Here is a 57,671-nt window from a genome sequence, read left to right on the forward strand (position 1 = left end):
CGAAAAAGGTAAACCCGCTGCGATCGTCGCGCCGGCCTCGCATCAGTGAAGCAAGACCGACAGCTAACCCGGTTTTCTCCGCCTCGTCGCAGTCGGGAACGTCGAAGCCAAGATGGAACACACCTTCCCCATGAGAATCGAGAAAGCGCCGTTGGGGACCGTCCTCCGGACCCGGCTGGCAAAGCTGGAGCTGGAAGTTGGCGAGATTGATAAACTTGAACTTCAGTCCCTTGAACGACTCCTCGCTCGGCACGCCCAGTTCCCTGTAGGCTGCTAATGGCGGATAGTCTTGCCAGGGACCGACGCCGAGAGTGGTGAAGTAGGCAGCGGTCTTTTCAGCGTCGTGAACGACGATACAAATGTGGTGGAGTTTGTCAAAAATCCCCATTGGCTTATTTCTTCTCCGGCATCACGTAATTCAGTACGCGACGGCCCCCATCCGGATAGATCGTCTCACCGGTGATGTAGGATGCATCGTCGCTTGCTAGGAACGCCACGACTGAAGCGACCTCATCTGCCCTTCCATACCGACCGAGCGGCGTACGCGAGAGGATCACCCTGTCGCCAGCGCTCGATACAAAATCACCGCGGACCATCTCGGTATCGATCGTACCTGGACCGACGCCGACGACCCGAATGCCATGCGGTGCAAATGCCACCGCGGCGGTGCCCGTAATCTGGTTCATGCCGCCCTTGGAGATGGCATAGGTCGCAACGTTTGGGTTGGCGAGACCCGAATTGATCGAAGACATGTTGATGATCACGCCGCCCCCACCTTGGGAGATCATCTGCCGGGCGGCGGCCTGCGTGCCCCAGAAGGCGCCTTCAAGGTTGATGCCAAGGACTTTATCGTAGTCTTCTTTTGTCACCGAGAGAAAATCCTGCACCATAGCAATGCCGGCATTGTTGACCATGATGTCGAGGCGGCCAAACTTCTCGACTGCCTTGGTGATCAGAGCTTCGACTTGATCTTTCTTGCCGACGTCGGTGGCGACAACCAGAACCGTTTCGGGGGTGCCAATTTCCTTAGCGGTTTCGTGAAGTCGTGCTTCATCCACAGATGCTATGACAACCTTTGCACCTTCTGCCAGAAAACGCTCGGCAGTCGCACGGCCGATCCCTCTTGAGCCGCCCGTTATGACAGCAATCTTGCCCGCCAGTTTCATTGTTTCACTCCTTCTCTTCTTTCAGTTAGTAGACCACGCTCTCGTGAAGCGGCGTTCCTGAACGGACACGCCCGAACCCAAGAGGCGCCAGATCGATCGACTTGTACTCCCCGTGCGCGACCAGTTCGGCAACGCCACGCCCAGTCGCCGGTGCATGCATCACGCCGTGCCCCGAAAAACCGGTCGCAAAAATGAGGTTCGGAATTTCGTCATGCGGACCGATAATTCCATTATGATCAAGCGTGTTGACCTCATAGTGGCCGGCCCAGGCACGCTCGACGCGCAACTGCTCCAGAGCTGGAATGCGATGAGCAAGCGCGGGCCATAGCACGTCTTCCAGAAGTTCATGGGCCGGTTCGAAATCCCCGGTGGCGTCGGGGTCGTTTTCGTCGGTGGGCGCAATCCCACAAATGAACCCCTCTCCTTCCGGGCGGATCCATGCTCCGGAGGTGTCGAAGAGCATGGGAAAGCCATCCCGCAACAACGGTGCCTTGATGCTGAATACAGTGCGCTTGCGGGCAGAAACGGGCAACTCAATTCCGATTCCGCGCACAACCGAAGCCGAGGAAGCGCCTGCGGCATTCACACACCAATCGGCTGGGAGCACGGTGCCATCAGAAAGCTTGACACTGACAACACGTCCTCCGGAGACCTCGACATGTTCGGCATGGCCTTTCACGTAGGTCACGCCGCGATCGCGCGCTGATGTTCGCACGAGCGACAGGAGGGACCAGGCATCAAACCAACCTTCGTCGCGCCACGCAGTTGTCGCAACTCCCAGGTCATCAACATTGAGCCATGGAAAAAGCTGTTTTGCTTCCTCAGCAGAAAGCGCCGCCACGTCAGCACCTTCCTTGCGCTGCATCTCCACACCAGCCCGTCGCACGCCAACCATTTCCGGCCCTCCAAGAATGAGATATCCGCGCTCGACAAAGCCGATATCGGCGGCACTGCCGAAACGATCCTTGATCGTGCGAAAGAAGTCCGCGCCGAACTGACTCATGTGGATGTTAACCGGCGTGCCGAATTGCGTGCGAATGGCAGCAGCTGAAAGCGCGGTTGAAGATTGCTGGTAGGTCGGATCTCGCTCAACGACGGTGATAGCGCCCGAAAAGCCTACCTCGCGCAGGAAATAGGCGATCGAGCTGCCGACGATCGCACCCCCGATTATGATGACGGATTCGGATGATTTCTTCACGCCCTCTCCTACCGTATCACGAAGGGATTGGCGGTACTGCCAACTGTGTCAATCCAGACGGTCTTGGTCTGTAGATAAGCATAGACGGCGTCCTGGCCGCTTTCGCGCCCGACGCCACTGCGTTTGTAACCACCAAACGGCGCCATGTAGCTAACGGCGCGATAGGTGTTGATCCAAACCGTGCCGGCTTCCATCGCAGCGGCGCCACGTAGCGCCCGCCCCATGTCTGCGGTCCACAATCCTGCCGCCAGTCCATAAGGACTGTCATTGGCGATGGCGAAGGCTTCCTCCTCGTCGTCGAAGGGGATAACCGAGAGAATCGGGCCGAAGACTTCCTCTCGCGCGATGCGCATGCCGTTGTTGACGCTAGTAAAAATGCTCGGCTGCACAAACCAGCCATCACCCAGCCCGTCCGCCAGTGGCTTCCCGCCACCCAGTACACATTGCGCGCCTTCGCCACGGGCTACGTCCAGGTAGGAAAGAACCTTCTCGCGCTGAGCCTGGGTTGTTATGGGACCTACCTGCGTTTCGGCAAGCGCAGGATTTCCAATTCGGGCGCTTGCTGCGAGCTTCACCACGCCCTCGACGACCTGATCGTGAACGCGGCGATGCACTAGGAGTCGGGAACCGGCGATACACGTCTGACCGCTCGCGGCGAAGATGCCCGAGATTGCTCCGTTGACTGCGCTTTCGATCTTCGCATCGTCGAATATGATATTGGCCGATTTACCGCCCAGTTCCAGTGTGACGGTTTTTAGCCCCTCCGCTGCGGCGCGATACACCGCCAACCCACCGGGTTCGCCACCCGTGAAGGCAATCTTCGCGACATCGGGATGCGAGACCAGCGGCACACCGACGTCGAGCGGCATACCGGTGACCGTATTCACCACGCCTGCTGGAAAGCCTGCTTCTGCAAAAAGCTTTACGAATTCGAGCGTGGAGGCGGAGGTGTGTTCAGACGGCTTGATAACGACCGTGTTGCCCGCGGCAAGCAGCGGCGCGAGCTTCCACGTCAGCAGCATCAGTGGAGAATTCCACGGAGCGATCGCCGCCACGACGCCCAGAGGCTCGTGCCGGGTGTAGGCAAACATTCCAGGCTTATCGATCGGAAGAACAGCGCCTTCGATCTTGTCCGCGAGTCCACCGAAATATCGAAACCATTCCGGAATGTAGCGCAACTGCGCCGTCGTCTCGGTGATCAGCTTGCCGTTGTCGCGCGTCTCGATCGCGGCCAGGCGCTCGGCGTTGGCAGCAATAAGGTCGGCGAGACGCACGAGGAGCCTGCCTCGCGCACTTGCGGTAAGACCGCTCCATTCCTTGGACCGAAAGGCGGCTTTTGCCGCGGCAACAGCGGCATCGACCTGTGGGGCGCCCTCGCGCGGAATCAGAGCCCATGCCTTGCCGGTATAGGGATCGAAAGATTCAAAGGTGGCCTTGGCAGGCTGGAGCCGCCCGGCAACCGTATTCTGAAAACCGAGCAGCGTCATTCAAACCTCAGCAGGTTGCAAAGCCCAGATGGGCCCGGAAACGGTTCTTGACGTGAACGGCGTCACGCGGCGGTAGCGAACGCGGTAGATTTTCAGCCGCGATCTTAAGCACGAAGAGGCGCGGGCCTGCGGCGGGCTCGTTAAGCTGCGCAGTCAGATTGTCGACCTCTTCCAGAGTCCCTGAGCTCAGCAGTTTCGGCAAATCCAACCGCCGCAGCGACCTTGTCGAAGGAAATACCTTTGCCTGTGTGGCTCGACTGCATGCCGGTTTCGCCGAAATGCTGGTTGTCGAGCACGATCACGTCGAGGTTCTTCGGCTTTGCGACCGAGATCGTGGCAAGCGCCCCAAAAGCCATCAACTGCTCGCCGTCGCCCGTAATAACCATCACGCGCCTATCGGGCTGCGCCTGCGCCAGTCCGAGACCCACCAAGGCGGCGCCACCCATGGCGCCCCACAGATAATAGTTGTCGTCACGGTCACCGGCGGCATGCACGTCATAGCTTGGAGAGCCAAGCCCTGTGACCACCAACGCACCATCTCGTGTATCGAGGAGTTTCCTTACCGCCGCCCGGCGGTCCATCGTCGAAAGCGTCATATCGATTACCACTTCTTTTTGCCGAGCAGACGCTGGCCGATCAGTACGGCGATCTGCTGGTCGGCTTGGTATACCATCGTCGCGGCCTGCTCCACGGTCTCGATCAAGTCGGCACCGGTCTCTGCACGCAGAACTGTAACGCCGATCGCCTCGAGGGAGGCCTGCGTTGCCTGCCCCATTGGAACCTGCCACGGATTGAACTCGTCCCACTCACCCCTCATTGTCACGAGGAGGAGCAAGGGAAAGCGCGCCTGCACCGGAAGAGACAGCATGTTGATACAATTGCCCACGCCGGAGGACTGCATTAGAACAACGCTACGCTTGCCGCCGAGCCAGGCTCCCGCGGCAACAGCAACACCTTCTTCTTCCGTCGTCAGGACATTGCTGACAACTTGCGGATCCTCGTTGAACAGCCTGATCAGAGTGGAATGACCGGCGTCTGGCACGTAGGACATGTGGCTGACATCGGCAGCCCTGAGTTTTTCGTACAGTTCGATCGGCCAATCAGTTTCGAGGTCTCTAACCCTCGGCCCTTTTTGAGCGGATAAGATTTCAGCGGCAGCCAAGGTTCGCCTCCTTGTAGGATTGTCGATGAACCTTGTATGCCTTAACGGAAATGTTTCGACATCGACCCTTTTTAACGATCAGATATAGCGATATTGTATAGCATGGACATTTCTCAACTTCGTACCCTGATTCATGTCGCTGAACTCGGCAGTCTGTCGAAGGCTTCAGATCGAATGCACATCGCACAGCCCGCGCTCAGTCGACAGATACGACTGCTGGAAGTGGAGCTTGGCGTTCGCCTCTTCGATCGCCACGGCCGCGGTATGATCGTCACCGAGCAGGGGCAGGACGTGCTGCGTCATGCGTTGCGGATCATGGCTGAACTGGAAGAAATCCGCGCCGTCGTTTCGGATGAGAACGCCCCATTGCGCGGTCATGTGTCGATTGGCATGCCGCCGACTGCCTCGGACATTCTCTCCGAGCCCTTGGTCTCCGCCTTCAAAGCCAGGCATCCGGAGGCGACGCTCAGGATCGTCAGCGCCTACTCCGGTTATCTGCTTGACTGGCTGCATCGAGGCGAAATCGACGCAGCGATTCTCTACGATCCCAAGAGCGCTCGCACCCTACGTATCCATCCCCTGCTTGAGGAAACGCTATTTCTTATCGGCCCTTCGGATTCGGGACTTTCGCAGGACACTCCCGTCGCGTTCTCCAGTCTGGAGGATTATCGCCTGCTGCTGCCGAGCGTCGGCCATGGACTGCGCACAATCCTCGACCGGCTCGCCCAAGAGGCCAATATGACTCTGAACGTTAAGGTGGAAGCCGACAGCTATTCAACGCTTAAATCTCTTGTACGAAGCGGCCATGGCGTCACGGTACTCCCGCTTGCACCTATTCATGAGGAACTGACGAAAGGATCTCTTTGCGCGGCGCCCCTTGTTGATCCTGTGCCGATGCGCAGGCTCATCATGTCCTATCCAACCGACCGGCCCGTTCCTCGGCTTGCGCGCTTTGCCGGCCAAGTTATCGCAACGACCATCGAAACGTTGGTTGAACGGGGAATATGGTCCGGCCGGGTTCTTATCCCCGACACAGAGCCATCGCCAAAACGCCTATAAAATTCCGGCATAGCTGATCTCGCCAGTCTATTCTTGTCGTTATGGCCGCTTACGAGTTAGCTAGCGCGATCAGTTATGAGGAGTATGCGGATGACAGAGGCCGTCGACGATTATTCGGATATACGCGAAGCGGTTACCAAGCTGTGCTGGCGCTTTCCGGGCGAATACTGGCGCGCGCAAGACCGCGAGATGGCTTATCCCAAAGAGTTCGTCAATGCGCTGACGGAGGCAGGCTGGCTTTCGATCCTGATCCCCGAGGAATACGGCGGAGCAGGCCTTCCACTATCGGCCGCAGCAGCCGTGCTGGAAGAAATCCAGCGGACCGGCTGCAATGGCGGGGCCTGCCACGCACAGATGTACACGATGGGGACGCTTTTGCGTCACGGCTCAGTGGAGCAGAAGCAAAAATACCTGCCGGCCATTGCCTCCGGCGAATTGCGTCTGCAAGCCTTCGGCGTGACCGAACCGACAAGCGGCACCGATACAGGCGCGCTCAAGACGACGGCCCGCCTCGACGGCGATCACTTCATTGTCAAGGGACAGAAGATCTGGACAAGCCGGGCGGAACATTCCGACCTGATGCTGCTGCTCGCACGAACCACGCCCCTCATGGAAGGCATGAAGAAGACCGATGGTCTCTCGGTCCTGCTTGTCGATATGCGCGAAGCCATCGGCAACGGCCTCACCATTCGTCCAATACGCACGATGATGAACCATGCCACGACGGAGGTCTTCTTCGATGACCTGAAAGTTCCGGCAAACAACCTGATCGGCGAGGAGGGCAAGGGATTTCGCTATATCCTTTCCGGCATGAACGCCGAACGCATCCTGATCGCCTCCGAATGTGTCGGAGACGCCAAGTGGTTCATCGAAAAAGCAAGCAACTACGCCAAGGAGCGCCACGTGTTCGGCAGGCCGATAGGCCAGAACCAGGGCATCCAGTTTCCGATCGCCAAGGCCTACGCCAATATGCGAGCCGCCGAACTGATGGTGCGCGAAGCGCTGGGCCTCTACGAGGTGGGCAAGAACCCCGGGGCGGAAGCGAACATGGCCAAGATGCTGGCGGCAGACGCATCCAACGAGGCCGCCAATGTCTGCATCCAGACCCTTGGCGGTTTCGGCTTCGCGGAGGAGTACGATGTCGAACGCAAATTCCGTGAAACCCGCCTCTATCAGGTCGCGCCGATTTCAACCAACCTTATCCTCTCGTTCCTATCCGAGCACGTGCTCGGCCTGCCCCGCTCATATTAGGAGAAAACTACCGTGAACGTCCTCATCGTCTACGCTCACCCGGAACCCAAATCCTTCAATGGCGCCATGAAGGACCTTGCCGTCGAGACGTTGACCGCTGCCGGTCACGAGGTCGTTGTGAGCGATCTTTATGCGATGGGATTCAATCCCGTCGCTGGTCATGACGACTTCGAAGGGGAATCGAGCAATCCGGAATTCTTCAGCCTTCCGATTGAGCAAACCAAAGCCTGTGAGAAGGGAACCACGGCGCCGGACATCGCGGCGGAAATGGAAAAACTGAAGCGCGCCGACTTGGTGATTTTTCAGTTCCCTGTTTGGTGGTTCGGTATGCCGGCACTCCTTAAGGGCTGGGCGGACCGAGTTTTTGCGCGCGGCTTCGCTTATCTCCCTGGCCGCAAGTACGACACCGGGATGTTTAAGGGCAAGACGGCGATGGTCGCGGCAACGACGGGGACCTCGGCCGACACCTACGCTCCGGACGGCATCGACGGCGATATACTGACGGTCCTGTGGCCGATCCATAACGGGCTTCTGCGCTACAGCGGCTTCGATGTCCTGCCACCCTTCGTCGCCTACATGCCCGGCCGTGTCGGTGAAGATGGCCGCAAGGCTTATCTCGAAGCTTACAAGAAGCGGCTTGGCGAGGTCGAAGCGACCCCGCGCCTGTTCTTCCATCCGAGGGAGGACTATGGCGCGAACGAGCGTTTGAAGCCGGGTGTCCTCGCCCGCTCCGGTGTTCAGCGCAATGTCTGAGGCCGCCCGACCGCTTGAGGGTTTGTTCGTCGTTTCGATCGAGCAGGCCGTTGCCGCTCCGCTGTGCACGGTGCGGCTCGCCGATGCCGGCGCCCGTGTTGTGAAGATCGAGCGTCCGGAAGGTGAAACCGCGAGACATTACGATTCAACCGTGGGGGGCATGTCCGCCTATTTCGTCTGGTTGAACCGCGGCAAGGAAAGCGCGGCGATCGATCTCAAATGCGAAACCGATTTGGCTTTGCTCAATCGCATGGTCGCAAAGGCGGATGTCCTCGTACAGAACCTGGCGCCGGGTGCCATCGGCCGGCTTGGCCTGTCTGCCGAGACGATCGCAGAACGTTTCCCCCGCCTTATCGCCGTAAATATTGTCGGTTACGGTCAAGATACCGATTACGCCGCCATGAGGGCCTATGACATGCTGGTGCAGGCCGAAAGCGGCCTTTGCTCGGTTACTGGAACGCCCGACACACCGAGCAAGATCGGCGTGTCGGCAGCCGACATCGCGACGGGAATGAACGCCCACGCAGCGATCCTGGAAGCACTGCTTGCCCGAGAGAAGACGGGCCTCGGACAGGTGATCGAGATTGCTATGTTCGATGGGATGGCAGATTGGATGGCGGTGCCGCTTCTCCACTACGAGCACGCGGCGCGCGAAACCGAGCGCTACGGCCTCGCCCACGCATCGATATATCCGTATCGGCCTTATGTTTGCCGGGACGGCGGCGCCGTCGTCGTTTCCATCCAGCAAAACAGTGAATGGAAGCGGTTCTGCAATACAGTCTTGCAACGCCCCGATCTCACTGATGATGCACGGTTTGCAACCAATGCCCTTCGCGTCGCAAACCGAGAAGGGCTCGACAGCGAGATCGAGCCGATCTTTGCAGCGATTGACAGCGACGAGGCGATTCGAAGACTCGACACGGCGCAAAATGCCTGGGGCCGAGTGACGGAGATCCGCGATCTGCCAAGGCATAAAGCTTTGCGCCGGATCGAGGTCAGCCTCCCGGATGGGAAACGCGTGAGTGTTCCAAAACCGGCGGTACGACAAGCCGGTTTTGCGGACGTGCCAGCGGTGCCTGCCCTCGGCGCCCACACGGATCGTCTCCGTACCGAGTTTGCCCTGAGGAGGAGGTTCCATGGGATCGCAGGACGCTACCGATTTGCAGACCTGGGTCGGCCGGTCGATCGAGGCGGTAGATATCGTCACCCCGCGTCTGGTCGAAAGTTTTCGCGCGACGCTTTCACCGCACGCAGCCGTTACGGCTTCTGATGCGACACCTCTCGGGCTCCACTGGTGCCTTGCTCCTGATATCGCTGAGGCCCAAAAACTCGGACCTGATGGGCATCCCCCGAAGGGCGGCTTCCTCCCACCTGTACCGCTGCCACGCCGGATGTGGGCGGCAAGCGACCTCACGTTCAATGGAGCGATCGCGTCTGGAGAGCAGGTGCGGCGTCGTTCGACCATCATCAAAGTGGAGGAAAAGCAAGGGCGCTCCGGCTCGCTATTCTTTGTCACCGTACGCCATGAAATAAGCACCGGGGCTGAACCCATGATCAAAGAAGACCAGACCATCGTCTATCGCGAAGCCGCCGCCCCGGGCGGGTCTCCCGCTCTGGCATCCGCTGCCCTACCCCCGGCCCCGCATGAGCGATCGGTCGACGTCGATTCGGTCCTGCTCTTCCGCTATTCGGCGCTGACATTTAACGGACACCGGATCCATTACGATCTCCCATATGCCACTGAGGTCGAGCACTACCGTGGGCTTGTTATCCATGGGCCGCTTCAGGCAACACTACTTTTGAATTTCGCCGCCATGATCGGCGACCGGCCGCCCCGGGGCTTCTCCTTCAGGGGAAACAATCCGGCAACCGGCGCTCAGAGGCTGGTACTGCGAGGAACACCCGGCGAGGACGGCGCCCTCGCTCTGGAAGTCCAGGGTGCCGACGGCAACGTGACGATGAAGGCCACCGCGCAATGGTAGACTTTCTTCCGCCTGTCGCCCCGCTCTTTGTGCCGGCCTCGCGACCGGATCGGTTTCACAAAGCCGATCAAAGTGGTGCGGATGCGATCATCCTCGATCTGGAAGACGCGGTCGCCCCAGCCGACAAGGAGCGCGCTCGGGATGCTGTCATCAGCCATATTGCAGACCTGAAATCTTCAGTCATCGTTCGCATCAATGCACCAGGCACACCCTGGCACGAGGGAGATCTTGACGCGCTCGCGCGTCTCAAAAACTTGGCCATCATGCTGCCCAAAGCAGAGCGCCCCGAGGAAATAATGAATGCCGTTCTTCGCATCAATCGAAACGTTCCGGTTATCGCACTCATAGAAACCGCAGTCGGTCTCGCCCGGCTACCCGATCTCATGAGTGCAGAAAACGTGGTCATGGTGGCATTCGGGTCAGTGGATTTTTCGCTCGATCTTGGCTGTGCGCATGAGCGCCTGGCACTCCTGAATGCGCGCAGCGAAATCGTCTGGCGGTCGCGCGCCGCTAGGCGCGCGGCGCCGCTCGACGGGGTGACGACCGACCTTTCAAATCCGGAAATCACAAAAGACGATGCGCGTCACGCGGCGGCACTCGGCTTTGGCGGAAAGCTCGCGATCCATCCGAAACAGGTCGAACAGATCAGGCAAGCGTACCGTCCGGACGAACAGACAGTCGCATGGGCTCGCAACATCGTCGCCCAAACAGCCTCCGGTGAAGCAATCCAAGTGAACGGAGAGATGGTTGATCGCCCGGTTATCGAGCGCGCACGCCTTATCCTTTCAAGGGCCACCAATGACAACTAACTCTATCGCGCCGTTTGTGGTCGATGAAATGCAAGCTCGTATCGGGTGCCAACTTACGAGTTTCGAATGCTTGGCACTCGCTCAAAGGTCGCGTCACCATGTCAGCCATACAAAAACTGCTTGTCGCCAACCGCTCCGAAATTGCCATCCGCGTGTTTCGCGCCGCTAATGAACTCGGCATCAAAACGGTCGCCATCTGGGCTGAGGAGGACAAGCTGGCGCTCCACCGCTTCAAGGCGGACGAGAGCTATCAGGTTGGCCGCGGGCCGCATCTGGCTCGCGACCTCGGACCGATCGAGAGCTATCTGTCGATTGACGAGATCATCCGCGTGGCCAAGCTCTCCGGCGCCGATGCCATTCACCCAGGTTACGGGTTGCTGTCGGAAAGCCCGGAGTTTGTCGACGCCTGCGATGCCGCCGGGATTATTTTCATCGGCCCGCGCGCTGGTACAATGCGCCAGCTCGGTAACAAGGTCGCGGCCCGCAACCTGGCAATTTCGGTCGGCGTGCCTGTCGTGCCGGCAACCGATCCACTACCCGACGATATGACTGAGGTCGCCCGCATGGCCGAGGAGATCGGCTACCCGGTGATGCTGAAGGCGTCCTGGGGCGGCGGCGGCCGCGGCATGCGGGCGATCCGCGATCCGAAGGACCTGGCGCGCGAAGTGACGGAAGCCAAGCGCGAGGCGACGGCCGCCTTCGGCAAGGATGAGGTCTATCTCGAAAAGCTCGTCGAACGCGCCCGGCACGTCGAAAGCCAGGTTCTCGGCGATACGCATGGCAATGTGGTGCATCTCTTTGAGCGCGACTGCTCGATCCAGCGTCGAAATCAGAAGGTCGTCGAGCGCGCGCCGGCCCCTTACCTGAACTGGGAGCAACGTCGTGAGTTGGCCGCCTATTCCCTGAAAATCGCCCAGGCGACGAATTACATCGGCGCCGGTACCGTTGAATATCTGATGGATGCCGATACCGGCAGTTTCTACTTCATCGAAGTCAATCCGCGCATCCAGGTCGAGCACACCGTCACCGAAGTCGTGACCGGCATCGACATCGTCAAGGCGCAGATCCATATCCTCGACGGCTTTGCCATCGGCACACCGGAATCGGGCGTTCCGAAGCAGGAGGATATTCGTCTCAACGGCCACGCATTGCAGTGCCGGATCACGACGGAAGATCCGGAGCACAATTTTATTCCGGACTATGGCCGCATCACTGCCTACCGACAGGCGTCGGGCTTTGGAATTAGACTTGACGGCGGGACGGCCTATTCGGGCGGCGTGGTTACCCGGTACTATGATCCGCTCCTGGAAAAGGTGACCGCCTGGGCGCCGAACCCCGCCGAGGCGATCGCCCGCATGGACCGCGCCCTGCGCGAATTCCGTATTCGCGGGGTGGCGACGAACCTCACCTTCCTAGAAGCGATCATCAGCCACCCGAAATTCAAGGACAATTCCTACACCACCCGCTTCATCGACACGACGCCCGAGTTGTTCCAGCAGGTCAAGCGCCAGGACCGCGCCACCAAGCTCTTGACCTACCTCGCCGACGTGACGGTCAACGGGCACCCGGAAGCCAAGGGCCGGCCGAAGCCGAGCGCGGATGCGGCAAAGCCGATCGTCCCCCACAGCAAGGCGGCGATCGTCGACGGCACCAAGCAGAAGCTCGACGCGCTCGGTCCGAAGAAATTCGCCGAATGGGTGCGGGCGGAAAAGCGCGTGCTTTTGACCGACACGACGATGCGCGACGGCCATCAGTCGCTGCTCGCCACCCGCGTGCGCACCTATGACATCGCCCGGGTCGCCGGTACCTATGCCCGTGCCCTGCCCAACCTGTTCTCGCTCGAATGCTGGGGCGGCGCCACCTTCGATGTGTCGATGCGCTTCCTGACCGAGGATCCCTGGGAGCGTCTCGCCAAGGTGCGCGAGGATGCACCGAACCTGCTTCTGCAGATGCTTCTGCGCGGCGCCAACGGCGTCGGCTACAAGAACTATCCCGACAACGTCGTCAAATACTTCGTCCGCCAGGCGGCGAAGGGCGGCATCGACGTATTCCGGGTGTTCGACTGCCTCAACTGGGTCGACAACATGCGCGTGTCGATGGACGCGGTCGCCGAGGAGAACAAGATCTGCGAGGCGGCGATCTGCTACACCGGCGACATCCTCAATTCGGCGCGGCCGAAATACGATTTGAAGTATTACACCGCACTGGCCACCGAGCTGGAAAAGGCCGGCGCCCACATGATCGCGCTGAAGGACATGGCCGGCCTGTTGAAGCCGGCTGCCGCCACGGTTCTGTTCAAGGCGCTGCGCGAGGCAACCGACCTGCCGATCCATTTCCACACGCACGACACCTCGGGCATCGCCGCGGCAACCGTGCTCGCTGCCGTCGATGCCGGCGTCGATGTCGTCGATGCGGCGATGGACGCCTTCTCCGGCAATACCTCGCAGCCCTGTCTCGGCTCGATCGTCGAGGCGCTGCGCGGCTCCGAGCGCGATCCGGGCCTTGATCCCGAGTGGATCCGCCGCATCTCCTTCTACTGGGAAGCGGTGCGCAACCAGTATGCCGCCTTCGAAAGCGACCTCAAGGGGCCGGCTTCGGAAGTCTATCTGCATGAAATGCCGGGCGGCCAGTTCACCAACCTCAAGGAACAGGCCCGCTCCCTCGGGCTGGAGACCCGCTGGCACCAGGTGGCGCAGGCCTATGCCGATGCCAACCAGATGTTCGGCGACATCGTCAAGGTGACGCCGTCCTCCAAGGTGGTCGGCGACATGGCGCTGATGATGGTCAGCCAGGATCTGACGGTCGCCGACGTCGAGAACCCGGCCAAGGACGTGTCGTTCCCGGATTCGGTCGTGTCGATGCTGAAGGGCGATCTCGGCCAGCCTCCGGGCGGATGGCCGAAGGCGCTGCAGGCAAAGGCGCTGAAGGGCGAGAAGGCCTATACCGCCCGTCCCGGTTCGCTGCTTGCCGATGCCGATCTCGACAAGGAGCGCAAGGACATCGAGACCAAGCTGGAGCGCAAGGTCAACGACTTCGAATTCGCCTCCTATCTGATGTATCCGAAGGTCTTCACCGACTATGCGCAGGCCGCCGAAACCTACGGCCCTGTCTCGGTGCTGCCGACGCCCGCCTATTTCTACGGGCTATCGGCCGGCGAGGAACTGCTGCCGGAACTCGAAAAGGGCGTGTCGCTGGTCATCCTGCACCAGGCCAAGAGCGAGCCGGACGAGCAGGCCATGGTCAAGGTGTTCTTCGAGCTCAACGGCCAGCCGCGCCTGATCAAGGTGCCGGACCGCAACCGCTCGGCCTCCAGCGCCGCGCGCCGCAAGGCCGATCTTGGCAACGCCACCCATCTCGGCGCGCCGATGCCCGGCGTCATCTCGACGGTTTCCGTTTCGCCCGGCCAGACCGTCAAGTCCGGCGATGTGCTCTTGTCGATCGAGGCGATGAAGATGGAAACCGCGCTGCACGCCGAAAAGGACGGCACGATCGCCGAGGTCCTGGTCCGCACCGGCGACCAGATCGATGCCAAGGATCTGCTGGTGACCTTTGGTACAGAATGAGAAATGGGCTTCGGGGTGCCTGATGCCGTGGATGACAATGCTGGAACGGCCTGCAGCAAAAATGCGGGCGACTTGGAGATCGATTAAACATGGTGTCTGAGGATAAATCAGGAAGAACGCCCGGCATCGGACAATCGGCCATGGTCGCTGAATTTGTCGCGGACCTCGAATTCGAGCGAATCCCCGCGCGCGTCGTCACATTCGCGAAAGGTCTCATGATCGACTGGCTCGGCTCTGTTATGGCGGGAAAGGGATCTCATCAGGTGGAAGTCATCGATGCTTTCGCCCGTACGATGGGACCGGAGACCGGGGCCAGCACCATCATTCCCACCCGGCGGAAAACGAGCCCCTATTTCGCGGCGATGATAAACGCCGCCTCCTCGCACGTCGTCGAGCAGGACGACGTGCACAATGGCTCCGTCTTCCATCCTGCAACCGTAATATTCCCCGCAGTTCTTGCCGTTGGGGAAGCGGAGAGGAAGACCGGCAAGGAAATCCTCACCGCCTGTGTCGCGGGTTACGAAGTGGGCATCCGCGTGGGAGAATTCCTAGGCCGTTCGCACTATGAGACGTTTCACACCACTGGCACAGTGGGAACGGTAGCTGCGGCAGCGGCCGTGGGCAAGTTGATCGGCCTGGACGCCATCCGCGTCAACCATGCGCTAGGCTCAGCTGGAACTCAGGCGGCAGGTTTGTGGGAATTCCTGCGCGATGCTGCTGATTCCAAGCAGCTTCACACAGCAAAGGCGGCGGCGAATGGTTTGACGGCTGCTTTCCTTGCACGCGACGGCTTCCAAGGTGCGACACGCATTTTTGAAGGCAAGCAAGGCATGGCCGCCGGCATGTCGCGCGGCGCCGATGCCACGAGGTTGGCCGACGGGCTCGGCCATCGATGGGCAACCGAGGAAACGTCCTATAAGTGGCACGCCTCGTGTCGGCACACGCATCCAGCTGCCGACGCCCTCCAACTCCTGATGGCCCAGGAGAAACTGGGAGCCGACGACATCGCATCAGTCGTCGCCCACGTCCACCAGGGAGCCTTAGACGTCCTCGGTTCGGTCGACGTGCCCACGACCGTCCATCAGGCAAAATTCTCCATGGGAACCGTGCTCGGCATGATCGCCGTCCACGGACGCGCCGATCTAAACGGGTTCGACCGTCATGCGCTCACCGACGAGCGCGTTGCTCGTTTTCGTTCGAGGGTAACCATGACGCGCGACGACGAGGTGGACAGTCTTTATCCCCGCCACTGGGTAGGAAAAGTCAGCGTCCGCACTGTTGACGGACGCGAACTCTCGTACCGTGTCGATGAACCGAAAGGAAATCCCGGCAATACACTGACGCGTGAGGAGCTTGAAGCGAAGGCAGTGCGTCTGGCAGCCTTCCGCGACGGTGCTCGGGAGAACGAGATGCTCAGATTTATCAGCACGATCTGGAGCCTGGAACGCCTTGAGGATTCCGAGGAGATTTTTGGAATACCAGAAACGGCCACCGATGGTGCCTCTTCTTAGAACACGCACCGTTTGTCCGTATGCGGAACATGATCGTCAGCGTGGATCCCTCGGCCGGTCCCTACCGTGCAGCCCCTCCAACCCAAGCTACCCACAAAGGTGGCAGACCAAGAATGTGAGATTTAATGTGAGGAAATATGTTGCGCATATCTGAAGTGCTCGAGTCACGCCGCGCCGAGGCAAGGCTTGGCGGCGGGCAAAAGCGCATCGACGCGCAACATGCCAAGGGCAAGCTGACGGCGCGCGAACGGCTCGAGGTGCTGCTCGATGAAGGTTCATTCGAAGAATACGATATGTACGTGACCTACCGCGCCGTCGATTTCGGCATGGCCGAGCAGAAGGTTGCAGGCGACGGCGTCGTTACCGGCTGGGGCACGATCAACGGCCGCCAGGTCTACGTCTTCTCCCAGGATTTTACCGTCCTTGGCGGTTCGCTGTCTGAAACCCACGCCCAGAAGATCTGCAAGATCATGGACATGGCGGTCAGGAACGGCGCGCCGTTGATCGGCCTCAACGATTCGGGCGGCGCCCGCATCCAGGAAGGCGTCGCCTCGCTTGCCGGCTACGCCGAGGTCTTCCGCCGCAATGCCGAGGCCTCCGGCGTCATCCCGCAGATTTCCGTGATCATGGGGCCTTGCGCCGGCGGCGCCGTCTATTCGCCGGCGATGACCGACTTCATTTTCATGGTCCGCGACACCTCCTACATGTTCGTCACCGGCCCCGACGTGGTGAAGACCGTCACCAACGAGATCGTCACGGCCGAGGAACTGGGCGGCGCCGGCACCCACACGAAAAAATCCTCGGTCGCCGATGCGGCCTATGAGAACGACATCGAGACGCTGGAGCAGGTGCGCCTGCTGTTCGATTTCCTGCCCCTCAATAATCGTGAGAAGCCGCCGGTCCGTCCGTTCCACGACGATCCGGCGCGGCTTGAGGCGCGGCTCGACACGCTGATCCCCGACTCATCCGCCAAGCCCTACGACATGAAGGAACTGATCCATGCGATCGCCGACGAAGGCGATTTCTTCGAACTGCAGGAAAATTTCGCCAAGAACATCATCACCGGCTTCATCCGGCTGGAAGGCGAAACGGTCGGCGTCGTCGCCAACCAGCCGATGGTGCTGGCCGGTTGCCTCGACATCGACTCCTCACGCAAGGCCGCCCGTTTCGTGCGCTTCTGCGACGCCTTCTCGATCCCGCTTTTGACCCTGGTCGACGTGCCCGGCTTCCTGCCCGGCGTGGCGCAGGAATATGGCGGCGTCATCAAGCACGGCGCCAAGCTGCTCTTCGCCTACTCACAGGCAACCGTGCCGATGGTGACGCTGATCACCCGCAAGGCCTATGGCGGCGCCTATGACGTCATGGCCTCCAAGCACATCGGCGCCGATATCAACTATGCCTGGCCAACCGCCGAGATCGCCGTGATGGGCGCCAAGGGCGCGACCGAAATTCTTTACCGCTCCGAACTTGGCGACCTTGAAAAGATCGCCGCGCGGACGAAGGAATACGAAACCCGCTTCGCGAACCCGTTCGTCGCAGCCGAACGCGGCTTCATCGACGAGGTGATCATGCCGCACTCGTCGCGCCGCCGCATCGCCCGCGCCTTTGCCTCGCTGCGAAACAAGCGCAAGGAACAGCTGTGGCGCAAGCACGACACGATACCGTTGTAGCCGCCGTCATCCTCGGGCTTGACCCGGGGATGACGGAAAGAACAGTTAGATCGAGCTGGTCGAGAACCGAATGTTCAAGAAAATCCTCATCGCCAATCGCGGCGAAATCGCCTGCCGGGTCATCAAATCAGCCAGGAAGCTCGGCATCGCCACCGTCGCCGTCTATTCCGACGCGGATGCCGACGCGCTGCATGTGAGACTGGCCGACGAGGCCGTGCATGTCGGACCTGCCTCGTCCAGCCAGTCCTACATCGTCATCGACAGGATCCTCGAGGCGATCAGCAGGACCGGCGCCGATGCGGTGCATCCGGGTTATGGCTTCCTGTCGGAAAATGCCGCCTTCGCCGAGGCGCTGGAAAAGGCGGGCGTTGCCTTCATCGGCCCGCCGGTCGGCGCTATTTCAGCGATGGGCGACAAGATCACCTCGAAGAAGCTGGCGGCCGAGGCCGGGGTTTCCACCGTGCCCGGCCATATGGGCCTGATCGTGGATGCCGGCGAGGCGGTGAGGATCGCCAGCGGCATCGGCTATCCGGTGATGATCAAGGCGTCGGCCGGCGGCGGCGGCAAAGGCATGCGCATCGCCTGGAACGACGCCGAAGCCCGCGACGGTTTCCAGGCCTCGAAGAACGAGGCGAGGTCGTCGTTCGGCGACGACCGCATCTTCATCGAGAAATTCGTCACGCAGCCGCGCCACATCGAGATCCAGGTGCTCGGCGACAAGCACGGCACCGTGCTCTATCTCGGCGAGCGCGAATGCTCGATCCAGCGTCGAAACCAGAAGGTCATCGAGGAGGCGCCGTCGCCCTTCCTCGACGAGAAGACCCGCCGCGCCATGGGCGAACAGGCCGTCGCCCTTGCGAAAGCCGTTGGTTACCATTCGGCGGGCACCGTCGAGTTCATCGTCGATGGCGCGCGCAATTTCTACTTCCTCGAAATGAACACCCGGCTGCAGGTCGAGCATCCGGTGACCGAGCTGATCACCGGCATCGACCTGGTCGAGCAGATGATCCGCGTCGCCGCCGGCGAAAGGCTCGCCTTCTCCCAGAAGGACGTCCGCCTCAACGGCTGGGCGATCGAAAGCCGGCTCTATGCCGAGGACCCCTACCGCAACTTCCTGCCCTCGATCGGTCGCCTGTCGCGCTACCGGCCGCCTCTGGAAGGGGTGCGGCCGGATGGCATTGTCGTTCGCAACGATACCGGCGTCTTCGAAGGCGGCGAGATCTCGATGTATTACGACCCGATGGTGGCCAAGCTCTGCACCTGGGCGCCGGACCGCCTGACGGCCATCGATGCGATGAGCGCCGCGCTCGATGATTTCGAGGTCGAGGGCATCGGCCATAACCTGCCGTTCCTGTCTGCCGTCATGCAGCACGGCCGGTTTCGTTCCGGCCAGATCACCACCGCCTTCATCGCCGAGGAATTCCCGGACGGCTTCCACGGCGTCGAACCCGATCCGGCATCGGCCCGCAAGCTGGCAGCGGTCGCGGCGCTGATCCATCAGGCCCTGCAGAACCGCGCGGCGCAGATCTCCGGCACGATCGGCAATCACCGCCGGGTGATCGGCAAGGACTGGGTCGTCAGCTTCGGCGGCCAGGAACATGCCGTGACGCTCGACGCCACCGCCGACGGCGCCGTTGTGCAGATGGCCGATGGAGCGGCTTTCGCGGCCGCCGGCGACTGGATGCCCGGCCGCAGCCATGCCACCTTCAATGTCGACGGCACGGCGATCGGCGTGAAGATCGACCTGTCCGGCACCGCCATCCGCCTGCGCTGGCGCGGCATGGACGTCACCGCCCATGTGATGAGCCCGCGTGTTGCCGAGCTTGCCCGGCTGATGCCGCGGAAATTGCCGCCCGATACATCGAAGATGCTGCTCTGCCCGATGCCCGGTGTCGTCACTTCTATCGCAGTCGGGGTCGGCGATTCCGTCGAGACTGGTCAAACATTGGCGGTGGTCGAAGCAATGAAGATGGAGAATGCACTTAAGGCTCTACGAAACTGCATCGTCAAGCGCGTAGCGGCAACTCCCGGCCAGAGCCTGCGCGTCGATGAATTGATCATGGAGTTTGAGTGATATTAATCCGGCGGTCGTTCGTTGATCAATGCGGTGACTTTAAGGTGGGGCAATCCGTTGGACTTCAACCGGCGGACAATGGATCGGAGGATTAGGTTTCTGCAGGATACTGCCGAGTTCCTTAAACGAGTATCTACAGTCAAAGGATGTAAGCAATGAAAATTCTAGTGCCGATCAAGCGGGTCGTCGACTACAACGTGAAGATCCGCGTGAAGCCGGATGGTTCCGGTGTCGAGCTTGCCAATGTGAAGATGTCGATGAACCCGTTCGACGAGATCTCCGTCGAAGAGGCGCTGCGGCTGAAGGAGGCCGGCAAGGCATCGGAAGTGGTCGTCGTCTCGGTTGGTCCGGCCAAGGCGGAAGAAACCCTGCGCACGGCACTGGCCATGGGCGCCGACCGGGCGATCTTGGTCGAGACCGACGACCAGGTCGAGCCGCTCGCCGTCGCCAAGATCATCAAGGGTGTGGCGGAAGCCGAGCAGCCGGGTCTGGTGATCGTCGGCAAGCAGGCGATCGACGACGACAGCAACCAGACCGGCCAGATGCTGTCGGCCCTGCTCGGCTGGGCACAAGGCACCTTCGCCTCCAAGATCGAGATTGCCGACGGCAAGGCTGCGGTCACCCGCGAAGTCGACGGCGGCCTGCAGACCATCGAGATCAAGCTGCCGGCGGTCGTCACCACCGACCTGCGTCTCAACGAGCCGCGCTATGCCTCGCTTCCGAACATCATGAAGGCGAAGAAGAAGCCGCTCGACAAGAAGACGCCGGCCGATTTCGGCGTCGATACCACAGCCCGCCTCAAGGTGCTGAAGACCGAGGAGCCCTCGGGCCGCAAGGCCGGCATCAAGGTCAAGTCCGTCGCCGAACTGGTCGACAAGCTGAAAAACGAAGCCGGCGTGCTTTAACGGTCCAGGAAAAGGAGACTTCATCATGGCCATTCTTCTTCTGGCAGATCACGACAACGCAACCCTGTCCGACCAGACCGCCAAGGCCCTGACGGCCGCCACCAAGATCGGCGGCGACGTGCATGTGCTGGTCGCCGGCGCGGGCTCGCAAGCCGCCGCCGATGCGGCCGCCAAGCTCACCGGTGTTTCCAAGGTTCTGCTCGCCGACAGCAGCGATCTTGCCAACAACCTCGCCGAGCCCCTGGCGGCGCTGATCGTCTCGCTCGCCGGCGCTTATGACACCATCCTCGCCGCCGCCACCTCGGTCGGCAAGAACGTGCTGCCGCGTGTTGCAGCATTGCTCGACGTCGCCCAGATCTCCGAGATCACCGAGGTGATCTCGGCAGACACGTTCAAGCGGCCGATCTATGCCGGCAATGCCATCCAGACGGTTCAGTCCACCGACGCCAAGAAGGTGATCACCGTGCGCACCGCATCCTTTGCCTCGGCTGGCGAAGGCGGCGCAGCACCGGTGGAAACCGTCGCGGCCGCCGCCAATCCGGGCCTGTCCAGCTTCGTCAAGGACGCGCTGTCCTCGTCCGACCGGCCGGAACTGACCTCGGCGAAGATCATCATCTCCGGCGGCCGGGCGCTCGGCTCGTCTGAGAAATTCCAACAGGTCATCCTGCCGGTCGCCGACAAGCTCGGTGCTGCGGTCGGCGCCTCGCGCGCTGCCGTCGATGCCGGCTATGCGCCGAACGACTGGCAGGTCGGCCAGACCGGCAAGGTCGTCGCGCCGCAGCTCTACATCGCCTGCGGCATCTCCGGCGCCATCCAGCACCTCGCCGGCATGAAGGATAGTAAGGTCATCGTCGCCATCAACAAGGACGAGGAAGCGCCGATCTTCCAGGTCGCCGACTACGGCCTCGTCGGTGACCTGTTCGACGTCCTGCCGGAACTTGAAAAGGCGATTTAGTCTATGATTGGTCATCGGCAGCCCATGAAAACTCGTTATCGAAACGCTCGATCGAATGCCATGGGCTGTCTAGAATTACGGATTATCTGACGAAAATTCAAAGCGGCTACGCATTGGCAACAGAGGCGCCACGCCGATATGTTCTGTCCAAGACCATGTTCGTATCGTCGCATTGCGAAAGTGCGTGCCGTATGGTGATAACCGAGGGAGCCCGCCATCATATGGCATTTCTCAATCGTACGGATCTTGACGATCATCTCCCAAGTGTCCGACACCCCGACATTGGTATAGGCGAGGCGTTGGCGAAAATGGCGCATGTTCAACGCCCCACTCTTGAAAGGGGAGTGCCGGAACATCGCTCCCCCCAACACACCGGTTCGTTCTTCCTCGCAATCCACGTCGTGATATACCATTAGCTCCGGCGACAGGTAGTCGTGGGGCTCCAGCCTCGTTTCCTTAGGTCGAGCGCACACAGCGCCCAAGGTCCGGCGCAACGCCGGCCTCGATGATCGACGAAACGAAGGCAGCAAAGCCGGGCACGGCACCACCCCTTCTTCGAAACGTTCAGGAGGGTCGCCGATATCTTCATCCCTGTTCTGGGAGTTCATTGAACAGCGGCGGCGCCGTTCAATCGGCCACGCGTCGTTGCTTGATTTTGAACTAGTGGTCGCCGGGAACGCCCGCTAAGACCCTCGCGCTAGCGGAAAGCTGCATACCCGGAAAATGGAACGCGCAGAAGCAACTGCTCCTGCGCTATTTTTGTGACTTCACACAAACCATATACGACTCTTGAAGTCTCCGCGCGGCCTGTCCTCTTGGGACGCCTGACGGGGCCACTTTACGGAAAAGCGCCATGACCATGAAGATCGTCTTTGAAACCGACTGCGTTCTTTGCGGCTCGTGGATCCATTTCCTCTTGCTCATAAGCGCGACCACGAGATGCGTTTCATCAGCGCGTGGGTTGGACGCCAGCCTTGCGCACGCCGCCAAGTGTGAAGCCCAGAATAAACGTTGGGCCGCCCGGGCACAGAACGGAATTCAGATCAAGATTTTCGGCTTTTGCTCGGCAGGCAGATGAGCGTCTGCTGGCCAAGGGCGACCTGAAGGCGCTCTCCGCCCGATGAAGAGAACACCTCAAGCTGGCAGATCGTCAGTGTCCGGCCACTCTTGACGACACGACCGACCGCATCGACGAATTCGCCCTGAGCGGGATTCAGAAGGTTCAGCTTGAACTCGACGGTGAGAACCTCCGTATCTTCAGGGAACAGGGTGAACCCGGCATAACCTCCGGCGGAATCGGCGATCGCCGACAGGCCACCCGCATGAAAATAGCCGTGCTGTTGGGTCAGTTGCGGAGCAAACGGCATACGGATGACCACAAGCCCCCGATGGACCTGGTGCAGCTCTGCTCCAAGATGCCGCATCAACCCCTGTCGATTGAAGCTTTCACGGATGCGCTGCTCGACGGTTTCGTCTACAGGTTCGCCCAATACACCGCTCATTCGTCATTACTACCCTTCATAGTCGTGATAAGCCTAGCCGCAAAAGGACGACAGTATCGTCCACGCAAGTTCCAGTTCCGGCGCGCGCCAGGCCAGCAGGATCGGCACACACAGAGCTAACAGAAACAGCAGCGGAAGCCAAACCTCAAGCCTGTTCGGATGTGGCGTCATGCCGGCGAGGCCGTCTGCGTGTTGCGAACGATCGGGCAATCGTTGATCGGCCAGTGAACCAGCGTCGCGACGACGCCGAGCACAATCGCGATGGTCCATCCGGCTAAATACGACCCGGTAACCTCGAACAGATAGCCCCCTGCCCACACGCCGAGGAACGACCCGACCTGATGGCTGAAGAACAGGATGCCGAACAGCGTACCTATATACCGGACCCCGAATATCTGGGCGACCAGTCCGTTGGTAAGGGGAACTGTGCTCAGAAATAGGAACCCCATCGTGACGGAAAAGCCGTAGACGCTCATCTTGCTCAACGGGACGGTGATGAAAAGCGCAATGGCGGCGCTCCTTATCAGATAGAGGGCGACGAGCAGATATTTCCTGCGCATCATCCCACCCCAGACGCCGAACAGATAGGTGCCGACCACGTTGGCGAGCGCGATCAGGGCCAGGGCGGCGACGCCATCTGATGCGCTCATGCCGTTGTCAATGAGGTAGGACGGAAGATAGGTCGCCGCAAATGTCAGCTGGAAACCGCAGGCGAGGAATCCGATATTGAGAAACCAGAAGCCTTGATGCCGAAACGCTTCCGCGATCGCAGCAGCCATTGGGATGTGCTGGGAAGATGGCTGAGTGTCCAATTTATGATTGCGCAGCAGGAAAACAAGCGGCAGCAGGAAGGGCACTACTGCTGCAAGCGAAAGCAAAGCGTTCATCCAGCCCCAGTTGTTGATCAACGCCTGCGTCGCCGGCACCAGTGCAAACTGTCCCAGACCACCGATCGCGCCGGCAAGGCCCAAAGCCCAGCTTCGCCTTTCGATCGGGATCAGGCGATTGAGCGCCGCATAAACGACGCCGAAAGTTGTTCCTGCCTGTGCGATGCCGATACAGATGCCGGCGCTCAGCACGAAGAGTGGAACCGTCGGCGCCAGCATCATGCCGATGAGACCTGCCGCATAAAGGAGCAGCCCAGCCGCAATCACCGTGGTCGGGCCGAAGCGATCCGCAACCATACCGGCGAAGGGTTGTGCGATCCCCCAGGTCAGATTTTGCACTGCCATCGCCAGAGCGAACGTTTCTCGCGACCAGCCGCGATCCGCTGTGACCGGCAACAGGAACAGGCCCTGCACGTGGCGCGCGCCAAGCGCCAGCCCCATGATCAGCCCGCTCGCCAGTATGGGAACCCAGAGTTCAGAGGACCGCCAGCGTCCGGCGGCAGACGGTTCGGGCGTCCAGGCCATGAAAAATACTCCCCAATGACTTCAGCCGTGAATGGATCTCTATTGTTCTTGTCCTCGCGGGGAGATCGAAACCGCGCGCTCAAGAATGGGGCCGTTCTCGCAATCTGTAGGTCTCGCTTTCACCTGGAAACTCTCCTGCGCGCACGTCCTGCGCATATTGCGCTGCGGCCTTTTCAATCGGTGTGCGGATGTCGGCGTATCGGCGAACGAACTTCGGCGTCCATTCGAACATCCCCAGCATGTCATCGGTCACAAGAATCTGGCCGTCACATGCTGCGGATGCGCCGATGCCGATGGTGGGCGCGCTGACGGCGGCCGTGATTTCCTCGGCCAGATCGGATGCGACACCCTCAACAAGAATTGCAAAGGCCCCGGCCTTATCCACGGCGCTCGCTTCGGCGAGGATGCGCTCGCGCTCGTCCGCCGTCCGCCCCTTGGCCTTGAAGCCGCCCTCGACATTCACCGCCTGCGGGCGCAGGCCAACGTGACCCATCACAGGAATGCCGCGTGACACCAGAAACGCGATGCTTTCTGCAACACCTTCCGAGGCTTCGACCTTGACCGCCTGACACCCCGTCTTGCGCAAGACCTTCGAAGCGGTCTTGAACGCTTGATCAGGACCGCGCTCATAGCTGCCGAATGGCAGATCCACCACCACCACCGCACGCTCGCTGCCGCGCATCACTGCCTGAGCATGCAGAATCATCATGTCCAGCGTGACCCCAACCGGACTGGGCAGCCCGTGCAGCACCATGCCGACCGAATCCCCAATCAGCAGAAGATCGCAATGCCGGTCCAGGAGTTCGGCCATCGGCGTGGTATAAGCCGTCAGGCAGACGATCCTCTCGGCACCCTTGCGGGCGCGGATTTGTGGTACAGTGATGCGGGTGGCTCTTGCCTGTTTGGACATGATGCAACCTTTCTGACGGGCTCAGCCCTTGTTGAGCCAACTGCCGATGCGGCCTATCCCCTCGGCCACATCCTCATTCTTGCCGGCGAAGGAGAGCCGGATGTGCGTTCCGCCGCGCCGACTGTCGAAGTCCACCCCCGGCGCTACGGCAACACCAGCTTCGTCGAGGAGCCTTCGTGCAAATCCCATGCTATCGTTGGTGAGGTGGCCGACATCGGCGTAGATGTAGAATGCCCCGTCGGCGGGGTGGAGTTTGCCAAGACCGATCTCTGGCAGACGCCTGAGCAGGATGTCGCGGTTCAGGGCGTAACCCGCCTTCACCGCTTCCAGCTCCGCCGTCGCGTCAAAGGCTGCAACACCCGCGACCTGGGAGAGCGCATTGACACTGAGCGCGATGTTCTGCGCCAGACATTCGACCGTGCGGGTGACATCCGGCGGCACCACCATCCAGCCGATCCGCCAACCCGTCATGCAGTAGTATTTCGAGAAGCTGTTGATGACGATCACATCGTCCGAAAAGGCCAGCGCGCTCTTGGTTGGGAAGCCGTAGACGAGACCGTGGTAAATCTCGTCCATGATGAGGCGGATACCCAGATCACCGCAGGCGCCGACCAGGGCCTGAAGATCGTCCGGCGCGACCATGGTGCCATTCGGGTTGTTGGGGCTGGCGACGATCAGGCCCTTGAGCGGCTTTTCTGACTGTACGTCGGCAAGCATGTCGGGCGTAATCGTCCACCGGGTCGCCGCCGTCGTCGGGATCTCGACGACCTCGAGCCCCAGCGCCTTGAGGATGTTGCGGTAGGCTGGATAGCCCGGTGTCGGAAGGCCGACACGATCACCAACGTCGAACAAGGTGAGGAAAGCCAGATTGAAGGCGGCCGACGAGCCGGTCGTGACGACGATCCGGCCGGCTGGAATGTCGAGATGGTGGATCTCCCGGTAGTATCTGGAAATGCGCGCTCGCAACGTTGGCGTTCCGAGCGCTTCGGTGTATCCGATACGACCACTCTCTAGCGCAATCGTAGTAGCCTCTCGCACGACCCTTGGCGTCGGTGCGCCGGGCTCACCGACAGCAAGGTGGATGATGGACCGGCCTTCCCGCTGGAGCTTGAAAGCATCCGCCATGACGTCCATGGCTCGAAAAGGCTCGACTGCACTGCGCTGCGAAAGAAATGTCATGTCTTCCTCGAGTTTAGACCGTGGACCGAAGGCCGATCACGTTTCCGGCGGAACAGTTCGAGCCTTTGGCTATGCGTACCGCTCTTTTACACCACCACTCGTATAAATGGGTTGCGTTTTTGAGCGAAACTTCCCCATAGTTTGGCATTCAGTTAAGAAATCAACTTCAGGAGTGGCATCTGATGCCAAACACTTTAGACTCGATTGACCGCGCCATTCTGAGAGCCCTGCAACGGGATGCAAAAATTCAGAACATTGAATTGGCGGAGCGTGTCGGTCTCTCGCCGTCGCCCTGTCTTCGCCGGGTCCGGCTCCTTGAAGAGGCCGGCATCATCGAGCGGTACGCAGCACAGCTGAACCCGGAAAAGGTCGGATACGGCCTGACTGTGTTCGCGCGGGTCTGGCTGAAGGGGCCAGACGAGGAAACAATCAACCCGTTTGTCGACGCCATCATGAAACTGCCCGAAATCGTCGAATGCCACATGCTGTCTGGCGACTGTGATTTCTTGCTGAAGATTATCGCCGCAGATCTAGACGCCTACAGGCGCTTCCGGGTCGAACAACTCGGGCGCATCAAGGGCATACGCGACATCAAATCGGACATCCCGATGCAGAAAATCAAGCAATCATGGGAAATCCCGATGTGAACGATCAACTCTCGCTATCGTCCACTGACGCGCTGCATGCGCCACGGAGGGTTTCGACGGCGAGGGAGCGATAGTAAGCGTTCGAAGAACTCGCCGGCCGCCCCGCGCTGTCTACACAACACACGTCTATGCTCTTGGCGAAAAGCTCACTGGATCCGCCTACAGCGACGCACAGCGGCCGATCCGAGCATCGATGCCGTGCGTGCTTGCGTGGAGCCCGCCTTGGTTGCTTCAATCAATGTTTTCGATCCCAGTGTGGACTTGGTGCTGGGCGTCGACCGTTTCATGGGCGAAGCGCGCGCCCTGAAGAACGTCATCGGCTACTTCGTCGCCATGATGGCGGTAGCCAAACGGGAGGGCGAGTGTTGGTTTCCATGCGGAACTGAGCCGCCTAACCGGCTCAGTTCTGCGTGGAAACCAACAGCCTGGGTGTGGTAACGAGTGACACCCTATCAAAGAATTTAGAGAACGCCGGAATCTGGACGGTCAGCCGGTTCAGGGTATCTCTGTCGCTTTTGATTTCGAAGCCAGCCATTTCACCGTTGACAAGCGCGACGTCGATGCGGGCCGACGGGCGCGGCATCTTAAATTCTTCGAGCATCTTTGCTGCCAAATGGTCAGGGTGCTGCTGCCGCAACCACGCAAGCAGTGGCGTCCTTATACTGGCGTCAGTACTGGTGAGTATTTTGACCTGTTTCATCATCGATGAGCGTGTTATCAATCCTTAAAGAAACCTTCAACGACGACCGAAAACACAAAAAAAGATTGAGACCTGAGGCGTTCGCGCCTCTAACTATAAACACTCGCATTTTTAGCCCCATCTCATTGAGGGCCTTGATGTGGCGAAGCCGAATCTGAGACCCGACATCTATTCCGCCCCCACGTGATTAAAGAATTCCCCACGCCCGAAACCTCCCCCTGCCCGTCATCTCGCGCAGGCCCAGTTCCAAAACAATCCGCCGCGCCGCCTGCGGCGTCACCTCGAGCGTCTTCGCCACCATCCCGGCCGACACCAACGGTCTTGCCATAACCAGCTCGACCAGCTCCGGCAGCTTTGAAGACGTCCGGCGCCCGTCCAGCTTCCGCTCCATCATTTTACGCGCCAGCGCCAGCCGGTCATGCTCCTTCATGCCGATCTCGGCCGCTGCGATCAGGCTGTGGACGATGGCCAGCAGCCGGGTTTCCCGGTCGCGATGTCGGCGCCGATCGACGGGAATGGTTTTCAGGCCAAGGTTGATGGCCGCGAGATGGGCACCTGACGTGATGCCCGCCTGGCGCAGGATCGAAGCGGCCAGCAACCGGCCGAGCCAGGGGGCGTGCTGAAGGACGGAGAGCTCGTTCCAGGCATCGAGGGCGACGATCGCCTGCAGCACCGCCGGAAGGTGTTCGGTCTGCCTCAGCACGCCGCGCCATTCGTCGAGCCGGGCATCCTCGTCCCAGTCGAGATCATAGATCATCGGATCTTTCTCTTGGCCGCCGCCACGGCCAGGCCGTGTTGCATTCTCGATTGCCGCCTCCGATCGGGCCAGCACTGCATCGATTGCGGCATAGTCGACGCCAGGAAGGTTTTCGATGTCGTCGACATCGTCCCCCTCTCCTTCCCGATCGTCCGCGACGGCGCGCCGGATGGCACCGACCGCCTGCACCTCTTCAGTGTCGGCCGACGTAATCTCTGCGGTTTTTCTGAGAGTGCGGACGCCGTCTGCCGACAATGCCCAGCCGGGAAGTTGGGCGGCGATGCGCCGGCGAGTGCGCAGCACGTCGCGGGCGATGGTCAGCTCGTGGGTGGGTGTGCGAATATCGCGGGTGTGGTCGTGGAGGACGAGGTCTTCGAGATGGACGAGTTCGCCGTCGATCCACAGTGAGGCGCAGGCGTCAGCAAAGTGGCTGCGCTCAATCCAGCCGGCGCCGACCGGCGAACGGGCGATACGTTCGTCGAGACGCGCCAATTCGATACCGGCGCGGAATGCCGGCTCCAGCAAGGCTGTCATGCTGGTTTTCGCGAGATCGTAAGCCATTGAAATTATGGTAAATGATTTCGTAAAGGAACTCTATCGGAATATTACAGTTCCTCACATGGTATGTTTGAGAGTTGGCGTTCTAACCTTCGATAAGTATCGCTTATCGGAGGTGATTGATTTCGAGTCGCAAATCAGAAAGAATCCGGCAAATCCACGGTCGCTCGGCCGTCAAAACCGCTGATCCGGAGCATTACCGTGGCCAAATCAGAAAACTCCAAGACCGCCGTCGATCGGCGCGCCGACGAGCTCGACACCATCGCCAGCGTGCTGCCGATCGACCGCCGCGACGAGCTGGCTGAGTTGTTGACCGACCAGGACATCGAAACGCTGCGCCACCTGGTCAACGAAGGCATGGGCGAAAACACCCTGCGCGCCCTCACCTCCGATCTTGCCTATCTGCAAGCTTGGTCGCTCGCCGCCACTGGCGCCTCCCTCCCCTGGCCAGCACCCGAAGCGCTGTTGCTGAAATTCGTCGCCCACCACCTTTGGCAACCGGAACAGCGCGACATCGATCCTGAACACGGCATGCCGACCGCTGTCGAACAGAGCCTGCGCGACCAGCAGTTCCTTCGATCGCCAGGGCCGCATGCCCCCGATACAGTGCGCCGGCGGCTTGCCAGCTGGTCGACGCTGACGAAATGGCGCGGGCTGACCGGCCTCTTCTCCTCCCCTTCCCTGAAATCCGCCATACGCCTCGCTGTCCGTGCGACGCCGCGGCCAAGGAAACGCAAGAGTGCCAAGGCGGTCACCGGCGACGTCCTGGCAACGCTGCTCGCGACCTGCAGCACGGACAGCCTCCGCGATATCCGTGACCGGGCAATCCTGATGGTGGCCTTCGCCTCGGGCGGTCGCCGTCGCAGCGAGATCGCTGGTCTGCGCCGCGAACAGCTAACCGTCGAGCCGCCCATCACGGTCGAAAACGGCCCTCCCCTCCCCTCTCTCGCCATCCATCTCGGACGCACCAAGACGTCTGGCTCTGATCACGACGAGGTGGTTTATCTGACGGGCCGGCCCGTGGATGCGCTCAATGTCTGGATAGCGGCTGCGAGGATCGAGGGCGGGAGCGTGTTTCGTAAGGTTGATCGCTGGGGCAATGTTTCGAAGCGGGCACTGGAGCCATCTGCCGTCAATGCGATCGTCAAGCAGCGGGCGGCGCTGGCGGGGCTGGATCCTGGGGAGTTTTCTGCCCATGGGCTGCGGTCGGGATATCTCACGGAAGCCGCCAATCGTGGAGTTCCCCTGCCGGAAGCCATGGAGCAGTCCCGGCATCGATCGGTCCAGCAAGCCTCCAGCTACTACAACAGCGCGACACGCCGCAGCGGTCGAGCGACGAGATTTTTGTAGCCACGAAAAGTCTAGTTCTGCAAATCTTTCCAGTCGCGATACACGCGGAATAAGACACCTGCGACCAACTCCACGGAATACTGTGACGTCCTTAATCCAGGCACCCGCTGGGTAATGCTTGCGTCTGCGACATGAAAGCACGCAATGAAGTCGTGCTTTTCATCTTCAGTCAGTTCCGGAATGTTAACGTCGCCCTCAAGATTTGAGAGTCGGCTCAAATGCTCAAGTGAAGCGATCGATATTTGATCATGTGCATCAAGGAGCCCTAAGCGCAGTGCCAGCTCCATAGCGTAGATTTCGGCAGCAGGCCTCCCCCGGAACTCATCATCGGGCAGCGCAAGGCGAATGATTCTATCGTAGTGGCGAACCCGTGCCCGCCACACGAGTTTGTCAGGTGTTTCTTCCGTGAAATTCGTGTCGCATGTAATTGGAAATTCCTTCTGCGTCTCACCAGCAAAAAGACAATCATGGACTTGCTCGTAGCGATAGACTTCCTCAGGAATACAATAGCGCGCGCTATTGGTGCGGAGATCGCGCTTAATCACCACGACCATCTCGTTTCCAAGTAGCCAGTTTCTCACGGTCAAAGGATCAACGTACTCCGTCCATCTGGCTGCGACGCCAGCGGCAGGATCGGTCGCTTTTGATTGCACAAAGATTCTGAAATGGCTCCACAGTACCTCCGCCAGTCGCGTGCGTCACGACAAAGAAGTCCTCACCGTAGTCCTTTTCAAGCTTGTTTGAAGCGAAACCAGACTCCGCAAAGGTAAGCATGTTTCGAAGCTCGCCGCGATCACCGGTGATGTGTTCTCTTGTTCTTTCAGCCACTGGAAGCCCTATCTACAAACGAACCCTTTCCATTGCCATAGCGCCATAAGCCTAATACCACGCTAACTACTGCCGTTGCAGGCAGCGCATGTGCCGGCCACAGCCGCCTCCATGCTGAGCCTGGCGATCGACGGAGTGGAGCACTTGCCCGACCAGCTCTTGGCTCCGGCCTTGTGGAGCGCATCCATGCGCGTCGCGCTAAGCGGTTGGTTGTGCCTTCAAAGGACCCTACGCCCGATATTGAGATCTTCGTCCTGAATGCCAGCGCAATTGCGTGGTCGCCCAAGCTTGCCGATGCGGCGGAAGCGGTGCTTGGCATCGACGGGGGCGAATTTCCGATCGTACTCGGTGGTGATTGAACGATCGTGCTAGGCCCAACGCCCGCGTTTCGACGGCGCGGCCGCATCGACGGCAACGCCGATCTTCCAGCCCGAGGCGGAACACAAATGGTGAGGGCGCCCAGATGGACCTTACCCTGGTCACCGGCTATGGCCCGCCGCACCTCTCCGCCAATGAGGGTCGAAGTCCTCTGGTCCGTCCCGAAGAGCTCAAGGCGATTGACCTTCCCGCCGTGCGCTCGATGGGCATCGAGGCCGCCTTGCGCGAAGCGGTTGACCACTTGACGCAGGAGGAACTGGATGGCTTCTTCATCCATATCGACGCCGATTGGCCCGACGACGTCATCATGCCGGTTTCTGACTCAAGGCTAACCATGAGCCGATATAAGGCGGCCGACTTTGATTGGCGCATGCTGAATGCGATCTGGTGCGCGTTGGCGCGGCCTGTCCCAGCGATCTGGCCCGCGCAGCACCTGCTACAACCGCTTGGTTCGATAGCGGAACGCAATGCAGGCGGGCGAGGGTTGTGGCTATCCACCCACCTGCATTGCCAGTCTGTCAGGCCCGGTCACGCGCCGTTGTGCGGTCGGTTTGAAAACTGGCTCCGTTTCGCCCCACGACACCTGGCGAGGTTCGATCCGCCGGCAAGGAATTACTTCACTCGACCAGTACGAGATCGTACTGCCTGTGCCGCTCCTCCCTTGCCTGGATAGTGTCCAGTCCGCGGACTGGACATTAACACGACGCTCAGGGGTCGGCGGTTCGGCCAAGTTGCGGCGGCACATTTCGCGCACAAGCCAATCAAATAAAGCTCATTTCACCCCGCGTGGCGAGCGACTGGGTCAGAGCGGGGGCGTTTGCGGTACGGGGCGATATACTACCTTAACGGCGGCCATCGATATTCGCCGGTGAGCGTTATATGCTCCCATCCGAGCGGTGAGACGTGAGGCAGGAGCCCAGGATCAATCTGCTCACCGCTAGCGATTTGCTCGGCAACGATTTCGCCGAGCTTCCACGCGTTCCAGTAAATGATAATGGCGGTGAGGAGATTGAGGCCAGCAATTCGATGTTGCTGTCCCTCGGACGAGCGGTCTCGGATTTCACCACGCCTGTTGAAGTTGACTGCTCGCTTGAGGGCATGGTGGGCCTCACCCTTGTTCAATCCGATTTGCGCTCGGCGCTGCAGATCGATATCGCTTAGCCAGTCGAGCATGAAGATCGAGCGCTCGAGACGTCCGACCTCTCTGAGTGCCACTGCCAGGCTGTTCTGACGTGGATAGGCGGCGAGTTTTCGGAGAATCTGACTCGGCACTACCGTCCCAGCGGCCATGCTGGCGGCGAGCCGCAGGATATCCGGCCAATTCTCGCGGATCAGTCGAATGTTAATCCGACCGCCAATTATCGGCTGGAGCACATGCGGCACCTCTTTAGTCGCAGGAACATAAATCCGCTTGTCCGGCAGATCGCGGATTCGCGGTGCGAACCGGAAGCCGAGAACGGAGCAAATGGCAAAAACGTGGTCGGTAAAGCCGCCTGTATCGACGTAATGCTCGCGGATTTGTCTTCCGACGTCATTCTGCAGCAGGCCATCGAGAATATAAGGCGCTTCGTGAGCGGTCGCGGGAATGACCTGAGTCGAGTACGGAGCATATTGATCGGAGACGTGACTGTATGCCGAAAGCCCAGGCTCATTGCCATACCGGGCATTGACGACGTTCAATGCTTCTCCGGTCGCCCCTGCGGGGAAGTGTTGGCCATCGGAAGACGACGTGGTTCCGTCACCCCAGAAGCGCGCCATAGGTAATTTCGATTGTGCCTCAACGATCATCGCAAGGGCGCGCGCCGTTGTCTCCTCTCTGACGTGCCATTTGCCGATCCGCAGCAACTCCCAGAAAGTGTGGGTGTCGCTCGCGTCGGCCATCTTTCTGAGACCGAGATTGACGCCATCGGCCAGCAGAACGGTCAAAACACCAATCCGATCGCCGCAGGCAACGCCCGTGCGAAGATCAGTGAAGGCGTCGGTGAAGTGCAGCTTTTCATCCACCTCAATGAGGATGTCCGTGATCCGAACGAGCGGCATGCTTTCATAGAGTTTCAGGACGAGTGCGGCAGCCTCCTCTGGTGTCGCCTTTTCGAGCCGATCGATCTGAAGCCTGCCGTCGACGATGGCCCCACCTGCAAGAATACCAGCCTCGTTGGCACATTCGATTTGCGTCATGCCGCGTTTGAGGGTTTGGCTTCGCTGGCGAAGCCAGTCGTCGGCTTCCAGCGGAACAGCCAGCCGTGCAGTTTCGGAGACGGTTTCAATCGGGACCAGTGCTGTGCTGATCTCGCGATACCGCCTGCTGTCAGCCAGCCAGATGTCGCCCGAGCGCAGCGCGTTGCGAAGTTCGAACAAGATCCCGATTTCCCATACTTGCCGATCGGGTTTTCCATCCGTCAGAATCCTTTTGCGCCACTTGGCTCGAGCGAAGTCGAGCGGTGCATTGACTGGCAAAGTGCGATGTCCGCGGCGATTGAGACGGCGCAGCATTTCCAATGCTTCGAGAAGCGAATCCGCGCCGCGCCCTCCTCGGAACGTCAGGATTTCCAGAAACCGAGGCGCATACCTCCGGAAACGGGCATATCCGTCGGTCACGAAATCCAACGGATCTGCCGAGACCTTGCCTGTCAGCGCGGCCGCCTGCGCGACAGTTTCGCGGAGCAATTCCCAACCCCCACCTTCCGTGATGGCTAATCCCAAATCGTCCTGCTCATCATGCGCGGTGATCAATGCGCCACCAAAGCGGGAAAGCATTTTCAGCGTGTCGCCGATCGAAGCGCGCTCGGCTTGCAACAGCTCATCCCGTTTGCGTTCACATGCGCGATAGAGCTTTCCGACGATACGATCATGCGTTTCGATAGCGACATCCGCCAACATGGCCGACCACTCTACAACGCATGCCGCCAAAATCGCCAATCGTCGAGTTTCCGGCAGATCCCGCATTCCATCGGCGGAATAACGTTCGCCTTGACGACGCAAACCAGTCACGCGGAAAGGCGGGATATCGTCGAGGGTGCCAATATTGATGGCGAGCTCGCGCAAGTACTCCAGCCGGTCGAGAAGGCCGTTCATATCGTTGGAATTGGAACCTACTTCGAACTGACGCAACCACACAAAACGCGTAGTCCGGCCATCGACCGTTTGGGAAAGCAGGGACAGCAGCCGAACTCGGCTCTGCGGGTCGATACGTCCAGTGATGCGGGACGCGATCGCCCGTTCAGCCGCGACCAAGGCGTCTGCGCAGCACCGTTCGACGGTCGAGATTGCCGGGACGATGACGTTGCGACTACGCAGCTCTGCCAGAAACTCCGTAGCCAACAGATCATTCGTTCTTGACCTCTCGGCAGCCTCCTTGAGCCATGCAAGCATATTCGTGCGTACCTGACCTTCGAATGGTCGATAGCCGTAGAGCTGCTGCAATGCCGTCGAATGTTGATAGCGCGTTTCCGATCTGGCACCGTATTCCGCAAGTTCTTCAGCCATGACACCGATCTGCGCGCCGATGAAGGCCAACATCGATCGCGGAATCATCTCGCCTGGCTGCAGGAGGCGGCCAGGATATCGGAATGCACAAAGCTGGAGAGCAAATCCCAATCGATTTCGGGGACGACGGCGTTGCCTGATGTGCCGCAGGTCTTCGTCACTCAATATGTAATGTCGAAGCAATGACTGTTCGTCAGTTGGCAGATCGAACAGCTTCTCGCGCTGGCGTTCAGTCAGAATAGTGCGCCGTGGCATGCAATGTTGTCCCTATTGAAGTAAAGTCTGTTCTGGACAACAATCGGCCCATACAAATCAAGACCTTCAGGCACCAAAATCCACGAGGGTTCAATTGGGACAGCGCGCCGCCATCTATTGCCGCGTTTCGACTGCCGACCAGTCATGCGAGCGGCAGGAGCGTGACCTAACGGCCTTCGCTGATCGAGCCGGTTACGAGGTAGCGGCGACGTTCAAGGAGACTGGTTCGGGCGCGAAACTCGACCGGGCCGAACGCAGGAAGGTCATGGCGCTGGCCCAGGCGCGGAAGATCGACGCCATTCTAGTCACCGAGCTTTCCAGATGGGGGCGCTCCACTTCTGATCTTCTCAATACACTGCGTGAACTGGAAGGCTGGAAAGTCTCCGTCGTCTCCATGAACGGCATGACCTTCGACCTGTCATCACCGCATGGCCGAATGCTGGCGACTTTCCTCGCTGGTATTGCGGAATTCGAGCGCGACTTGATCAGCGAGCGGGTCAAGTCCGGGCTTGCCGCCGCGAAGGCGCGAGGCAAAAGGCTCGGTCGTCAAACGGGAGAACGCCCTAAGTCAGATCGGCTCGCACCGAAAGTCATGGCGCTGATTGCGGAAGGCCGCAGCTATCGCTGGATTGCTCGGGATCTCGGCATCAGCAAGAATACCGTCGGGGATATCGTCAACCGCGAAAGGCGACTAATATAACCGCGCAAATTTGCGCCGCTCAATTACGACGGTTGGCCGTCGATCTCGTTTAGCTTAGCAAGCACCGTGGCTGAAAGATCATTGACGTCCCGTCTCCCATCTAAACGAAGAACGGGGACATTTTGCTGTGAAAGCCAAGCTTCATGGCGAGCACGATTACGTCCGGAGAATGCTGGGTCGTCGTACTTCGATGCCCAGTCGCGAAATGCGGTGTGTATTTCATACATATCGCCACCGGGCATGATCCGTTCCCCGAAACGCTTCTTCTCTCGGTCCACCAGACGTTCCATACGAATGGGTGTCGGTGTATCAACGAACACAATCAGATCAACATCACCGATTAGAACGTCGCCCCAACCATCGAAAGACCCTGTCAGAACCCATCCGCTGCTCCCTTGGTTTTCCTGAATCCGTCTGACCCTCTCTTCGGGAGCACGCTTTGTTGTAAAAGGTGGATCCGTCGGCAACCAATAGAAATCATCGACATCTAAGTGCGGCACTGCCAACAGTTGCGCGAGTTCGCGCCCCAAAGTCGTCACTCCGGAACAGGAGGCCCCTGTCAGATATATCCTGCAAACATTGCTCATTTTGCTCGAATAGCGTGGTGCCGCCCAAGCAGCAAGGATTCAAAAAGCTAAAAATCCGTAAAGGTAGTATATCGCCCCCTTCCGCAAACGACCCCAGAGCCGGCGTCATCTTTTCCGGCCCGATCCAATCGGGTAGAAGGGAGCCTTGCGGCGCACCTCCTACCACACCACCGAGCGTACGCTCCACACACGGCGGTTCATGTCGCGCTCGGTTTCATGGGCCCCAATTCCCGCGCGCCCTACAAGCGCGCAACCATATCTCGCGGGTTCTGGTCGGCAGACCTCCCAGGGTAAGACGCGTGACCTTCGTGCCAAATATCTGTCGCATCTACGCGCGCACCCTCTGGGTGATATCGGGCTTCGGGTCTTGTGGCCCCCTCGCCCGGATGCGGACGCCTCATATGGGTTTCCTGTTCGTCAGGCTGGCACTTTGCTTACAGCTTCCTTCAGACCCCACCTCGCGGCGACGCCGTTGCTGTTCGGCTAGCGGTTCCCATCACCAAGGCCCGCAGAGGGGTCTCACCTCCAAGGCATCGGCCGGATACCATCCCGGCCCAACGGTGCTCACGCACCACGCGCCATGTGTGGCGCACCACGGGAAACCCTGACAGCTGTCAGGGTTTTGTCCCACTGCTAACGCTTTCTCAATCATCTTATCCTGCCTTAAGCCCACTATCGCTGGCTGCTTTCAGTAGCGCCATCAGCATCGGCCCGAGTGAAAATTCGCCTCGTGCCGCCTTCCGGGTCAGATCTCGCAGATATCCCCCCGGCGAATTGATATGCCCTGTCCGCTCCAGGATGCAAGCGATTGCAGCGGCCGCATTTTCTGGTCCCATCACTTCGCAAGCTTCTTGATAGGCCGACGAGCTGACACCTAACATCGACCGGACCACAACCGCTGCGCCCATCATTTCACGCCAACTCCCGATCGTACCGCCCGGCCCATACATCGCGATCTCCGGGCACGCTCGTAGGACCATACCAAGCGGAAAACTCCGGATCGGCTCCCGCTTCGGCTGATCATTCTCCACCGCCTTCGCACCCTGCTCTTTTCGTGAGCTAGGTTCAAATTCACATATAGATTTGGTTTTTGAATTCTGTATGTGACGCTCATTGTGAGCAGCATTGGTGCCGATATTTTCGTCTTTTTGTTGCATTTCCAGGAGGTTAATAATCTCCTGCTGCAGGAGCTCCATCTCGTCCAGGATTGAATTCACATCGGTGAGCGTCGGAGAGCGCGGAATCCTGCTTACGAGACTGATGTACATCGCTTCGATGTATCCCCAATTGCCCGATGCACCTTCCTCGACCGCGGCAGAAATGAGCTTTCGAACGTCGCGCCTACATATCGTCAGATTTTCCTTCGCCCGCCGGAGTGCAAAACGATCGGCAACGACCTGTTGCGCCATCGTGGCGAGCTCATCCACTCGAAGGAGCAACGGTGACAGGTCGAAGCCGAATGCGCTATCGATTGCGCCCACCTTGTCTTTCCGGGCGTAGCGCTTTCCGTTCGCGCTATCCTTGCGCACGATAAGACCCGCCTCAACGAGAAGGGCCAGATGCCTGCGAAGCGTAGCGCCGGCGATACCGTGCGCTCGTAGCGTCAATTGCGCGTTGGACGGGAAAACGATGAGCTGCGCATCTTGGCGCAATTCGTTGTCCGGATAAAAGCTCAGGAGTGCGTCTAGGACAGCCAGGCTGCGATCCTGCAGCCCAAGCAGCTCCCTTGCTTCGGAAGCATCCCGAAAGACCTTCCATTTGTCCGCAGTCTTGCCTGGCTTGATCTCACCCGTCTCGACCTGCCGGCGCACCAGGGCAAGCGTCATCGGCCGCCGCCCAAAGGGCGTCGTAACACTTCCGTTCTGCATTTTCTTCACCTTCAAAAAGGCAAAAGAAACCTGCTCACCAAATTTACGGTGCCAAAGACTCTTGACTGGGATTCGGGGAAATGCGATTCTCTAGTTGTCACACATTGAGAGAGGCTTCCACGACGGCAACGTTTGGGGGCCTTTTTCTTTTGCAGTTCTTCCTTTCTTCACTTTCAAACCCTGACAGCTGTCAGGGTTTCTCGTTTTCCCGGAGGCGCGCAAAACGCTCAGTAAGCGCTGGGAGCTCCGCCTCAACAAACTTTAAAAATTCGATCCCGAGTGAGCCTTCGGCCGAAATCCGAACCTCTTTCGACGACATCAAAAAAGCGCCGAGCTTCGTTCCGCTCTTGTCTGTGATCGGACTTGGCGCCCGACGATCCGTCGATGCAGGCTTGATGGCGTTCAACGCACGCTGAAACCTTTGATCGGATGTCTCAGCATCGCCTTTTCTATCCAGCGCCTCCCGCAGGGCATCAAGCGTTCCCGGATTGCCCGCAACCGTCTTGGCAAGATCGAGCCAGCGTGGCCGCCCGATCTTTGGAGCCCTCCCAATGGCCTCGATGATATTCACGGGAATGATCCTGTAGACATTCCGCATCCGAGCCAGCTCTGCATCCTCGATCGAAAGCGCAGCGTAGATGTGCCGGGGCTTGATCCCTGCATCGTCCATTCGCGATGCAAAAAGTGCGCGCTCGATCCAGGTGAGGTCTTGGCGACCCGCGTTTTCGATGCCTTGCGCAAGGACCAGGTCGAGGTCGGAAATCTCGACCTCTAGCGCGCGAACAGGCCGGTTGAGCTGCATGGCTGCGAGCCAGCGTCGATGACCGTAGACGATCTGATAGCGGCCTGGCGACGAAGGGTGTTTGCGAACTTGAACGGGAACCTTTTGGCCCTCTGTCTCGATCGACCGCTTGAACGCCTCGAAGCTCGTTGCATCATCGTCTGGCAGCCTGTCGGGGTAAGGGGAGGGATCAATGAGCGATGGATCCAACTCGCGAACTGCACCACCACCCGACTCAACGATAGCCTTCAAGCGATCTCGCTCTGTTCGGATGTCGTCGATAGCTCGGTGAGCGGCACCGATCACACCTGCGCCTACACGATTCCCGGAAACTGGATCAGGAGCCTGCGACGGCTGCTGTTGATCCGCGGCCCGATCACTCTCCAGTTCCGCGGAAAGTAACCCGAAGCTGGCGACAATCGACTTGCGAGGGGACTTGCTCATGACCGCCCCCAACTGTCATTTACGAGGCGAACAATTGCCTCGTTCACAGCGTCTACAGCTTCGCGGGCACGCTTGTGAGTATCGCGCCCGATCTGCCCCAGTTCGAGTTCATATACAGAACGTTTCGCCAGGCCGGCGGCCTCAACGGCGGTGCTTTCGATGGCCGTGGGCAATAATACATCGGAGCCGAACAGGTGCCGGAGCATCGCCACGACTTGCGACTGTGGCGCGTCATTGGGGTCGTGTCGTGTGACCAGATACCGAATGAAGTCCTGGTCCAACTGAGCACCGCTCTCGTTCAGAACACTAATCAGATCGCCCATCATGAGAAGAAATTGGCTCATTGACGCGACATCCAGCATCGCTGGGTGGACCGTAATAATCATACTGGTCGCAGCGTATATCGCGCTCAACGTCAGAAAGCCGAGTGACGGCGGAGTGTCAAGAAGTACGACGTCGTAGTCTGCGTCAACTTCCGAAAGTGCGAGTTTCAGTCGCTCGAAGAAGATTGCGCCAGAGCTGGACTTGTTCGCCAGGATCCGTGGTGTTTCGTGCTCATACTCCATAACTTCAAGATTGCCAGGAATGAGGTCGATGCCATCGAAATATGTTTTGCGAATTATATCGCGGATTGGACGACGTTCGGCGTCGTCGTAACGCAAAGCGGCATAGATCGTTTCATTCGAGCCGACGTCAACTTCTGGCTGAGCACCGAACAAAGCAGACAAGGATGCTTGCGGGTCCAAGTCGAGTGCGAGGACGCGATAACCATGAAGTGCGAGATAGTGGGCAAGGTGGACGCAGGTTGTCGTCTTCGCGCTGCCACCCTTGAAGTTGGCTATCGCAAGCACCTGGAGGTGCTCGCCAGCACGACGGCGTGGGAGGAATCGCAAGGCGTCTACCGGCTTCTGCTTGGCGAACAACTCGCGCAACTCGTTGATCTGGCCCAGCGTATAGACGCGGTGATTGTTCTCCAGCCTGCTGGGAACGGGTCCGCGTCCTTCGGTCGACATGAGCTTTAGCGTGGAATCAGGTATCGATGTTAGCTTCGACACTTCGTTGGTCAGGAACGGACGGAGCGTCTTTTCCGACTTTGGCGGATACATTCGAGTTCGAAGTTCCTGCAATTGCCCAGACAGAAGCCCAGCATGACGCATAATTTTGGTGCCGGCATCTTCCTTCGAGCCAACAACTGCTTCTACTCGGTTCGCTATCGCCATCTGTCCCTCTTGGCGGCTTTCTACCGGTTTACCGGTCACTGCCCGCTAAAGGTAGAACACGATTCTCGGAACCGGTCCAGAAGTTTAGGGTTAACAAGAGATTAACGACTGAGGACAATCCGCAAAAGGCTAATCGGATTTTTGCTTTTCTGCTCCGTCAGTTAGCCTCGGATCTCCGGTTCTTTGATCCCGGATTGTTCTCCTGTGAATCCAACAAATCCGAACAGTCTACCCCGATAGCTTTACCGGTCTCTGGAACGCCCCACTCCTCCCGAACCGCGACTCACCTCAAACCCGATTGTAGGATCCTACAACTGCACCCCAGTCTAATTCTGTGCTGATTTCGCCGCCACCAACAACGACGGAGAAAGTCATGCAAGCTGTTGCGCTCTCGCTGCCCCGGACGATTCAAGAGGCCCGTCTCCTACACCTCCACCACCAGCTACGTGCGCGGGTCTTTTCCGACCGCATGGGTTGGGAGGTCGACGTAAAGGAAGGATGCGAGACCGATAGTTTCGATGCGCTCCGTCCGACCTATGTGCTCGCCGTAACAGAGAGCGGTGCATTGGCAGGATGCGCCCGGCTTCTCCCTGCTTCGGGTCCAACGATGGTGGCGGACGTCTTCCCGTCGCTTCTCCCCGACGGTCAACTCAACGGTCATGCCGCAATGATTGAGAGTTCTCGCTTCTGCGTTGACACGGCCCTCGCGGAGGGGAGGGGCGACGGTTCCCTACACGAGGCCACGCTGACCATGTTCGCCGGCATCATCGAATGGTGCTTCGCGAATGGCTACACCGAGATTGTCACGGTGACCGATCTTCGATTCGAGCGCATCCTTGCCCGCGTCGGATGGCCACTGCATCGTTTGGGCGAGCCGAAGAAAATCGGCGTGACGATGGCCGTAGCGGGCACACTGCCCGCCAATACAGAGACGTTCCTCAGGCTCCGTCCTTCCAATTACCGTTCTGAACTCAGCCCTCTCAGCCAGGCAGCGTAAGGAGAAATCCGTGAACCAGCTTCGCTCTCATCCCCGGCTTGTCCGCAAACTTCAGGAGGCGCTCGGCGATCAGCTCGGCGTTGCGCTGGACGACGCGACTGTCGTCGAGATCATGCTCAATCCGGACGGAAAGCTGTTCATCGAACGCCTCGGTCACGGCGTCGCGCCCGCTGGCGAGATGTCGTCGGCTGCCGCGGAGATGGTGATTGGCACAGTGGCGCACGCGCTTCAGTCAGAGGTCGACACGGAACAGCCAATCATCTCCGGCGAGCTGCCAATTGGTGGCCACCGCTTCGAGGGTCTGTTGCCCCCAATAGTCGCCAAGCCTGCCTTTACCATTCGGCGCCGCGCGTCACGCCTCATTCCGCTCGAAGATTATGTCCGCACCGGCATCATTACCGAATACCAGGCGTCGACGATTCGCAGCGCGATCTCCGCGAGGCTAAACATCATCATTTCCGGGGGGACCGGCTCGGGGAAGACGACTCTTGCGAATGCCGTCATCAACGAGATCGTCAAGTCCACGCCAGAGGATCGTCTCGTCATTCTTGAAGACACCGCGGAAATCCAATGCGCGGCCGAAAACGCCGTTCTCCTCCATACCAGCGATACGATCGATATGGCGCGGCTCTTGAAGAGCACCATGCGGCTGCGTCCCGACCGGATCATCGTTGGCGAAGTCCGCGACGGCGCGGCCCTCACTTTGCTCAAGGCCTGGAACACCGGCCACCCCGGGGGCGTCGCAACCATTCACTCGAACACCGCCATTTCGGCGCTGCGTCGCCTTGAGCAGCTGACCGCCGAAGCAAGCCAGCAGCCAATGCACGAGGTGATCGGAGAGGCCGTCGACCTAGTCATCTCGATTGAGCGGACGCCGCGTGGGCGGCTTGTTCGCGACATCATTCAAGTCGAGCGGTTCATCAACGGACAGTACGAGATCGAGATCCGATCGGCTCACCGAAGAACAGGAGGCGCGCCATGTCGCGTAAGCATACCCTCATCGCCACCGCACTCGTGGCGGCGCCCATCGTTCTTGCCTCTGTCGCGCCGGCGCTCGCCAGTTCCGGCGGCAGCCTCCCATGGGAAGGGCCACTGCAGCAGATCCAGGAGTCTATCACCGGCCCGGTCGCGGGCGCAATCGCGCTTGCGGCGGTGGCCATAGCCGGCGGCATGCTCATCTTCGGCGGCGAGTTGAACGATTTCGCGCGGCGCCTTGTGTACGTCGTTCTTGTCGCCGGCATCCTGCTCGGCGCCACCAACATTGTCGGCCTTTTCGGTGCGACCGGCGCTTCAATCGGGCTGCCCGACGAGCAGATCACCTCAATTGGTTCGGACGGAGAAGGGGAGGGGGATCATGCCTGAGTCCCTGTCCGGCCTGCGGCGTAACCGCATCCATCGCGCGCTCTCCCGCCCGAACCTACTCATGGGCGCCGACCGGGAGCTGGTGCTGATCACCGGCCTTGCAGCGGTGATCCTGATCTTCGTCGTCCTCACTGTTTATTCGGCGCTGTTCGGCGTCGCCGTCTGGGTGGTGATCGTCGGGCTACTCAGGATGATGGCGAAGACCGATCCGCTCATGCGGCAGGTCTATATCAGGCACATTTGCTACAAGCCCTACTACAAGGCAACCACTTCGCCGTGGCGACGGTACTGAGGAGGAGGCCGTGGTAGCTCTCAAACGCTTCCGGGTGACCGGCCCGTCCTTCGCCGATCTCGTTCCTTATGCCGGCCTGGTCGACAATGGTGTCCTCCTCTTGAAGGACGGAAGCCTGATGGCCGGCTGGTACTTCGCTGGCCCGGACTCCGAAAGTGCGACCGACCTCGAGCGCAACGAGCTGTCGAGGCAGATCAATGCCGTTCTGTCGCGGCTCGGCAGCGGCTGGATGATCCAGGTCGAGGCCATCCGCATTCCGACCGTCGACTATCCCACAGAAGATCGATGCCATTTCCCTGACCCGGTGACCCGCGCGATCGACGCCGAGCGGCGGGCGCATTTCGCGCGCGAGCAGGGGCATTTCGAGAGCAAGCATGCGCTGATCCTGACTTACCGGCCCCTCGAGTCCAAAAAGACCGCTCTCAGCAAATACATCTATTCGGATGAGGAAAGTCGGAAGAAGTCCTACGCGGACACGGTGCTCTTCGTGTTCAAGAACGCGGTGCGAGAGCTTGAGCAGTATTTTGCCAACACACTTTCGATCCGGCGAATGGAAACCCGCGAAACGGTCGAAAGGGGAGGGGAGCGAATTGCCCGATACGACGAGCTGCTGCAGTTCGCCCGGTTCTGCACCACCGGGGAAAGCCATCCAATCCGGCTACCCGACGTTCCCATGTATCTCGACTGGATCGCCACCGCGGAGCTTGAGCACGGACTGACGCCAAAGGTCGAAAGCCGTTTCCTCGGCGTCGTCGCGATCGACGGTCTGCCGGCCGAGAGCTGGCCCGGTATTCTCAACAGCCTAGACCTGATGCCGCTGACCTATCGATGGTCATCGCGCTTCATTTTCCTTGATGCCGAGGAGGCCCGGCAAAAGCTCGAACGCACGCGCAAGAAATGGCAGCAGAAGGTCCGGCCGTTCGTCGACCAGATTTTCCAGACACAAAGTCGATCCGTCGACCAAGACGCGATGACTATGGTGGCCGAGACCGAGGATGCCATCGCGCAGGCCTCGTCGCAGCTGGTTGCCTATGGCTATTACACACCGGTCGTCGTGCTGTTCGACAGCGATCGCGAAGCACTGCAGGAAAAGGCCGAAGCGATCCGGCGGCTGATCCAGGCGGAAGGTTTCGGGGCGCGGATCGAAACGCTCAACGCCACCGACGCCTATCTCGGCAGCCTGCCGGGCAACTGGTATTGCAACATCCGTGAGCCGCTGATCAACACCAGCAATCTCGCCGACTTGATTCCGCTGAACTCGGTCTGGTCCGGAAATTCGGTCTCCCCATGCCCCTTTTACCCATCGAATTCACCGCCCTTGATGCAGGTAGCGAGCGGCTCGACTGCGTTCCGTCTGAACCTGCATGTCGATGATGTCGGCCACACGCTGATCTTCGGTCCAACCGGTTCAGGCAAGTCAACCTTGCTCGCCCTGATCGCCGCACAGTTTCGCCGGTACGAAAATGCGCAGATCTTTGCCTTTGACAAAGGCAGTTCGCTTCTGCCCCTGACGCTCGCAGCCGGCGGCGATCACTATGAGATCGGCGGCGACAATTCGGACGAGGGGAGGACGTTGGCCTTTTGCCCATTGTCCGAACTCAAAAGTGTCGCCGACCGGGCTTGGGCGGCGGAATGGATCGAGATGCTGGTCGGCTTGCAGGGCGTCACCATCACCCCCGATCATCGTAACGCCATCTCTCGGCAGGTCGCTCTGATGGCGAGTGCATCCGGTCGCTCGCTCTCGGATTTCGTCAGCGGCGTGCAGCTGCGCGAGATCAAGGACGCACTGCATCACTACACCGTCGATGGCCCAATGGGCCAGCTGCTCGATGCGGAAAAGGACGGCCTCACGCTCGGCGCCTTCCAGACTTTCGAGATCGAGCAGCTGATGAACATGGGCGAACGCAATCTCGTGCCGGTGCTGACCTACCTGTTCCGCAGGATTGAGAAACGCTTGGATGGGTCCCCCAGTCTGATCGTGCTCGACGAGGCGTGGCTGATGCTCGGCCACCCTGTCTTCCGCGACAAGATTCGCGAGTGGCTCAAGGTGCTGCGCAAGGCGAACTGCGCTGTCGTTCTCGCGACCCAATCGATCTCCGATGCCGAACGGTCCGGCATTATCGACGTGTTGAAAGAATCCTGCCCCACCAAAATTTGCCTCCCAAATGGCGCCGCTCGCGAGCCGGGGACGCGTGAATTCTACGAGCGCATTGGCTTCAACGAGCGGCAGATCGAGATCGTCGCTACCGCCGTGCCGAAGCGCGAATACTACGTCGCCACGCCAGAAGGCCGGCGGCTCTTCGACATGTCGCTTGGGCCAATCGCGCTGAGCTTTGTCGGCGCGTCGGGCAAAGAGGACCTCAAACGCATCCGCGCACTGAAATCCGAACATGGCCACGACTGGCCGATCCACTGGCTTGAAACGAGAGGAGTTCACAATGCCGCATCGCTACTCAAATAGATGGATTGCTTGCCTAGCGGCCGCCGCCCTCACGATCGTAACCGCTGGTTCGGTGCAAGCCGGTACAGCCACCGGCGCTGCGACGGAATGGACGCAGCTCGCCAACAATGCGCAGCTCGTGGATCTCATGAAAAGCTCCGGCATCCAGGTCGACAATCAACTGACCCAGATCAGCCAGCTCGCGGAGCAGATCCAGAACCAGCTGAAGATCTACGAGAACATGCTGCAAAACACGGCGCAGCTTCCTGATCATGTCTGGGGGCAGGTTGAAAGCGACCTCAACCAACTGCGCAGTATCATCGACCAGGGTCAGAGTATCTCATTTTCCATGGGCAACGCTGACGACGTTCTTCAACAGCGCTTTCAGAGCTACGCCGATCTCAAAACCAACCTGCCGGACAACGCGACGTTCTCCTCGACTTATCAGACCTGGTCGAACACCAACCGTGACACCATCGCCAGCTCGTTGAAGGCGGCAAGCCTCACGGCCGACCAGTTCGATAGCGAGGAAGATACGATGTCCTCGCTGCGGTCGATGTCCGAAACGGCAGACGGGCAGATGAAGGCTTTGCAGGTCGGCCACGAGATCGCCGCTCAGCAAGTCGCGCAAATGCAGAAGCTTCGCGGTCTCGTCTCGCAACAGATGACGATGATGGGAACCTGGCTTCAGACGGAACAGACCGACAAGGACCTGGCGCAGGCGCGGCGGGAAAAGTTCTTCAACGCTGAGGTCAAGAGCGTTCCCGAGGGCCAGAAGATGGAGCCGCGATGGTGAGCCGCCCCGTCCTGATTGCCTTGCTGTTGGCTGTCGGCGCTGCATCGTCTGCAGCGACAGTGCTGATCGTCAATTCCCGAGACACAGGCATACCTGCGCTCACCGAGGAGCAGCGCGCCGTCCGGGAAAAATTCTTCGGCTCCGACAAGGAGCTGCAGCCGATCAAGGAAGGTCAGGAGATGCGCCCGAGATGGTGAAGGTAACTGTTGCGCGTTCTTTCCTGATTACAGGTCTCTTTTTCCTCGCCTATGCTGTTCCCGCATTCGCGCAGGAGGGACAGGTCCTCACGGAACTGGAAAACCAGGTCTCGTCCGCTGCGAAGGGGTGGGAGACCACCATCATGGAGGCGGCGAAATCCCTATTCTGGATTCTCGCAACGATCGAGATCGGCATTGCGGCCGTCTGGTTGGCGATCCAGTCAGCCTCACTGGACAGCTGGTTCGCCGAACTGGTGCGGCGAATCATGTTCATAGGGTTCTTCGCATTCGTGCTGACCCAAGGTCCGACTTTTGCGCGAGCGGTGGTCGACAGCCTTTTCCAGATTGGCGCCGGCGGTGGTTCCGCTTCGCCCGCTGAAGTGTTCGATGCCGGCATCCGCGTCGCCTCCCAAATGTCGCAACAAGCACAGTTCGGGGTGTTCGAAGACAATGCGCTCGCGATTGCCGCCGTTCTCGCCATGGGCATCGTTGTCATCTCCTTCTCGCTGGTTGCAGCTATTTTCGTGTCGGTCATGGTCGAAATGTATGTCGGCTTGCTCGCCGGCATGATTATGCTCGGATTGGGCGGCTCATCCTTCACGAAAGACTTTGCCATCCGATACCTAGTCTATGCCTTCGGCGTCGGCATGAAGCTCATGGCCTTGGTGATGATTGCCAAGATCGGGTCGAACGTCCTGCTTGGCCTTGCGCAAGCGCCCACTGCCTCGTCCGATCAGTTCGTCACGACCTTGGCGATCGCCGGTATTTCCGTCGTGGTTTTCATCATCGCCATGTACGTTCCGAATATCATCCAGGGCGTGGTCCAGGGTGCGTCGGTCTCCGGTGGCATGGAAGCGATCCGCCACGGCGGGCAAGCGGCGTCTTTTGCCGCCGGTGCTGGCTTCCTCGCCGCCGGCGCCGCCGGCGCGGGGTTTGCGGCGGCTCAAGCCGCACGAGCTGGCGGTTCATCCGTTGCGGGTGCTGCTCTTCGCGGCGTGGGCGCGAGCTTCTCTTCCGGCACGCAAGCAGCCGGATCTGCCGCGAAGGAAAAGGCAATCGGCTCTCCGGGCGCTTATGCCGGGTCCATTCTCGGACTGGCCAACGCCAAACTCGATGAACAGCGCGGCGGTCATAGCGGACCGAAACCGCCTCCCGAACGCAACGACAAATCATAATCGAGACAAGGGAAGAATAAATGGCAGCGAACCGCGCCCCGGAAAACCCGTATCTTGCCGCCCGCCAGGAATGGAGCGAACGCTACGGCTCCTATGTGAAGGCCGCAGCCGCATGGCGCATCGTTGGTGTCCTCGGTCTTGTCATGGCCGTCATCGGCTTCAGCTACGCGATGTATCTGAGCACGCAGGTGAGGCTCGTGCCTTACATCGTCGAGGTCGACAAGCTCGGAACTGCGGTCACGGCAGGTTTCCCCGAGCAGATCGAGTATGCCGATGTCCGCGTGGTGCGCGCCACACTCGGCAACTTCGTCACAAGCTTTCGCTCGATCACGCCGGATGCGGTGGTGCAGAAGCAATATATCGACCGCACCTACGCCCTTCTTCGCACCTCCGACCCGTCAACCGAGAAGGTCAACGCCTGGTTTCGAGGCAATTCTCCATTCGAGAAGGCGAAGTCCTCGACCGTTGCCATCGAGGTCAACAACATCGTCGCGCTCTCGAACCAGACCTATCAGATCGACTGGACGGAATACGAGCGGGACCGCAAGGGCAAGGAAACCGGCACACGCCGTTTCCGCGGGATCGCAACGGTGACGCTCACCGCGCCACAGGATGAGGCGACGATCCGCCTCAATCCGATCGGCCTCTACGTCCGAGATTTTGACTGGACGGCACAGCTTTAAGGGCAGGGATTCTTTCAATGAAAAAAACGGGATTGATCGCAGCCGCCGGCTGCATGGTCGGACTCTTGCTTTCGGCAGACGCGCAGGCGCAAAGCATGACGAGCAACGAGGTGAAAGGAACAAATCTTTCCAGAAAGTGGCGCGGCACGCCGGGACTGGTGACGACAGGTCCGGACGGTAAGGTCATCTTTCTGTTCGGCGAGACCCAGCCGTCCGTCGTCTGCTCTCCTCTACAGGTCTGCGACATCGAACTTCAGGGTGGCGAGATCGTCCGCGACGTCCTCGTCGGCGACACCGTGCGCTGGAAGGTAGAGCCTGCGACGTCGGGAGCGACAGGCGGGCAGGCCATTCACCTGATCGTCAAACCGTCGGAACCAGGGCTTCTCACCTCGATGGTCGTTACGACATCGCGGCGCACCTATCATATCCAGCTCAAGTCCCATCCGAACCAGTACATGGCGCGCATTGGTTTCGAATATCCGGAAGACGTGTCGACCAAGCTCGCCGACATCAACGCCCGTCTCGAAACGGGCGGCATTCCGGGCACGGCGCCGGACAAGCTGAATTTTTCCTATTCGATCAGCGGCGGTGCTCCGTGGAAACCGAAGCGAGTCTATTCGGACGGGGTGAAGACCTACATTCAGTTCCCGAAGTCGATCTCCGGCCAGGACGCGCCGGTGCTCTTCGTCGTCTCCGGCGGTCAAAATCGCATCGTCAATTACCGGATGAAGAACGACATGATGACTGTCGACTATGCGATCGACAAGGCGATCCTCGTATCCGGTGTCGGTTGGCGGCAGCAGAAGATCACGATCCGGAGGGGAGGCTGACCATGCTGAGGCTTCTCGCGTTTTTCATCGCGGTCGCGCTGCTCTCCGGCTGCCAAACGGCGGACGACGCACTGACCACCAGTTCCACGCCTACGGCCGTCACCGGACCGGCTGCAAGCGCCATCGCGGGCGACATGGCAAGTCGTCTGGCTGAACAGATCGGCCCGGCCGGTGCTACGACCACGATCAAAATGGAGACGGACACATCGGAGTTCGCATCCGCCCTCGAGGCGGCCCTGAAGGGGTGGGGCTACACGGTCGTCACGGACGGCAAAGTCGCCAAAGACGTCAAGCCGGTCGAACTTGCCTATGCAATCGAGGGCTTCGACGGACAGGTGCTGGTGCAGGTCTCGACACCTTCCATCGCTCTTGGCCGCGTTTACACGCCGACGGCGTCCGGCGCGACGCCGGCCAGTCCCCTTTCGATCATGCAGCGCAACTGACGGAGATTAACATGGTCCAGTCGCTCCAGCTTGGCACGTCGAGCCAAGCCGACGATCAGCAGGGCATGCGCCGGCTCAACCGCCTGCCTATCATCGTCGCCATCATCGTCATCGTGGTGTTCGTCGGCGTCGTTGTGATCGGTCTTTCGCTGCGCGGGCTTTCATTCAATCGTGGCGACATCGAGAGTGCTTCCAACAGCCCTGCGACCAGTTTCGGCGACCAGCTGAAGCGGGGTGTCACGGATGGCATTATCGGTGACCCAGAAAAGCAGGAGGTGTTTCAGCCGACACCCGTCGTCATGGAGAAAGAAGAAAAGCACGAGCCGGTCGTCGAGCGCCGACCGGAGGAGCGACAAGACCGTCGACAAAGGCTCGAGTCAGAAGAAGAGTGGAAGGCGCGCCTGAAACGGGAGCAGGATGAGCAATATATGCGCGAGGCGCAACGGCAACGGATGGCGCGTCTCCAGGCTCGTTCGACGGCGCTTGATTCACCGCTAAAGGTAGACATTTCCGATGTCGAGAAGGCAGCAAACTCTAGCAATACCACCGATCGTCAGCCGACAAATGTCGCTGCGAACAGCGCCTCAGACCTTTATGCCGCAGCCATGAAATCAGGCTTGATGGGGGAGAACGTCGATCAGAACGGGCAGACGTCGAAAGAGGATTTTTTCAATCAGGACATCAAGGATCTCGGCTACCTGCCAAACCAGGTCGTGCCGCAGATGTCACCCAATGAATTGAAGCGCGGCTCGGTCATCCCGGCGACATTGATCACCGGCCTCAATTCCGACCTGCCTGGGCGCATCACCGCTCAGGTCAGCCAGAATGTCTACGACAGCGCAACAGGCTATCGCCTTCTCATCCCGCAGGGCGCAAAGCTGTTTGGTCGCTACGATTCCAAGGTCTCATTCGGTCAGGAACGTGTACTCGTCGTCTGGACGGACCTCATTTTTCCGAATGGGTCTACCCTGCAGATCGGTGGTATGGCGGGCACGGACGCCGAAGGGTATGGCGGCTTCCAGGACAAGGTCGACCGCCATCTTTGGAGGACGTTCGGTTCTGCGGCCCTGGTGGCCATCATTGGGACGGGTATCGATATGTCGATGCCTGAGAGTTCGACGCTCGCGACGCAGGACACGGCCTCGGATGCAGCACGACGGAATTTTGCTGAGTCATTCGGCCGTGTAGCGGAAGAGACGATCTCGAAGAACCTGAACGTTCAGCCGACGATTCGCATCCGGCCGGGCTACAAGTTCAATGTCCTGGTCGATCAGGACATTATCTTTCCCTCTACCTACAGCGGCCGGTAACCAGCTCAGGAACCTCAGATTTCCGCTATTTCGCCGCGCGGGCGGGCTATTCCGTGCGGGCAGTGCGACTAAAATCTCTCCTCAAATTGTCATATTTTAGCTCGCGAGGACTTGAATACTCGGTAGAGGTGAGTAGACCTATCAGTTGCAACGACCGTGGATATGCTTCGCATACGAGGCAACAGCGTTTTCACCGGAAACGAACGGGGACAGAGAATTCGCAGCCATAGCCCGATGTCCCGTGTGGCTCCGACTGGCCGAACGGTGTCACCATGTATCTCGCGCGCTTGAACGGCGCGACGGGTGGGGAGGCCGCAGCTGCGCTAGAAGACAGGAGAAAGTCAGTGGACGGTGACCTTCGCTCTCTCATCGATATGACAGAAGCCGCGCACGACGAACGAATGATCAAAAGTGCTCTGAAGACATTTGCGCACGCATGTGGCTTCGAGCGTTTTGCGTATCTGCAAACTGAAGGATTGGAAATCCGCACATTCAACTCCTATCCGGAGGAATGGCAGGATGTTTATCTCGAAAGCCAGTATTCCCGCATCGACCCGGTCGTGTGGGAAGCGAAGACCCGCATGGAAATCTTTTCGTGGACGGCCGACGATTGGCCCGCTCGTGGGGCCTCCGAACTCAGGCGTTTTCGGGACCAGGCGATCGATCACGGCATTCGAAGTGGGGTGACGATACCCGTCGAAGGAAGTTTCGGCTCCACGATGATGCTAACGTTTGCATCCTCAGCGCAGACGGCTGACGTTTCAAAACTGCAGGATTCTGCAAAAAGCAATCCGGGCGGTCCTGGCGATCCACTACCGCCTGAAGATCATCGCTGCGACGACGATTGTGGCCCCGAAACGGTTGCTTTCACCAAGAGAAGCCATGTGCCTGATGTGGGCGGCAAAGGGCAAAAGCGCCCCAGAGACCGCGATGTTGACGGGAATCAACCCGAGGACAGTGCAGCACTACCTCGATAAAGCGCGCGAAAAGCTCGAGGCGGCGACCGTTCCGCAACTCGTCGCGATCGCAAAAGATCACGGTCTGGTTTGATATCATTCATCGCCGTCCAAGGGCACGTCAGGGACATAGCCAAGGGCGTCGATGATGTCTGAAAGCGCTTCCTGCTGGGCTTCGGATTTCTTCTGACGCGCCATATGCTCGTCCTGCAGGCTCTTGAGGACGGCGCTGGAAACCGACTGGTCAGCCGTCGCGCGGGTCCACTCCTCATAGACTGCCTCGTCGGCGGCGAGAAGGCGGCGGTGTTCGCGGATTGCAGAAACCGCAAGCTTTTCCAATTCCGACTTTTCCATTGAACGGAAGCGCGATCCCATCGGTTTTGCTTCCTCGTTCCTCTCGGATGAGTCCACGTCGTTCATCCGTTTCCCTTTATTTCTTCAATTCCGCTCGAAAACAAAATTCTGGTGAGCATTATATCGTTTGGGTCATAACTGCACGACCTGTCTTGCCGATGATCATTTGGCCTTATCCCAAAGGAACTCATGATAGCTGGACGACCAATATCACATGCAGGAACGGATCGGAACTATAGTTCCTAGAACAATAGTTCCGATTCAGGTTCCGCTCACGTCATGGATCTCAACGAGGTCATGGCGATGAATTTGCGTCGAATACGTCATGGCAAACAACTGACGCAGGAGGAATTGGCGCACCGTACGGGCCTCAGTACGCGCCATATCGGTGCGATCGAGCGCGCCGAAATGTCTGCGACCCTCACCGTCGTTGGACAGATCGCGGAGGTACTGGGTGTCGAACCTGCCGAGCTTGTGACGAAATGAAAGACGTGCGCGTTGGCTCTTGGTTCGATGTCATGGCCGGCCTCGAGGCCAATGGCAAAAACGTAGCCGGGTTTGCCCTTGCTCTAGTTATCTTTCCGGCCAGCAGCGGCTTGCGTGGATGGTGCTGGCGCATTAACCAGCTCGGAGACAAAGTTCGTGAGAGGCACGATGTTTTCGTGCTGGCTCGCCTCTTCCAGGGCGTTCATGTACTCGTCACGGCGCGCAACAGGTATGACGGTCCACGGCGCTCCGCTCTCGGCAAGAAGCGCATTCATAATAAAGCGCGCCGTGCGTCCGTTCCCGTCCGGGAATGGGTGGATATAGGTGAATAGGAACGGGGCGAGGATTGCCTTCACGCGCGCATCGGATTCCTCCGAAATGCTCTCGAACAGTGCGTCCATGGCGTCGGCGATTGCATGCGGCGGTAAAGGGACATGCGAGGATCCCCGCAGATACACATTGTGTGATCGGTAACCCGCGAGTTGGTGCGCCTTGATGATACCCGCGGTTACCGAAGGGCTGAACATGGCTCGGAACCAATCCTGGTGCCGTGCCTCGAGCAGTTCGCCGGTAGGTGCTCCATCAAGGATCTTCCTGATGTCATCGCGCACCTCCTCAAAGGCCAATCTGTATCCCTTGGCGGCGAGTGCGTTCTTGGTCTCGTAGTCCTGCGCGTCCTCGTCCGGTTTCCATTGACCGTCCTGTACCCTCCGGATCAGCTCTTCCGACACCTCGTAACCCTCGATCGAAAGCGAGTTCAGGGCGTCTGCCACATAGCGCTCATCAATGTCCGAGATATATCCGTCCCGGTCGTTGATACGCACTTGCTCGAATCCGATGTGATTGAGGGCGTCTTTCCCCATTTTCGCCCAGAGGTTCTTGATCCGTGTAGCGGACGGCGCCTGAGTTCGTCTCGCATCCAGCGTGACCAGATCGACCGTCGGGTCGAAAGGGTTGTCCTCGTGCGGGTTGTAGCCGGCCGATTCCAGGGTCTTGATGATCGTGTCCGCGTCCCTTGTCCTGCCGAGATGGCGTAGGGCTCCCGCGATGCGACCGCCAACGTGGCTCCGGCCGCCGTCCAGGAGGTATTGAAGCAGCGTGCTTGTTCCACGGATTGAACCAATGACCGCGATGACATCGGTCGCTGACGTTCTCCACGACTCCGGCGACAGATTGCAGATCGCCTCCTCCATCGGCATCAATCTCAATCGTTCTCTCGTCTCGGCGGGCTCGTTTTCCTTTGAGCGCAGCAGATAGAGCGACGTATTGCTCGGTAGTTTCACAAGCTGATTGTTCGCCTTCGGACTTCTGACGATAACCTGCGCAGGAATGGAATGGTTTTCGGACCACAAAGCCACAGATGCCTCCGCGGAGAGCCGCCATTCGTCGGCAAAGCGGTCATCCAGGTATCTGGCAACAAACTCCCAGTAGACCGTGCTCCAGGCGGCATCGATCCTGTTATTGGCGGACGGTCGCGAGTTCACCGCCAGCCAGCCCCTCATGATTTCCTCGAGGAAGCCATTGTCCTGGAGCCGTTCCCGGTGAACACGGCTGAGTTCCTCGGATTTCACCACCGACCGGGTGCCGTTCTGCGTCACCCCCTGAGCTCAGCCAGGGATGTCGCGAGCAGTTCGTGGGGCTTCGCCATGTTGGCCTCCGGCGACGGTGTGTGAGTAGTGGACCACTACGTCCGTGCATTGTTGTTGCACTAATTTGACGCCTTTGACAAACACTAATATTCTGCACTTTAATCACACTAGTTTCGCGCTTTAGAAGCGCGCTACTTTAATGCGTTTGAGTCACACTAATTTTATGCCTTGGACTCAAACTAAGATTCCGCCTTGAACTCAATGCTATTGCTGACCACCAATGCGCGACAGATCGATCCGTATCCCCGCGCGCCCAGCATCCTGCTCCGCCTCTGGCTGCTCCTCTCTTGCCTTCGCGTCAACGTCCTCCTCCTCCTCGGCGGGGATCTTCTCTCTACTTTGCTGCGAAACACCAACCGGTGTTCCCGGATCCTCCGCCTGAAACACGCCCACGCCCTCGAACTCACCGGTTTTCCATGCGTAAACCGCATCCTCAAAAATCTGCGGGAAGACGTCTTTGCTCGTGGGGTTGCCATACCATTTCGCAACGATCCTGAGGACCTTGGCAAACATTGCCGTGCCTTTGCGAAGGTTCTGGCAGGGGTCGACCAAATCGGGCTTCAGATCGGTCGCTTCCTTAACTCCAACCCCAGCGGGAAACTGCGTCAGCCCAACGCGAACCACCGCCTGACCAGCATATTGCCGTACGATCGCCATCGCCTCCTCGGCCGATGCCGCTTTCCGGAACGAGTATCAATCGGCCGCCCGATTTGACGGTAACGGCGAGGGGATCATCCGAGCCCGCTGCCATCACGAACTGCTTGACGATCGCGGGCTTGAGGGAAGGGTCTGCGCATTCCTTTATCAGGGCGGCGTCGAGCATGGTGTCTCCTAGGCGGTCAGGTGTTGAAGGCAATAACAAGCGGTTTTGCGAAGAGCTTTGCCCATGCGATGGCAGCGGCGCGCTGAATGGCGACGATCGACGTCCCTTCGGTCCACCATCCGTTTCCGACGGCAACGACGAGATCGGGTTCGTGGAGCATGGACTGGAGGATCGGCCAAACGATCAGTTGCTCGTAGCAGATCAGCGGTGCTGCCCGGCTGGTACCGATCGGGACGACCGGGTTCGCAAAGAAATCCGCCCTTGCGCCGCCACTTTCCCCGAACCAGGACCGCCACGGTTGCCACATCGAACCGGGAACCGGCATACGTTCGCGATAGAGGATGCTTCCGCCCCTCCGGTCGATCGCGACGAGGACATTGTCGTAGCCGGCGGCATCGAGCACCGTTGCGCCGGCGATGACCGTCGCATCGGTATCACCGGACGCGCTCGTCCAAAGCCGCGCCACGGTCGGTGTCCAGAAACCGAGCGCAGTTTCCGGCAGCACCACAAAGCGTGAGCCATCGCTGGCCACATTCCGCACCGTTGCGATCATGTCACGCTGGCGTTGAAGACCGGCCTCACGGCCGAGCGAAGCGCCCAATTCCAGATCGACGCCGCGCCAGCCTTCCGGTAGTTTCGGATCGGTCCAGATCGCGGCGGACCACAGCCAAAGGCCTGCAAAGGTGATGGCGACAGCTGGCCAAATGCGGGTTACGAGGCAAGCAAGGCCAGCTGTCATAAAGCCAAGGCCCCACCATCCCAATCCCGGGAACAGAGCACCCGCAGCCGAAACTGGATGAGCCCAGCCCGTGACACCGAAGGGCGGGATCGCCATGATGACGGCCGCCAGAAGATAGCGAAACGGCCGAACTCTACTGTTCTTCGTCCAGAGGACCGTATGCACGGCAACGAAGCTCAAAGACGCACACAGCCAGAGCAGAAGGCCCGGCCAGATGTCCGACGAATAGAACGCCGCTACGCCTTGCGGCAAACCGCGTGCTGCTGCCAGGAAATATCCGGCGGAGACAAGCGCCGCCACAAATCTCGTTCGCGAGATCGACCACAGAAGCGGAAACCCCAGCGCGACGGGTAGAAGCAACACATGGCCGCTCCAGCCCACCACGCCGATCGCGATCGCAGCGAATATCAGCAGCGCCGGCCGAAGGTCATCACGGCACATAGGTGAACACCTCCTGCGCCAGCCCGACAATGCCGGAGATCGGCACCGGGCCAAAATATCGGGAGTCATAGGAGCCGGGGAATGCGGAATGCAGGAAGACATATCCTGGCGGTACAATGCCGCTCGGAAAGGGCGACAACGGCCGGCCTTTTCCATCTCGTAGTGCGAGACTGGATGAGGAAACCACCCGCCCATCCACGCTCACGTTGACGCCGATTTCGACACGCTGTCCTGCGACGGCGATCACTGTCTTGATCAACGGTGCGACGCCGCCCGGGCAGGAACCAGAACGGAAATACCCTCGTGCCCTCGCTGCCCGCATCGCCGCCGTTTCCGGCGGGCAGATGAACAGGAGGTCGTCGACTGCTGCCGGTCGATGAAGCGAGATAATGCGCCACAGGCCGAGTGGCTCGCTCGGTGTCAGATTGATGCGGTAGCCGCCGGCGACGGCAGTCATCACCAGCAGGATGGCGGCCACCGCCGCCATCGACAGAACCACAACGGCTCGTCGTTGCTGCGCGGTCATCGCCCGGCGCGTTCCAGCTCCCACCGTCATTTCAGCGAGAGCCCTTGGCTCTTCGTTTGACGCAG

49 protein-coding genes and 6 pseudogenes (1 of these 55 running past the window's edge) are annotated in these 57,671 nt (G+C 59.7%); 31 read left to right on the forward strand and 24 right to left on the reverse strand.

The genetic code is table 11. The features are described from left to right. The 6 genes and pseudogenes from RBH10_RS24070 to RBH10_RS24095 all read right to left on the reverse strand — a co-directional run. Positions 1 to 388: VOC family protein (locus tag RBH10_RS24070; RefSeq protein WP_306180983.1), on the reverse strand; the 388-nt coding region annotated here is incomplete at its 3' end. Between the two features lie 4 nt (positions 389 to 392). Next, the gene (locus RBH10_RS24075; RefSeq protein ID WP_281039533.1) at positions 393 to 1,166 is read right to left on the reverse strand and encodes an SDR family NAD(P)-dependent oxidoreductase; all 774 of its coding nucleotides are present in this window, start codon (positions 1,164 to 1,166) and stop codon (positions 393 to 395) included. Positions 1,167 to 1,191: 25 nt separating this feature from the next. Beyond that, positions 1,192 to 2,364, reverse strand: a complete 1,173-nt coding sequence (locus tag RBH10_RS24080; protein WP_281039534.1) for an FAD-binding oxidoreductase — start codon at positions 2,362 to 2,364, stop codon at positions 1,192 to 1,194. Positions 2,365 to 2,372: 8 nt separating this feature from the next. Further along, positions 2,373 to 3,851: an aldehyde dehydrogenase gene (locus RBH10_RS24085; protein ID WP_281039535.1), complete on the reverse strand. Its 1,479-nt coding sequence runs from the start codon at positions 3,849 to 3,851 to the stop codon at positions 2,373 to 2,375. Between the two features lie 7 nt (positions 3,852 to 3,858). Continuing rightward, positions 3,859 to 4,447: pseudogene (locus RBH10_RS24090) on the reverse strand (thiamine pyrophosphate-dependent enzyme). 5 nt (positions 4,448 to 4,452) lie between these two features. Continuing rightward, positions 4,453 to 5,013 carry a thiamine pyrophosphate-binding protein gene (locus RBH10_RS24095; protein ID WP_372339810.1) on the reverse strand — a complete coding sequence of 187 codons (561 nt, stop codon included), beginning with the start codon at positions 5,011 to 5,013 and terminating at the stop codon, positions 4,453 to 4,455. 102 nt (positions 5,014 to 5,115) lie between these two features. Between RBH10_RS24095 and RBH10_RS24100 the strand changes: the two genes are divergently transcribed. The 13 genes and pseudogenes from RBH10_RS24100 (at position 5,116) to RBH10_RS24160 (ending at position 21,545) form a co-directional block, all read left to right on the forward strand. After that, the gene (locus tag RBH10_RS24100; RefSeq protein ID WP_281039537.1) at positions 5,116 to 6,072 is read left to right on the forward strand and encodes a LysR substrate-binding domain-containing protein; all 957 of its coding nucleotides are present in this window, start codon (positions 5,116 to 5,118) and stop codon (positions 6,070 to 6,072) included. Positions 6,073 to 6,162: 90 nt separating this feature from the next. Next, positions 6,163 to 7,323, forward strand: a complete 1,161-nt coding sequence (locus tag RBH10_RS24105; protein WP_281039538.1) for an acyl-CoA dehydrogenase family protein — start codon at positions 6,163 to 6,165, stop codon at positions 7,321 to 7,323. A 12-nt stretch (positions 7,324 to 7,335) separates the two neighbouring features. Beyond that, positions 7,336 to 8,076 (forward strand): NAD(P)H-dependent oxidoreductase, encoded by a 741-nt coding sequence (locus RBH10_RS24110; protein ID WP_281039539.1) that lies wholly within the window; start codon positions 7,336 to 7,338, stop codon positions 8,074 to 8,076. After that, positions 8,069 to 9,346, forward strand: a complete 1,278-nt coding sequence (locus RBH10_RS24115) for a CaiB/BaiF CoA-transferase family protein (RefSeq protein ID WP_306180985.1) — start codon at positions 8,069 to 8,071, stop codon at positions 9,344 to 9,346. Before RBH10_RS24110 ends, RBH10_RS24115 begins: the two co-directional genes overlap by 8 nt. Next, positions 9,237 to 9,554, forward strand: a pseudogene (locus RBH10_RS24120) (hypothetical protein); the annotation flags it as partial. The gene RBH10_RS24115 and the pseudogene RBH10_RS24120, both read left to right, overlap by 110 nt. Positions 9,555 to 9,626: 72 nt before the next feature. Beyond that, complete coding sequence (locus RBH10_RS24125; RefSeq protein ID WP_306181018.1) at positions 9,627 to 10,058, forward strand: hypothetical protein; 432 nt, start codon at positions 9,627 to 9,629, stop codon at positions 10,056 to 10,058. Then, a complete protein-coding gene (locus RBH10_RS24130; protein ID WP_281039542.1) occupies positions 10,052 to 10,867 on the forward strand; it encodes a CoA ester lyase in 816 nt (271 codons plus the stop codon). The genes RBH10_RS24125 and RBH10_RS24130 overlap by 7 nt, the downstream gene beginning before the upstream one ends. A gap of 98 nt (positions 10,868 to 10,965) precedes the next feature. Next, complete coding sequence (gene pyc / locus RBH10_RS24135) at positions 10,966 to 14,430, forward strand: pyruvate carboxylase (RefSeq protein ID WP_281039543.1); 3,465 nt, start codon at positions 10,966 to 10,968, stop codon at positions 14,428 to 14,430. Positions 14,431 to 14,519: 89 nt separating this feature from the next. Next, on the forward strand, positions 14,520 to 15,941 hold the full coding sequence (locus RBH10_RS24140; RefSeq protein ID WP_281039544.1) for an MmgE/PrpD family protein: 1,422 nt from the start codon (positions 14,520 to 14,522) through the stop codon (positions 15,939 to 15,941). Positions 15,942 to 16,078: 137 nt separating this feature from the next. Next, positions 16,079 to 17,611: an acyl-CoA carboxylase subunit beta gene (locus tag RBH10_RS24145; protein WP_281039545.1), complete on the forward strand. Its 1,533-nt coding sequence runs from the start codon at positions 16,079 to 16,081 to the stop codon at positions 17,609 to 17,611. Positions 17,612 to 17,681: 70 nt separating this feature from the next. Continuing rightward, positions 17,682 to 19,685, forward strand: coding sequence for an acetyl/propionyl/methylcrotonyl-CoA carboxylase subunit alpha (locus RBH10_RS24150; RefSeq protein ID WP_281039546.1), 2,004 nt, complete (start codon positions 17,682 to 17,684; stop codon positions 19,683 to 19,685). 155 nt (positions 19,686 to 19,840) lie between these two features. Next, positions 19,841 to 20,590, forward strand: coding sequence for an electron transfer flavoprotein subunit beta/FixA family protein (locus RBH10_RS24155; RefSeq protein WP_281039547.1), 750 nt, complete (start codon positions 19,841 to 19,843; stop codon positions 20,588 to 20,590). Between the two features lie 25 nt (positions 20,591 to 20,615). Then, positions 20,616 to 21,545, forward strand: coding sequence for an electron transfer flavoprotein subunit alpha/FixB family protein (locus RBH10_RS24160; protein ID WP_281039548.1), 930 nt, complete (start codon positions 20,616 to 20,618; stop codon positions 21,543 to 21,545). A 1,043-nt stretch (positions 21,546 to 22,588) separates the two neighbouring features. Here RBH10_RS24160 and RBH10_RS24165 read toward each other — a convergent pair. The 4 genes from RBH10_RS24165 to RBH10_RS24180 form a co-directional block, all read right to left on the reverse strand. Then, positions 22,589 to 23,047: a PaaI family thioesterase gene (locus RBH10_RS24165; RefSeq protein ID WP_281039549.1), complete on the reverse strand. Its 459-nt coding sequence runs from the start codon at positions 23,045 to 23,047 to the stop codon at positions 22,589 to 22,591. A 167-nt stretch (positions 23,048 to 23,214) separates the two neighbouring features. Continuing rightward, the gene (locus tag RBH10_RS24170) at positions 23,215 to 24,459 is read right to left on the reverse strand and encodes an MFS transporter (protein ID WP_281039550.1); all 1,245 of its coding nucleotides are present in this window, start codon (positions 24,457 to 24,459) and stop codon (positions 23,215 to 23,217) included. A gap of 79 nt (positions 24,460 to 24,538) precedes the next feature. Further along, positions 24,539 to 25,369: a 3-methyl-2-oxobutanoate hydroxymethyltransferase gene (panB, locus tag RBH10_RS24175; RefSeq protein ID WP_281039551.1), complete on the reverse strand. Its 831-nt coding sequence runs from the start codon at positions 25,367 to 25,369 to the stop codon at positions 24,539 to 24,541. Between the two features lie 21 nt (positions 25,370 to 25,390). After that, a complete protein-coding gene (locus tag RBH10_RS24180; RefSeq protein ID WP_281039552.1) occupies positions 25,391 to 26,548 on the reverse strand; it encodes a pyridoxal phosphate-dependent aminotransferase in 1,158 nt (385 codons plus the stop codon). Positions 26,549 to 26,730: 182 nt separating this feature from the next. Between RBH10_RS24180 and RBH10_RS24185 the strand changes: the two genes are divergently transcribed. Next, positions 26,731 to 27,195, forward strand: a complete 465-nt coding sequence (locus RBH10_RS24185; protein WP_281039553.1) for an Lrp/AsnC family transcriptional regulator — start codon at positions 26,731 to 26,733, stop codon at positions 27,193 to 27,195. A 400-nt stretch (positions 27,196 to 27,595) separates the two neighbouring features. On the opposite strand, the gene RBH10_RS24190 is transcribed toward RBH10_RS24185, so the two are convergent. Continuing rightward, positions 27,596 to 27,898 carry a sce7726 family protein gene (locus tag RBH10_RS24190; RefSeq protein WP_306180990.1) on the reverse strand — a complete coding sequence of 101 codons (303 nt, stop codon included), beginning with the start codon at positions 27,896 to 27,898 and terminating at the stop codon, positions 27,596 to 27,598. A 184-nt stretch (positions 27,899 to 28,082) separates the two neighbouring features. Further along, positions 28,083 to 29,213 carry an RHE_PE00001 family protein gene (locus RBH10_RS24195; protein WP_281039555.1) on the reverse strand — a complete coding sequence of 377 codons (1,131 nt, stop codon included), beginning with the start codon at positions 29,211 to 29,213 and terminating at the stop codon, positions 28,083 to 28,085. 198 nt (positions 29,214 to 29,411) lie between these two features. Here RBH10_RS24195 and RBH10_RS24200 point away from each other — a divergent pair, with 198 nt between their 5' ends. Beyond that, positions 29,412 to 30,560 carry a site-specific integrase gene (locus tag RBH10_RS24200; RefSeq protein ID WP_281039556.1) on the forward strand — a complete coding sequence of 383 codons (1,149 nt, stop codon included), beginning with the start codon at positions 29,412 to 29,414 and terminating at the stop codon, positions 30,558 to 30,560. Between the two features lie 11 nt (positions 30,561 to 30,571). On the opposite strand, the gene RBH10_RS24205 is transcribed toward RBH10_RS24200, so the two are convergent. After that, a complete protein-coding gene (locus RBH10_RS24205; protein ID WP_306180991.1) occupies positions 30,572 to 31,114 on the reverse strand; it encodes a hypothetical protein in 543 nt (180 codons plus the stop codon). A 385-nt stretch (positions 31,115 to 31,499) separates the two neighbouring features. Between RBH10_RS24205 and RBH10_RS24210 the strand changes: the two are divergent. Next, a pseudogene (locus RBH10_RS24210) lies at positions 31,500 to 32,097 on the forward strand (arginase family protein); the annotation flags it as partial. Between the two features lie 506 nt (positions 32,098 to 32,603). On the opposite strand, the gene RBH10_RS24215 reads toward RBH10_RS24210, so the two are convergent. Beyond that, positions 32,604 to 35,507, reverse strand: coding sequence for a Tn3 family transposase (locus RBH10_RS24215; RefSeq protein ID WP_281039559.1), 2,904 nt, complete (start codon positions 35,505 to 35,507; stop codon positions 32,604 to 32,606). Positions 35,508 to 35,601: 94 nt separating this feature from the next. On the opposite strand from RBH10_RS24215, the gene RBH10_RS24220 reads away from it, so the two are divergent. Beyond that, on the forward strand, positions 35,602 to 36,207 hold the full coding sequence (locus RBH10_RS24220) for a recombinase family protein (RefSeq protein ID WP_037199745.1): 606 nt from the start codon (positions 35,602 to 35,604) through the stop codon (positions 36,205 to 36,207). Positions 36,208 to 36,230: 23 nt separating this feature from the next. Here the strand turns inward: RBH10_RS24220 and RBH10_RS24225 are convergent, their stop codons facing one another. The 4 genes from RBH10_RS24225 to repA all read right to left on the reverse strand — a co-directional run bounded on the left by RBH10_RS24225 (position 36,231) and on the right by repA (position 41,107). Next, entirely contained in the window at positions 36,231 to 36,794 is a 564-nt protein-coding gene (locus RBH10_RS24225; protein WP_281039560.1) for an AAA family ATPase, read from the reverse strand. Positions 36,795 to 37,447: 653 nt separating this feature from the next. Next, positions 37,448 to 38,662 (reverse strand): plasmid replication protein RepC, encoded by a 1,215-nt coding sequence (gene repC / locus RBH10_RS24230; RefSeq protein WP_281039561.1) that lies wholly within the window; start codon positions 38,660 to 38,662, stop codon positions 37,448 to 37,450. 190 nt (positions 38,663 to 38,852) lie between these two features. Then, entirely contained in the window at positions 38,853 to 39,887 is a 1,035-nt protein-coding gene (gene repB, locus RBH10_RS24235; RefSeq protein ID WP_281039562.1) for a plasmid partitioning protein RepB, read from the reverse strand. Continuing rightward, positions 39,884 to 41,107 (reverse strand): plasmid partitioning protein RepA, encoded by a 1,224-nt coding sequence (gene repA / locus RBH10_RS24240; protein WP_281039563.1) that lies wholly within the window; start codon positions 41,105 to 41,107, stop codon positions 39,884 to 39,886. The genes repB and repA overlap by 4 nt, the downstream gene beginning before the upstream one ends. A gap of 373 nt (positions 41,108 to 41,480) precedes the next feature. Between repA and RBH10_RS24245 the strand changes: the two genes are divergently transcribed. The 13 genes and pseudogenes from RBH10_RS24245 (at position 41,481) to RBH10_RS24305 (ending at position 52,682) form a co-directional block, all read left to right on the forward strand. After that, positions 41,481 to 42,104, forward strand: a complete 624-nt coding sequence (locus RBH10_RS24245) for an acyl-homoserine-lactone synthase (RefSeq protein WP_281039564.1) — start codon at positions 41,481 to 41,483, stop codon at positions 42,102 to 42,104. A gap of 10 nt (positions 42,105 to 42,114) precedes the next feature. Next, positions 42,115 to 43,093, forward strand: a pseudogene (trbB, locus tag RBH10_RS24250) (P-type conjugative transfer ATPase TrbB). Further along, on the forward strand, positions 43,083 to 43,466 hold the full coding sequence (locus RBH10_RS24255) for a TrbC/VirB2 family protein (protein WP_281039566.1): 384 nt from the start codon (positions 43,083 to 43,085) through the stop codon (positions 43,464 to 43,466). Before trbB ends, RBH10_RS24255 begins: the two are co-directional and overlap by 11 nt. Beyond that, positions 43,459 to 43,758 (forward strand): conjugal transfer protein TrbD, encoded by a 300-nt coding sequence (locus tag RBH10_RS24260; RefSeq protein ID WP_281039567.1) that lies wholly within the window; start codon positions 43,459 to 43,461, stop codon positions 43,756 to 43,758. Before RBH10_RS24255 ends, RBH10_RS24260 begins: the two co-directional genes overlap by 8 nt. Positions 43,759 to 43,768: 10 nt before the next feature. Continuing rightward, entirely contained in the window at positions 43,769 to 46,219 is a 2,451-nt protein-coding gene (locus tag RBH10_RS24265; protein WP_281039568.1) for a conjugal transfer protein TrbE, read from the forward strand. Further along, positions 46,197 to 46,994, forward strand: a complete 798-nt coding sequence (gene trbJ / locus RBH10_RS24270; protein WP_281039569.1) for a P-type conjugative transfer protein TrbJ — start codon at positions 46,197 to 46,199, stop codon at positions 46,992 to 46,994. Before RBH10_RS24265 ends, trbJ begins: the two co-directional genes overlap by 23 nt. Then, positions 46,988 to 47,191, forward strand: a complete 204-nt coding sequence (gene trbK / locus RBH10_RS24275) for an entry exclusion protein TrbK (protein WP_372339811.1) — start codon at positions 46,988 to 46,990, stop codon at positions 47,189 to 47,191. The genes trbJ and trbK overlap by 7 nt, the downstream gene beginning before the upstream one ends. Then, entirely contained in the window at positions 47,185 to 48,366 is a 1,182-nt protein-coding gene (gene trbL / locus RBH10_RS24280) for a P-type conjugative transfer protein TrbL (protein ID WP_281039570.1), read from the forward strand. The genes trbK and trbL overlap by 7 nt, the downstream gene beginning before the upstream one ends. A gap of 20 nt (positions 48,367 to 48,386) precedes the next feature. Further along, positions 48,387 to 49,049 (forward strand): conjugal transfer protein TrbF, encoded by a 663-nt coding sequence (locus tag RBH10_RS24285; protein WP_034523051.1) that lies wholly within the window; start codon positions 48,387 to 48,389, stop codon positions 49,047 to 49,049. 17 nt (positions 49,050 to 49,066) lie between these two features. Continuing rightward, on the forward strand, positions 49,067 to 49,879 hold the full coding sequence (gene trbG / locus RBH10_RS24290; RefSeq protein WP_281039571.1) for a P-type conjugative transfer protein TrbG: 813 nt from the start codon (positions 49,067 to 49,069) through the stop codon (positions 49,877 to 49,879). A gap of 2 nt (positions 49,880 to 49,881) precedes the next feature. Continuing rightward, positions 49,882 to 50,322 (forward strand): conjugal transfer protein TrbH, encoded by a 441-nt coding sequence (gene trbH / locus RBH10_RS24295; protein ID WP_281039572.1) that lies wholly within the window; start codon positions 49,882 to 49,884, stop codon positions 50,320 to 50,322. A gap of 11 nt (positions 50,323 to 50,333) precedes the next feature. After that, positions 50,334 to 51,632, forward strand: a complete 1,299-nt coding sequence (gene trbI / locus RBH10_RS24300; protein WP_281039573.1) for an IncP-type conjugal transfer protein TrbI — start codon at positions 50,334 to 50,336, stop codon at positions 51,630 to 51,632. Positions 51,633 to 51,976: 344 nt separating this feature from the next. After that, a pseudogene (locus RBH10_RS24305) lies at positions 51,977 to 52,682 on the forward strand (autoinducer binding domain-containing protein). Positions 52,683 to 52,684: 2 nt separating this feature from the next. Here the strand turns inward: RBH10_RS24305 and RBH10_RS24310 are convergent. Further along, positions 52,685 to 53,008 carry a transcriptional repressor TraM gene (locus RBH10_RS24310; protein WP_281039575.1) on the reverse strand — a complete coding sequence of 108 codons (324 nt, stop codon included), beginning with the start codon at positions 53,006 to 53,008 and terminating at the stop codon, positions 52,685 to 52,687. A 213-nt stretch (positions 53,009 to 53,221) separates the two neighbouring features. Here RBH10_RS24310 and RBH10_RS24315 point away from each other — a divergent pair, with 213 nt between their 5' ends. After that, the gene (locus RBH10_RS24315; protein WP_062653296.1) at positions 53,222 to 53,428 is read left to right on the forward strand and encodes a helix-turn-helix domain-containing protein; all 207 of its coding nucleotides are present in this window, start codon (positions 53,222 to 53,224) and stop codon (positions 53,426 to 53,428) included. A gap of 83 nt (positions 53,429 to 53,511) precedes the next feature. Here RBH10_RS24315 and RBH10_RS24320 read toward each other — a convergent pair whose 3' ends face one another. The 5 genes and pseudogenes from RBH10_RS24320 to traA all read right to left on the reverse strand — a co-directional run. Beyond that, positions 53,512 to 55,026: a Fic family protein gene (locus tag RBH10_RS24320; protein WP_306180996.1), complete on the reverse strand. Its 1,515-nt coding sequence runs from the start codon at positions 55,024 to 55,026 to the stop codon at positions 53,512 to 53,514. Between the two features lie 255 nt (positions 55,027 to 55,281). Next, positions 55,282 to 55,900, reverse strand: a pseudogene (locus tag RBH10_RS24325) (TraH family protein). 16 nt (positions 55,901 to 55,916) lie between these two features. Continuing rightward, positions 55,917 to 57,080, reverse strand: coding sequence for a conjugal transfer protein TraB (locus tag RBH10_RS24330; protein WP_281039578.1), 1,164 nt, complete (start codon positions 57,078 to 57,080; stop codon positions 55,917 to 55,919). After that, positions 57,070 to 57,636, reverse strand: coding sequence for a conjugative transfer signal peptidase TraF (gene traF, locus RBH10_RS24335; RefSeq protein WP_281039579.1), 567 nt, complete (start codon positions 57,634 to 57,636; stop codon positions 57,070 to 57,072). The genes RBH10_RS24330 and traF overlap by 11 nt, the downstream gene beginning before the upstream one ends. Further along, a protein-coding gene (traA, locus tag RBH10_RS24340) for a Ti-type conjugative transfer relaxase TraA (protein WP_281039580.1) crosses the window boundary here: on the reverse strand, positions 57,633 to 57,671 show its final stretch. The gene runs 3,288 nt beyond the window's last position; 39 of the gene's 3,327 nt are visible here — the last part of the coding sequence; its start codon lies beyond the right edge, outside the window — the gene reads right to left on this strand; the stop codon is at positions 57,633 to 57,635. The genes traF and traA overlap by 4 nt, the downstream gene beginning before the upstream one ends.

This window comes from Rhizobium sp. AN73 (assembly GCF_030757975.1).
GTDB classification, from domain to species: Bacteria; Pseudomonadota; Alphaproteobacteria; order Rhizobiales; family Rhizobiaceae; genus Agrobacterium; species Agrobacterium arsenijevicii.

Coding starts and splice junctions, on each gene's coding strand:
- RBH10_RS24075 (WP_281039533.1), bottom strand. CDS start 1,166: ATGAAACTGGCGGGCAAGATTGCTGTCATAACGGGCGGCTCAAGAGGG.
- RBH10_RS24085 (WP_281039535.1), bottom strand. CDS start 3,851: ATGACGCTGCTCGGTTTTCAGAATACGGTTGCCGGGCGGCTCCAGCCT.
- RBH10_RS24100 (WP_281039537.1), top strand. CDS start 5,116: ATGGACATTTCTCAACTTCGTACCCTGATTCATGTCGCTGAACTCGGC.
- RBH10_RS24105 (WP_281039538.1), top strand. CDS start 6,163: ATGACAGAGGCCGTCGACGATTATTCGGATATACGCGAAGCGGTTACC.
- RBH10_RS24115 (WP_306180985.1), top strand. CDS start 8,069: ATGTCTGAGGCCGCCCGACCGCTTGAGGGTTTGTTCGTCGTTTCGATC.
- RBH10_RS24125 (WP_306181018.1), top strand. CDS start 9,627: ATGATCAAAGAAGACCAGACCATCGTCTATCGCGAAGCCGCCGCCCCG.
- RBH10_RS24130 (WP_281039542.1), top strand. CDS start 10,052: ATGGTAGACTTTCTTCCGCCTGTCGCCCCGCTCTTTGTGCCGGCCTCG.
- pyc (WP_281039543.1), top strand. CDS start 10,966: ATGTCAGCCATACAAAAACTGCTTGTCGCCAACCGCTCCGAAATTGCC.
- RBH10_RS24140 (WP_281039544.1), top strand. CDS start 14,520: ATGGTGTCTGAGGATAAATCAGGAAGAACGCCCGGCATCGGACAATCG.
- RBH10_RS24145 (WP_281039545.1), top strand. CDS start 16,079: ATGTTGCGCATATCTGAAGTGCTCGAGTCACGCCGCGCCGAGGCAAGG.
- RBH10_RS24150 (WP_281039546.1), top strand. CDS start 17,682: ATGTTCAAGAAAATCCTCATCGCCAATCGCGGCGAAATCGCCTGCCGG.
- RBH10_RS24155 (WP_281039547.1), top strand. CDS start 19,841: ATGAAAATTCTAGTGCCGATCAAGCGGGTCGTCGACTACAACGTGAAG.
- RBH10_RS24160 (WP_281039548.1), top strand. CDS start 20,616: ATGGCCATTCTTCTTCTGGCAGATCACGACAACGCAACCCTGTCCGAC.
- RBH10_RS24165 (WP_281039549.1), bottom strand. CDS start 23,047: ATGAGCGGTGTATTGGGCGAACCTGTAGACGAAACCGTCGAGCAGCGC.
- RBH10_RS24170 (WP_281039550.1), bottom strand. CDS start 24,459: ATGGCCTGGACGCCCGAACCGTCTGCCGCCGGACGCTGGCGGTCCTCT.
- panB (WP_281039551.1), bottom strand. CDS start 25,369: ATGTCCAAACAGGCAAGAGCCACCCGCATCACTGTACCACAAATCCGC.
- RBH10_RS24180 (WP_281039552.1), bottom strand. CDS start 26,548: ATGACATTTCTTTCGCAGCGCAGTGCAGTCGAGCCTTTTCGAGCCATG.
- RBH10_RS24185 (WP_281039553.1), top strand. CDS start 26,731: ATGCCAAACACTTTAGACTCGATTGACCGCGCCATTCTGAGAGCCCTG.
- RBH10_RS24190 (WP_306180990.1), bottom strand. CDS start 27,898: ATGATGAAACAGGTCAAAATACTCACCAGTACTGACGCCAGTATAAGG.
- RBH10_RS24195 (WP_281039555.1), bottom strand. CDS start 29,213: ATGGCTTACGATCTCGCGAAAACCAGCATGACAGCCTTGCTGGAGCCG.
- RBH10_RS24205 (WP_306180991.1), bottom strand. CDS start 31,114: ATGGTCGTGGTGATTAAGCGCGATCTCCGCACCAATAGCGCGCGCTAT.
- RBH10_RS24215 (WP_281039559.1), bottom strand. CDS start 35,507: ATGCCACGGCGCACTATTCTGACTGAACGCCAGCGCGAGAAGCTGTTC.
- RBH10_RS24225 (WP_281039560.1), bottom strand. CDS start 36,794: ATGAGCAATGTTTGCAGGATATATCTGACAGGGGCCTCCTGTTCCGGA.
- repC (WP_281039561.1), bottom strand. CDS start 38,662: ATGCAGAACGGAAGTGTTACGACGCCCTTTGGGCGGCGGCCGATGACG.
- repB (WP_281039562.1), bottom strand. CDS start 39,887: ATGAGCAAGTCCCCTCGCAAGTCGATTGTCGCCAGCTTCGGGTTACTT.
- repA (WP_281039563.1), bottom strand. CDS start 41,107: ATGGCGATAGCGAACCGAGTAGAAGCAGTTGTTGGCTCGAAGGAAGAT.
- RBH10_RS24245 (WP_281039564.1), top strand. CDS start 41,481: ATGCAAGCTGTTGCGCTCTCGCTGCCCCGGACGATTCAAGAGGCCCGT.
- RBH10_RS24255 (WP_281039566.1), top strand. CDS start 43,083: ATGTCGCGTAAGCATACCCTCATCGCCACCGCACTCGTGGCGGCGCCC.
- RBH10_RS24260 (WP_281039567.1), top strand. CDS start 43,459: ATGCCTGAGTCCCTGTCCGGCCTGCGGCGTAACCGCATCCATCGCGCG.
- trbJ (WP_281039569.1), top strand. CDS start 46,197: ATGCCGCATCGCTACTCAAATAGATGGATTGCTTGCCTAGCGGCCGCC.
- trbK (WP_372339811.1), top strand. CDS start 46,988: ATGGTGAGCCGCCCCGTCCTGATTGCCTTGCTGTTGGCTGTCGGCGCT.
- trbL (WP_281039570.1), top strand. CDS start 47,185: ATGGTGAAGGTAACTGTTGCGCGTTCTTTCCTGATTACAGGTCTCTTT.
- RBH10_RS24285 (WP_034523051.1), top strand. CDS start 48,387: ATGGCAGCGAACCGCGCCCCGGAAAACCCGTATCTTGCCGCCCGCCAG.
- trbG (WP_281039571.1), top strand. CDS start 49,067: ATGAAAAAAACGGGATTGATCGCAGCCGCCGGCTGCATGGTCGGACTC.
- trbH (WP_281039572.1), top strand. CDS start 49,882: ATGCTGAGGCTTCTCGCGTTTTTCATCGCGGTCGCGCTGCTCTCCGGC.
- trbI (WP_281039573.1), top strand. CDS start 50,334: ATGGTCCAGTCGCTCCAGCTTGGCACGTCGAGCCAAGCCGACGATCAG.
- RBH10_RS24310 (WP_281039575.1), bottom strand. CDS start 53,008: ATGAACGACGTGGACTCATCCGAGAGGAACGAGGAAGCAAAACCGATG.
- RBH10_RS24315 (WP_062653296.1), top strand. CDS start 53,222: ATGGATCTCAACGAGGTCATGGCGATGAATTTGCGTCGAATACGTCAT.
- RBH10_RS24330 (WP_281039578.1), bottom strand. CDS start 57,080: ATGTGCCGTGATGACCTTCGGCCGGCGCTGCTGATATTCGCTGCGATC.
- traF (WP_281039579.1), bottom strand. CDS start 57,636: ATGACGGTGGGAGCTGGAACGCGCCGGGCGATGACCGCGCAGCAACGA.